This window comes from Actinacidiphila sp. bgisy144 (assembly GCF_057708105.1).
The window spans coordinates 1-57671 of record NZ_JBYIRM010000016.1; the positions used below are offsets into that span (position 1 = coordinate 1).

The window sequence follows — 57671 nt, forward strand, 5'->3', positions numbered from 1 at the left end:
GACTCTATCAGACGCTTTCCAGTGCCTGACCCCCAGTCAGCGGGGCTTGTCTTTCCGGCCCTTCGGCCGTTCCGACGAGTGAGACTTTAGCGGACTCGGCCGGTCGGACCAAATCGGCCCGGTCCTTCGAAACTCCGCTCGCATTCCGCAAAAACGCACACCAAAACGAGGACACGCCGAAGCGCGTATCGAGTCGAGAGGTCACTGCGGGATGGCTGGCCCGGGACCGACCAAGATCGGTGCTCACGTCGGACAGCTCGCGGTACGTTACGCATCCTTCCCGGTGATGTCAACCTCCGGGTCGACCGGCCGGTCAGAGGCGAGGAACCGCGCGGGTTCTGCGGCGAATTCCGCGGCGAGGAGGACCTCAGTCCAGGTCTTCGAGACGGCCGCCGGCGTCGGGCTGGTCGGACTCCACCCGGCGCAGCAGGCGGGTCAGGATCTCGCCGAGCGCCACGCGTTCGATCGGGGTGAGGTCCTGGAGCAGCTCGTCCTCGAAGACCGCGGCCAGGCGCATCGTCTGGAGCCACTTCTCGCGGCCCTCGTCGGTCAGCTCGACGATGACGCGCACGCGGTTGGACTCGTCGCGGGCCCGGGTGACCAGACCCTCGGTGACCATGCGGTCGATCCGGTGGGTCATGGCGGCCGGCGTCAGCCCGAGGCGCTTCGCGAGGTCGCCGGGACCCAGCTGGTAGGGCCGGCCGACGACGACGAGGGCCTTGAGGACCTCCCACTCGGAGTTGCTGATGCCGAGGTCGACGAGTTGGCGCCCGTAGGCGACGTTCATCCGGCGGTTGAGCCGCCCGAGGGCGGTGACGACCTTCTCGACCTGCGGGTCGACCTCCGGGAACTCGCGCTGGTAGGCGGCGATCTGTTCGTCGAGGTCCAGCTCCTGCGGGGTTCCCGCGGAGCCCGGGGCTGCGGTCATGCCCCTGAGTATGCCACGGAAAGAGATTGCGCTAAAGCCCTTCGCTGTGTAGTCTTTAGCTTCGAAGTTTAGAGATGAAGTCTTCACTCCGAAGCTGTTGCGGTTCGGAGGATGTGGCTGGTGCCGTGCCTGGAGAGGGCGCGGCCGTATCGAGTGAGGTGAGTGTGACCACCGCGATGGGCGCCGCGCTGCGCCGTATCCAGCTGGGGAACGCGTTGAGCGCGTTCGGCAACGGCTTCACCGTGCCCTTCACGTTTGTCTACGTGTCGCAGGTGCGGGGGCTGGGTGCCGGTATCGCGGGCGCGGTGCTGGCGACGTTCGCCGTCGCCGCGCTCTTCGTGCTGCCCTTCACCGGTCGGGCCATCGACCGGCGCGGTCCGGTGCCGGTGGCCGTGGTGGGCACCGTGCTGGCCGCGTGCGGCTCGCTCGGGCTCGGGCTGTCCGGCAGCGAGGCGGGCGTCATCGCGGCGGCGGGCGCGCTGGGCGCGGGGATAGCCGTGGTCCAGCCGGCGCTGGCGACGATGATCGTGTGGTGCTCGACCACCGCGACGCGGTCGCGGGCGTTCGCCATGCAGTTCTTCCTGAACAACCTGGGGCTGGGCGTCGGGGGTCTGATCGGCGGCCTGATCGTGGACACCGCGCATCCGTCCTCGTTCATCCGGCTGTTCGCGATCGAGGCGGCGATGTTCCTGGTGCTCGGTGCGGTGATCGCCACCGCGCGGGTGCCCGGGGCGCCGCGTATCGCGGCCGTGGGCCGAACCGAGCCCGGCGCCGGGGCCGCTTGGCGGGCGCTGCTGCGCGACCGGGCGATGGTGATGGTCTGCGTGCTCGGCTTCGTGATGTTCTTCGCCTGCTACGGACAGTTCGAGTCGGGGCTGTCGGCGTTCGCGGTGGAGGTGACGCACATCTCGCCGGCCACGCTCGGGGCTGCACTTGCAGCCAACACCGCGATGATCGTGCTGGCGCAGTTCGTGGTGCTGCGGCTGGTGGAGCGCCGGCGGCGCAGCCGGGTGATCGCGGCCGTCGGCCTGGTGTGGGCGGTGGCGTGGCTCGCGGCCGGCGTGTCGGGACTGATCAACGGCAGTCACACGCTGGCGGTCGCGGCGATCATCTCGACGTACGCGCTGTTCGGGTTGGGCGAGGCGATGCTGGCGCCCACCGTGAATCCGCTGGTGGCCGATCTGGCGCCGGAGCGGATGGTCGGGCAGTACAACTCGGCGTTCGCGCTGGTGAAGCAGTTGGCGCTTGCGCTGGGCCCGGCGGCTGCCGGGGTGATCGCGGCGGCCGGGGCGTATGACGCCTACATCGTGCTGCTGGTGGTGTGCTCGCTGGCGATATCGGTGACGGCGCTGCGGATGGCGCGGCACCTCTCACCGGTGCAGGACAGCCCGGCGCCGGTGGCGCGGGTGGTGGCGCAGTCGGCCCGTCCGGAGCCGGCCGCGGCCGAGCGCATACCGGGCTGAGTCAGGTCGGCAGGGTGAACTCGCACCAGACGGCTTTGCCGCCGCCCGGGGTGCGGCGGGAGCCCCAGCCGGTGGCGATGGTCGCGATGATCGAGATGCCGCGGCCGGCCTCGTCGGCGAGGTCGGCCCGCTGGCGGCGCGGCAGGTGCTCGTCGCCGTCGGTGACCTCGATGATCAGCCGCCGGTCGGTGCGCCGCAGCCGCAGCCGCATCGGCGGGATGCCGTGCTTGAGCGAGTTGGCGACGAGTTCACCGGCCGCGAGCACGCCGAGGTCCCGCAGTTCGGTGGGGAAGCGCCAGGAGGCGAGCACCCCGGAGGCGAAGGCGCGGGCGCGGGGTGCGGCCTCGATGCCGCCGAGCAGGTCGAGCGAGGCGTTGCGGAAGAGTTCCGCGTCGGCGCCGGTGTGCTCGGGGTACTGGAGCACCAGGACGGCCACGTCGTCGTCGTGTTCCGAGGTGACGCCGAGGGAGCGCAGCAGTCGGTCGCAGATCACCTGGGGTGCGCCGGTGGCGCCGGCCAGGGCGCGGGTGAGGGCGGCGACGCCTTCGTCGATGTCCTGGTCGCGGCGTTCGATGAGGCCGTCGGTGTAGAGCACCGCGGTGCAGCCGGGGCCGAGCGGCACCGTGCCGGAGCTGTGAATCCAGCCGCCGGTGCCCAGGGGCGGTCCGGTGGGTTCCTCGACGGTGTGTACGGCGCCGTCGGGGTCGCGGATGAGGATGGGGAGGTGGCCGGCGCTGGCGTAGTGCAGGCGGCCCTCGCTGGGGTCGTGGACGGCGTAGACGCAGGTGGCGATCTGGGTGGCGTCAATCTCGGCGGCGAGTTCGTCGAGGAGTTGGATCACCTCGTGCGGGGGCAGGTCGAGCCGGGCGTAGGCGCGTACGGCGGTGCGGAGCTGGCCCATCACGGCGGCGGCGCGCACCCCGCGGCCCATGACGTCGCCGATGACCAGGGCGGTGCGGCCGGCGCCGAGGGTGATGACGTCGTACCAGTCGCCGCCGACGGCCGCGTCGGTGCCGCCGGGCTGGTAGGTGGCGGCGACGCGGAGGTCGTCGGGCTGTTCGAGTTCCTGGGGCAGCAGGCTGCGCTGGAGGGTGACGGCGGTGTCGCGGAGGCGGCGTTCGCTCTCGCGGAGGCGTTCGGCGGACCGTACCTGGTCGGTGACGTCGGCGCCGAAGACGAGGACGCCGCGCTGCTCGGGGTCGAGGTGCCCGAGCTGGACGGGGGTGCAGGTGAAGGTGAAGTAGCCGTCGCGGGTGGCGGTGCCGGGGCCCGGGCGGGTGCCTTGGGCGACCTTGCGGGCTTTGACGGTTCGGGGGCGGCCGCTGCGGTGGACCTGGTCCATCAGCGGGAGCAGGCCGAGCTCGCCGAGTTCGGGCAGGGCTTCGCGGGCGGGTGTGCCGGTGGTGCGGGCGCCGAAGAGGTCGGTGTAGGCGTCGTTGACGAAGCGGACCTCGTGGCCGGGGCCGCGGGTGACGGCGATGAGTGCGGGGAGGCGGCTGAGCACCCCGCGGACGGACTGTTCACTCGCGGGGGTGGTGTCGTCCGCCGCCGGGGTGTCCTGGGCTCCGGCGCCGTCGTCGGGGGCCGCGCCGCCGGGGTTGCCGGCGGCGTTGCCGCGCTCGGCGGGGGCGGTGGCGGCACCGGTGGGGTCGGCGCCGCCGGCCGGGCCGGTGGTGCCGGATACGGGGTCGCCGGCCTTGCCGCGTGCTGCTGGTACGGCACTGCGTCGCTGTGTTCCGGGGAGCCGGGCGCTCCAGCGCGTAAGGTTCAAACGTCCGATTCCTCGTATTTGTCACTCTTTGCCAGTGCTGTTGCACGCGTGGTCACGCGTCCAGTGTGGCCGAAGCTCGGCGGGGTCGGGAATCGCTGAGTGGCCGGGCGGGGTCAGGGCGCGTCGGGTTTGCGCTCGGAACCGGCCGCGAGTTCGAACTCTGCGCGCGGGTGTTCCAGCGAGCCGAGCGAGACGATCTCCCGCTTGAACAGGCCGGACAGCACCCACTCGGCGAGGATGCGGGCCTTGCGGTTGAAGGTGGGCATCCGGCTGAGGTGGTAGATCCGGTGGATCAGCCAGGCCGGGTAGCCCTTGATGGCGCGGCCGCGGACCAGGGCGACGCCCTCGTGCAGGCCCAGTGAGGCCACCGCGCCGGCGGAGACGTGCCGGTAGTCGGTGAGCGTGCCCCCGTGCAGGACGGCGATGAGGTTGTCGGCCAGGACACGGGCCTGGCGTACGGCGTGCTGGGCGTTGGGGGCGCACTCCGGCAGCTCGTCGCGGCCGTGTGCTTCCCGCTCCCCCAGCCCTCCGGCCCGCTCTTCGGCCTGTTTTCCTGCCTCTCCCTGTCCTCTGGTGCCCGGGGCCGGTGCGGCGCCCCGGTCGGGGACTGCGCCCAGGTCGGGGACGGCGGCCGCGTCGCCCGCCGACCACACCCGTTCGCTGCCCTCCACCCGCAGCGTGGCATCGACGCGCAGCCGGCCGCGTGCGCTCAGCGGCAGCCCGGTGGCGGCGAGCAGCGGTGCCGGTTTGACCCCGGTGGTCCACACCAGGGTGCGGGTCGGCAGCCGGTCGCCGTCGGAGAGCACCGCGATCCGGTGTTCGCAGGAGTCGAGGCGGGTCTCCAGCCGGATGTCGATGTTGCGGCCGCGCAGCTCACGCAGCGCGTACCGGCCCAGAGCCGGGCCGACCTCGGGCAGGATGTGGTCGGACGCCTCGACCAGCACCCACCGCAGGTCGTCGGTGCCGATGTTGTGGTAGTACCGCACGGCGTAGCGCGCCATGTTCTCCAGCTCGCCGAGGGCTTCCACGCCCGCGTAGCCGCCGCCGACGAAGACGAACGTCAGCGCGGCCTCGCGCACCTCGGCGTCGCGGGTGGAGGAGGCGATGTCGAGTTGCTCCAGGACGTGGTTGCGCAGGCCGATGGCCTCCTCGACGGTCCTGAACCCGATGCCGTTCTCGGCCAGGCCCGGCACCGGGAGGGTGCGGGAGACCGATCCGGGGGCGAGCACGAGGTAGTCGTAGGGGATCTCCAGCGCGTTGCCGCCCTCCTCCGTGGTGACCAGCGTGTCGACGGTGACGGTGCGCTTGTCGGCGTCGATGGCGCGGGCCTCGCCGACGATGATCCGGCACTGGTCGAGCACCCGGCGCAGCGGCACCACCACGTGCCGCGGGGAAATCGAGCCGGCCGCCGCCTCGGGCAGGAAGGGCTGGTAGGTCATGTACGGCTGCGGTTCGACGACCACGATGTCGGCCTCATGGCGCTTCAGCCGGCGCTGGAGCCGCAGGGCGGTGTACATCCCCACGTAGCCGCCGCCGATGACGAGAATGCGCGGTGTGCTGGTCCTGGCCATGACTGCTGACTCCGTCGTCATTGCTCCATGACGCAATGGACCGCGGCCGTTTGTCCACAGTACGGACACGACCTTTCCGGAGCGCGGGCAAGGCGCCAGGTCAGCACCGTTGGGACGAGGAGGAGTTGGCGACCGCGGAGGGTGACGGCCGCGGGGGCGGCGCGTGCCGCCATGTGGCGGACCGGAAGCAGACCCTCTTCATTCTGGCCGCGGCCTCAACTATGTTCGTGTCTCGTAGTACCGCGCCACGGGCGCGGCGATCTTCACTATGGGTGAGGAGTCTCCGGGGGGAGACAGTGATTCACCGGGGGATGGGACAAATGCACATTCAGGATTCTCGCCGTACTTCGGCTGCCGATTCGGACCGTCCCGCAGGCGTCGAGCGCCCGGCGCCACTGCGGGTCGACGCCCAGCGGAATCTCGAACACGTACTGCGCGCCGCACGCGAGGTCTTCGGCGAACTCGGCTACGGCGCACCGATGGAGGACGTGGCCCGGCGGGCCCGGGTCGGTGTCGGCACCGTCTACCGGCGGTTCCCCAGCAAGGACGTCCTGGTCAGGCGGATCGCCAAGGAGGAGACGGCGCGGCTGACCGAGCAGGCGCGGACCGCGCTCGGCCAGGAGGACGAGGCGTGGTCCGCGCTCGCCCGCTTCCTGCGCACGTCCGCCGCCTCGGGCGCCGGGCGGTTGCTGCCGCCGCAGGTCCTGCGGGTGGACGGCGGGCCCGGGGGGAAGGAGCCGCGGCCCGGCGGCGACGAGCCGGTCCGAGTGCCGTCGCAGCGCACTCCGGTGCCGGTGAGCCCGGCGGGCGGCGCGCCCGACCAGGCTGCTGCGGCCGGCACCGATCACACGGGAGCGCTCCCGCCCGAGCACACCGGCCCGAACGGCGCCGGGCCGGGCCGCTCCGCCGCCGAGTCGCGGGTGGACGACGACGGGGTGGGCACCCTGCTCGACGTCGTCGGCCAGCTGGTCGAACGCGCCCGTCAGGCAGGTGAGTTGCGCACTGACGTGTCGGTGGCCGACGTCCTGCTGGTCATCGCCACCTCGCCGCCCGCGCTGCCCGATGCCCAGCAGCAGGAGGCCGCTTCCGCCCGGTTGCTGGACATCCTGCTGGAAGGGCTGCGTCCGCGTCCGGGGGCCCGCCGCGGGGAGGCCGGGCGCACCGCCGAAGTCGACCACCACGCGGGCGCGGACCCGATCGAGTGACAGTGGAGGATGTGTGAACGGTGTGGCCACGGATGAGTGGTTCCTCCTGAACCCCTGACGCCGCTGTGGGGTCGTGTGTCACGCTTTCCCCGTGGATGAGCTGAACGGCGAGGCCGGCTCCGCGGCCGCGGGCCAGGAGACCGGCGACGCGGCGATGCCGCGCAGAGTGCCGGGGCAGCGCGACCCGTTCGCGCTGTCCGAGCCCGCCGCACCGGAGCCGACCCCGGCTCCCGCACCGACCCCGGGCCCTGCCGCCCCGCCCGCAACGGGCCCCGCGGCAGGGCCGGTCGGGCTGCCCACCGGTGCCCCGGCCGCCGACGCGCCCGGTGCGGGCCTGCCCGTTCCGGGCCCGGCCGGCATCGACGCGCCCGCCCCGGCACCGGAGTTGCCGGCCGACGCCGACCTGCGCCCGGCCGGGCACCCCGGCATGGAACCGGAAGGGGCGGCTGAGGCCGGTAAGGCCCCTGACGGGCCTCCCCCGGCCGAGGTCGCAGCCGTCGCAGCCGTCTCGGACGCCGACCTCGACGACACCCAGCCGACCGAGGCCGCCGCGGCGACCGGGACCGTTCCGGCGCAGTCCGCGCCCTCCGGCGCGCCGCCCGCCCGATCCGGCTACTCGGACGCCGAGTTGGTCGACCAGGTCAGGGCCGGTCAGGACAGCGCGTACGAGGAGCTGTACCGCCGCCACGCCGAGTCCGTACGACGCTACGCGCGTACCTGCTGCCGCGACGCCCACACCGCGGAGGACCTGACCGGCGAGGTCTTCGCCCGCACGCTCCAGGCCATCCGGGGGGGCAGCGGCCCCGAATCCGCCGTCCGCGCCTACCTGTTGACCACGGTGCGGCGGGTCGCCGCGTCGTGGGGCAACACCGCGCGCCGCGAGCAGCTCGTCGAGGACTTCGCGGTGTTCGCGGTCTCCGCGGCCGGCTCCACGGCCACCGAGCGCAGCGCGGACCTCGGCGCCGACGTCCGCGCCATGCACGAGGCCGAACGCAGCCTGGCCATCCGGGCGTTCCGCACCCTGCCCGAGCGGTGGCAGACGGTGCTGTGGCACACCGCGGTCGAGGACGAGTCGCCCAGCGAGATCGCCCCGCTGCTCGGCCTGACGCCCAACGCGGCGGCGGTGCTGGCGCATCGGGCCCGGGAGGGCCTGCGCCAGGCCTACCTCCAGGCCCACGTCAGCAGCACGCTGACCGCGGAGGGCGCGTGCGCCCGGTACGCCGACCGGCTCGGCGCGCACGCCCGCGGCGGCCTGCGGGTGCGCGCGGACCGGGAGTTGAACCGGCACCTGAAGGAGTGCGCGCGCTGCACCGCTGCCTCGGCGGAGCTCGCCGACCTCAACTCCGCCCTCAAGGGGCTGCTGCCGGTCGCGTACATCGGCTGGTTCGCCGCCGTCTACGCCACCAAGGCCGCCGGGATCGTGGTCGCGGGCGGGGCGGCCGCCACCGCCGCGGCGGGTGGCGCGGCAGCCGCGGCCACCGGTTCCGGCGGCAGCGGCGCCGCCGCCGGTGGCGCCGCGGCGGGCGAGGGTCTGGGGGCACCGGCCAAGGCCGGGATCGCCGCCGCCGTGGTGGTCGCGGCCGCCGGGGTCGCGTTCGCCTTCGCGCTGACCGGGGGCCACGAGAAGGCCCCGCCGAAGCCGCAGGCCAAGCCGCCGGCCACCGTGGCGGTCAGCTCCGCTCCCCCGGCGAGCCCGGCGCCGAAGCCGACCCCGAAGCCCGCGGCCCCCGCGCCGCCGGCGCCCGCGCCGACCACGGCGCCGCCGAAGCCCGAGCCGACACCCCGGCCCACGCCGAAGCCGACCACGGCCAAGCCCACCCCGAAGCCGACTCCCACCCCGACCCCGACCCCGACACCCACGCCGACCCCCACACCGCCGCCGGCCCCGGTCGCCTACCAGGTCAACTCGCTGCCGGTGATGGGTGTCAACGCCGCCGCCGACGAGCCGGCGATCGTCCCGCAGGGCCTGAACAGCTGGTGGTGGGACCGCTCCGACCCCGGCATCGGCGGCACCACCTACGACCACGGCATCAGCGTCCACGCGCCCTCCACGGTGAACATCGCGCTCAACCGCTCCTGCGTGTCCTACGACGCCCGCGCCGGGATCGACGACCTGGTCACGCCGCTGCTGCGCACGTCGGTCACCTTCGCGGTGTACGCCGACGGGAGCCGGCTGTGGCAGTCCGGCCCGGTCCACCCGGGCGACGCGGCCGTGCCGGTGCACGTCGACCTCACCGGCCGCAAGACGCTCCAGCTGGAGGTCACACCCGACTCCAGCGCCCTGGCCTTCGCCAACCTGGCGGACTGGGCCGACTCGGTGATCACCTGTAAGTGAACGCCCGTAAGCACAACTGGGCCGCCCGGCGCGCGGGTCACTCCACCACGCAGGCCCCGTCGGCGCACCCGTCCGCACCGGAAGCGTCGAGGGCGGCGGAGTCGTCGGCCGCCGTCTCCTTGGCCACCTGCTCCAGCACGCGCAGGAACGTCGAGGTCTCCTGGCCGCCCTGCACCGCCCACTGCCCCTCGAAGACGAAGGTCGGCACCGCGGTGATCCCGATCTCGCGGGCGTGCGCGATCTCCGCGACGACCTCGTCCGTCAGCGCGTCGCCCGCCAGGAAGGCGGCCACCGCGGCGCGGTCGAGCCCGGCGGCGGCCGCGGCGTCCGCGAGCTGCTCCGGGTCGCCGATGTCCATGCCCGCGGTGAAGTGCCCGGCCATCAGCTCCCCCTTGAGCCGGCGCTGCGCGGGTGCGCCGTACTCGTCGAGCGCGAAGCGCAGCAGCCGGTGGGCGAGCAGCGAGTTGTTCTCCAGCACCGAGTCGAAGGCGAACGTCAGGCCCTCGGCGGCACCGAGCTGCGCGAGCCGCTCGTCCATGGCGGCGGACTGAGGCCCGTACTTCGCGTCCAGCACCTCGCGGTGCGGGAGCGGCTCGTGCGGCGCGTGCGGGTCGAGCTGGAAGGGCCGGTAGACCACCTCGACCGCGCCGCCCTGCGGGAACGCCGAAAGCGCCCGTTCGAAGCGGGCCTTGCCCAGGTAGCACCACGGGCACGCGATATCCGAATAGATCTCGACCTTCACGGCAGTCACTCCCGGGAGCTTTCAGCGGACCATCAGACTATCGATTGAAACATCAATCACTCGTCCGGGCGAGCCCGGCCAGCTCCTCCCCCGCCTCCTGCCGGCTCCACCCCGCCCCGCGCGCCCGCTCCCGGGCCGCCTCCTGCGGCGGGAGCACCGCCGCGGCGGCCGCACGTACCGCGTCGTCGTCGGCCCGCTCGGGCAGCGTCCGCGGCAGGTCGCCGCGGATCGTGTCCGCGGCGCCGGACATCCGCAGCGCCGCCCGCACCTCGCCCAACGCGGCGAGAACCGCCGCCGCCGTGTCGAACTGGGCGCCGGTCACCGCCTCGGTGCAGCCCTCCTCCGCCGCCATCCGCACCGCCGCCGCGGCCTCGCGCAGCGCCCCGGGCAGGTCGCCCTCGGCGGCGGAGAGCTGCGCGGACAGCCCGCGCAGCAGGACGTGGAACATCGGCGGCGGGGTGCCGTCCGCGATCCGGTCCACCGCCGCCCCGTACAGCTCCCGGGCCCGCGGCACGTCGCCCTGCCGCAGCAGGACCGCCGAGCGCAGGTAGCGGATGTAGGTGCGGGCGTCCATCACCACATACCGCTCGGCCTCCTCGGCGGCCTCGTCAAGGAGCCGGTGGGCCTCGTCGTTGTCGCCGCACCGGTAGGCCAGTTCGGCCATCCGGCCGAGCAGGAACGCGCCCTCGCTGAAGGCGCCCAGCTCGCGGCCGAGCCGGTAGGCCGCCTCGAAGCCCGCGCGGGCCGCCGCGTGGTCGCCGCGCAGCGCCGCGATCTCGGCGCGGGCACCGTGCACCTGCGCCCTGATCCAGCGGTCCCCCAGCCGCTCGGCCAGCTCGCTCAGCTCCACCCAGTCCCGGTCCACCCGCGTCGTACCGCCCGGCGAGTCGACGGTCAGGTGCAGCCGGAACATCAACGCGGCCGCCAGCTCCCAGTCGCCGCCGTGGGCACGGCAGTTGTCGACGACGTGGTCGGTAAGGTCGGGGGCCATCCGGCCGCGGCCTGCCACGTACAGCGTGAAGGGCCACAGCATCCCGGGGAAGCGGGCGGCGGGTTCCCCCGCGTTCCGGTAGGCCGCCACGAGCCGGTCGACCGTCACCGCCACCTCCGGCGCCGACCACTGCTCCTCGGTGGCCCGGTCGCCCTGTACGAACAGCAGCAGCAACTGGAGGTCCAGGCGCGGCCAGTACATCGGGTCGCCGGTGTCGTCCAGCCGGTCCGCGCCGAGCGCGGCCACCTCGGTGAGCCAGCCGACCGCCTCGTCACCGTAGTTGCGCAGCCACCAGAACCACCCCATGGCCAGCGCGATCGGGACGGCGTCGGCCTCCGAGCGGTGCCCGACCGCGCGGTGCAGCGCGGCCCGGACGTTGTCGAGTTCGGCCTCCATCACCTCGAACCAGTGCAGCTGGTCGCTGCCGCGCAGCAACGGGTCCACGGTCCCGGTCAGTTCGCGTACGTACGCGGTGTGCCGCTCGCCTGCCGCGGCGAGTTCGGCGGGTCGCTCGTGGGCGCGCTCCAGGGCGTACTCGTGGATCGTCTCCAGCAGCCGGTAGCGGGTGCCGGACGGGCCGCCGTGCTCGGCCACCACCAAGGACTTGTCGACGAGTTGGGCCACCGCGTCCAGGGCGTCGGGGCCGCACACGGCCTCGGCGGCGGTCAGCGTGCAGCCGCCGGAGAAGACGCTGAGCGCGCACAGCGTCGTACGCTCCCGTTCGTCGAGCAGGTCCCAGCTCCAGTCCACGACCGCGCGCAGGGTCTGCTGGCGCGGCAGCAGGGTGCGGCTGCCGCCGGTCAGCAGCCGGAACCGGTCGTCGAGCCGGTCGGCGATCTGCCGCGGGGACAGGGCGCGCAGCCGGGCCGCGGCGAGTTCGATCGCCAGCGGGAGGCCGTCCAGCCGGCGGCAGATCTCGTGGACCGCGGCGGCGTCGTCGTCCGTCCCCGTACCGCGCGTGCCGGCTCCGTCCTGCCCCGGGGACGGCTCGACGTGCGGGTCGGCGGACCGGTCCGCGGCCGGGCCGGGGATCTCCCGCGGGCGGGCGGTGCCGGCGCGCTCGGTGAACAGCCGGTAGGCGGTGCGCGGCGGCAGCGGCTCGACCGCGCGGACCACCTCGCCCGGCACACCCAGCGGTTCTCGGCTGGTGGCGAGCACGGTCAGTTCCGGGCAGCGCGCCAGCAGCTCCGCGGCCAGGTACGCGGCCGCCCCGATCAGGTGCTCGCAGTTGTCCAGCACCAGCAGCAGGCGGCGGCCGGTGCAGTACTCCACCAGCCGCTCCATCGGATGTTCGCCGCCGAGCGCGTCGCGGGCGGTGCCGAGGACGACGGTGTCGCGGCGCCCGAGCGCGTTGAGCACGGCGTGCGGGATGGCGTACGGGTCGTCCAGCGACGCGAGTTCGGTCAGCCACACGCCGTCCGGGTACCCGGTCTGCGCGGCCTCGGCAGCCTCCAGCGCCAGGCGGGTCTTCCCCGAGCCGCCCGGGCCGGTGAGCGTCACCAGCCGGGTGGCCGCCAGGTCGGCGCCGATCGCGGCGAGTTCGGTCTCCCGGCCGACGAAGCTGGTCAGCCGCGCCCGCAGGTTGCCCCGCGGCGCGGGTGGGGGTGCGGGCGGCGTGGACGCGGCGTAGCGGCGCCGGGCGTCATCGGTCTTCTCCGACCCGCCCGGCCCGCCCGGCGTGCCCGGGCCGTCCGGCGTGCCCGGGCCATCCGGTCGGCCCTCGTACCGCGGTGTTCGGTGCGGCGTCTGCTGCGGTGCCTGGAGCAGTTCCGCGTGCAGGGCCTGCAGTTCCGGCCCGGGGTCGGCGCCGAGCGTCTCGGCGAGGACCGTCCGGGCCTCCTCGTACGCAGCCAGGGCATCGGCCCCGCGGCCGGTCGCCCGCAGCGCGCGGATGAGCTGGGCGTGGAACGGCTCGTCCAGCGGGTGCGCGACCACCGCCTCCCGCAGCGCCGGAAGCACGGCGGCGGTCTGCCCGCGGGCGAACTCCGCCTCGAACTTCGCCCGTAGCGCGGCCAGGCGCAGCGCGTCCGTACGGGCCGCCGCCGCGTCCCGGTCCGGCAGGTCCGCCAGCGCCGGACCGCGCCACAGCCCGAGCGCCCGGTCCAGGGTGGCCGCCGCCCGGTCGGGGTCCCCGTCCCGCAGCTCCGCCTCGCCGGTACGCAGCAGCGCCTCGAACGCGAACAGGTCGACGTTCTCCCGCGGCGTGTTCAGCCGGTAGCCGCCGGGCTCGGACGCCACCGCGTCCCGGCCGAGGGCCTTGCGCAGCCGGGCGACCAGGGCCTGGAGGGCGCCGGCGGCATCGGCGGGCGGGTCCTGCGTCCAGACCTCGGCGATCAGGGTCTCCGGGGCGACCGGCCGGCCGGCGTGCGCGGCGAGCACGGTGAGGACCGTACGGACCTTCGCCCCGCTCAGGGGCAGGACGGTGCCGTCCTCCGACCTGGCCTCGGTGACTCCGAGGACGAAGTAGCGCACGGCGCCTCCGCTCGTCCGCGCGCGGTCCTCGCGCGGGCTCGTCGTGTACGGCGCCTGCTGTCGTCCACCCGCCCGTACGTTCGCCTGCCCCCGCGCGTCGGGCGGGGGCAGGCGGTGGTCCGGGCGGCGGGGTCAGGCGCGCGGGGGGTCTTCCTGGTCCCGGGGGCCGAGCAGTTCGTCGGCGAGGGACGGCAGGTCGTCGAGGGGGGTCTCCTCGGCCCACTGCGGGCGGGGCCGACGCGACTGGCCCGACTGGGCCGCGGGGATCTCCCGGGTGCGCTCGTCGCCGGTGGGCTGATCCGGGCGGAAGAGCCACGGCGGCACCCGGTCGGTGGGGTCCTCGGAGCGGGCCGTGCCGGGGACCGGCGGCGGCAGCTCGGTGGTCTCGTCGCTGCTGCCGGCGGGCTCGTCCACGATCGGCGCCATCACGGTGGTGGTCTCCGAGGAGGACGACGCCGGCGGCGTGACGGCCGGCAGCACCGTCGTCGCGTCGGCGTCGGTGCCGCCCTCCGCGGGCACGGCGGACATCACCGTGGTCGCCTCGGCGTCCGGCCCACCCGCGGCCGGGCCGGGGTCGGCGGGCAGGGAAGACATGACCGTGGTCGCCTCGGAGTCGGACGTCGAGGCGGACGCCTGGCCGGAGCCGGAGCCCGCACCGGAACCCGAACCCGAGCCGGACCCCGCGTCCGAGCCAGAACTGCGGTCCGAGCCAGATGCGGGGCCTTCGTCGGCACCGGAGCCCGAAGCCTTGCCGTGCGAAGCGTCGCCGCCCTCGCCCGTACCGTCGTCCTGCCCGGCGCCGTCGCCGGAACCCTCCGGAGGCGCGTCCGACACCGCCGGGAGCACCGCGGTCTCCTCCGAGTCGGCCGCGGCAGCAGCTGCGGCAGCCGCTGCCGCGGCGGCGGCGGCCCGCGCCGCCTCCGCACGCATGAGCGCCTCCTCGGCCTTGCGCTGCTTCTCCTCGCGCTTCTCCGCGGCCTCGGCGCGCAGCCGCGCCTGCTCGTCCGCCAGGCGCCGCAGCCGCTCCTGCTCGGCCTCGTACGCCGCTTCCTCGGCGGCGCGCTTGGCGTCCTCCTCGGCCTTGCGGCGGGCGGCCTCCTCCGCGGCGAGCCGGGCCGCCTCCGCCTCCTGCGCGGCCTTGCGCTCGGCGATCTCGCGGCGCGCGGCCTCCTCGGCGGCGAGCCTGCGCTCCTCCTCCTCGCGCCGCAGCCGCTCCAGCTGCTCCTGGCGCTCGCGCTCCAGCCGCTCCTCCTCGGCCTTGCGGGCGGCCTCCTCGGCGGCGAGCCGGGCCGCCTCCTCGGCCGCCTTGCGCTCGGCCTCGGCCCGCGCCTCGATCTCCTGGGCGGAGAGCGGCAGCATGCGGTCGAGCCGGTGCCGTACGACGGTGGTGACCGCCTCGGGGTCCTGCGCGGCGTCGACGACGAGGTACCGCGCGGGGTCGGCGGCGGCGAGCGTCAGGAATCCGGCCCGCACCCGCTGGTGGAACTCGGCGGGTTCGGACTCCAGCCGGTCCGGGGCCTCGGTGAAGCGCTCCCTGGCGGTCTCCGGCGGCACGTCGAGCAGCACCGTCAGATGCGGGACGAGCCCGTCGGTGGCCCAGCGGGAGATCCGGGCGACCTCCGTCGGCGCGAGGTCCCGCCCGGCGCCCTGGTAGGCGACGGAGGAGTCGATGTAGCGGTCGGAGATGACCACGGCGCCGCGCTCCAACGCGGGCTTCACGACGGTGTCGACGTGCTCGGCCCGGTCCGCGGCGTACAGCAGGGCCTCGGCGCGGTGCGAGACCCCGGCGGAGGAGACATCCAGGAGTATCGAGCGCAGCCGCTTGCCGACGGCGGTGGCACCCGGCTCGCGAGTGACCACGACCTCGTGGCCCTTGGCCCTGATCCACTCGGCGAGCGCCTCGACCTGGGTGGACTTGCCGGCGCCGTCACCGCCCTCGACGGCGATGAAGAAGCCGTTGGCGGCAGGGCCGGTGGCCGGCTCCGCGCCGCGCAGCGCCTCGCGCAGGTCGCGGCGCAGCGGCACCCCGCTGCGGTCGTCGGTCTTGCCCAGCACCAGCGCGGCGACCGGCAGCAGCAGCGCGCCGACCAGGATCAGCGTGTAGGCGGCGCCGCTGTGGTCGAAGGTGAAGTGGCCGTTCTGGACGCGGTGCGGGCCGATCGCGGCGGCGACCAGCGGTCCGCCGACCGCGGCCACCCCGAGGGCGGCGTGCACCACGGCGTGCAGGTGCTCGACGGTCCGCGTCCTGCGGCTCTCCTCGGTCTCCTGCTCGATCAGGGTGTGCCCGGCGTTCGCGGTGACACCGGCCGCGACACCGGCCAGCAGCGACAGCGCCAGCACCGTGGTCTGGTCGGGCACGACGCCGGTCAGCAGCAGCGCGATACCGGTGACGCCGGTGCCCACGGCCAGCAGGCGGCGGCGGGAGAGCCCGGGCAGGGTGTGCGGGGCGATCCGGATGCCGACCACGGTGCCCGCGGTCAGGGCCAGCACCAGCAGGCCGAAGCCGGTCGGCCCGAAGCCGAGGGCGAGCGCGTGCAGGACGGCGACCGCGACGGCGACCGCGATCGCGCCGGACACCGCGGAGGTGGCGAGCACCAGCAGCGGCAGCGCGCCGGTACGGCCCTGCTCGGCGCCCGCCGGGCCCTTCGGCAGCCGCAGGCCCTGGAGCGGGGAGCGGGGCTTCCTGGCGCCGCCCGCGGGCAGTTCCAGCAGGTACAGCATCGCCATCGAGGACGAGAAGAGCCCGGCCGCCACGTACGACGACAGCGCGACCTGGTGCAGGTGGAACCAGTCGACGCCCACCGCGATCAGCGTGTTGACGAGGGTGACGGCCACCAGGGACGCGGCGGCGATCGGCAGCGCGACGAAGCTCGTCCGCAGGTCGAGCCGGCGCAGCGTGGCGAGGAGGTCGGGCGCGGGCCGCACCGAGGTGTCGCCCGGCGCGGGCAGCAGCCCCGGGGCGGCGCCGTCCTTCGCGATCGCCCACAGGCGCTCGGCGAGCCCGACAGCGAAGGCCGTGCCCAGCAGCCACAGGTGCGCGGAGTGCGGGGTCCAGGTGACCCACAGCGGCGCGACGATGAACAGCGCGAGCCGTACGCCGTCGGCGCCGATCATCGTCCAGCGCCGGTCCAGCGGGCCGCTCTCCTCGGTGAGGCCGGTCAGCGGCCCGAGCAGCACCGCGCCGAAGAGCAAGGTGGCCACCAGGCGGGCGCCGAACACCGCGGCGACGCTGTACGCCACCCCGCGGTAGCCGCCTCCGAAGGAGTGGGCGGTTGCGGTGGCCTGGACCGTGAGCAGCACCAGCACGAGCAGGCCGAGGCGGTCGGCGACCGCGCCCGTCAGTTGCGCGCTCCACAGCTTGCGCAGCGGCGGAATCTTCAGCAGCGCGCCCACGGCCCGCTCACGGGAGTCCGCCGAGAGGTCTTTCGCGAACGCCTCGGTGACGTCCGCCGCGGGCTGCGCTGGCTGCTCGGATCGCGTCATTCTGACAGCCTATCCGTCTCACCCGAACCAAACGTCTCCGCCCGAACAAACGGACAGTGACCCCTCTCCTGCGCTAGGGGGGCCGGTCTCCTGTGCTGAGGGGCCGGGCGCCGCCCCTGGATCGGGGCGGCCGCCCTCGGCGCCGTGGCCGGCGCCCTTCACTCCGTGGTGGAACTCGTCTTCTTCGCCGCGGTCTTCTTGGTGGCCGCGGCCTTCTTGGCGGGCGCCTTCTTGGCGGCCGTCGACGACGAAGCGGACTTCTTCGCCGCCGCCTTCTTGGCCGGGGCCTTCTTCGCCGTCGTCTTCTTCGCGGCCGTCTTCTTCTTCACCGGGCCCTTCGCCCGCTTCTCCGCGAGGAGTTCGTAGCCGCGCTCGGGCGTGATCGTCTCGACGTCGTCGTCACGGCGCAGCGTCGCGTTGGTCTCGCCGTCGGTGACGTAGGGGCCGAAGCGGCCGTCCTTGACCACGACGGGGCGCTCGCTGACCGGGTCGGTGCCCAGTTCCTTCAGCGGGGGCTTGGCGGCGGCGCGGCCGCGCACCTTCGGCTGGGCGTAGATCGCCAGCGCCTGCTCCAGCGTGATGGTGAAGAGCTGGTCCTCGCTCTCCAGGGAGCGCGAGTCGGTGCCCTTCTTCAGGTAGGGGCCGTAGCGCCCGTTCTGCGCGGTGATCTCCACGCCCTCGGCGTCGGTGCCGACCACCCGGGGCAGGGACATCAGCTTGAGGGCGTCGGCGAGGGTGACGGTGTCGAGCGACATGGACTTGAAGAGAGAGGCGGTGCGCGGCTTCACCGCGTTCTTGCCGGTCTTCGGGGTGTCCTCGGGCAGCACCTCGGTGACGTACGGCCCGTAGCGGCCGTCCTTGGCGACGATCGGGCGGCCGGTCTCCGGGTCGGTGCCGAGCGCGAACTCGCCGCTGGGCTTGGCGAACAGCTCCTGCGCCAACTCGACGGTCATCTCGTCCGGCGGCAGGTCCTCGGGGACGTCGGCGCGCTGGTGGTCCTCCTCGCCGCGCTCGCCCTTCTCGACGTACGGCCCGTAGCGGCCGACCCGCAGCATGATGCCGTCGCCGACCGGGAACGAAGAGATCTCCCGGGCGTCGATCGCGCCGAGGTCCTCCACCAGTTCCTTCAGGCCGCCGAGGTGGTCGCCGCCGGCGGGGTCGGGCTGTGCGGCGCCGGACGCGGGGGCCCCGCCGTCCTGGCCGCCCTTGCCGTCCTGGCCTCCCTGGTTCTCCTGGCCGAAGTAGAAGCGGCGCAGCCACGGCACCGCCTCGGCCTCGCCGCGGGCGATCCGGTCGAGGTCGTCCTCCATGGAGGCGGTGAAGTCGTAGTCGACCAGCCAGCCGAAGTGCTTCTCCAGCAGGTTGACCACGGCGAAGGAGAGGAAGGACGGGACGAGCGCGGTGCCCTTCTTGAAGACATAGCCGCGGTCGAGGATGGTGCCGAGGATCGTGGCGTACGTCGACGGGCGGCCGATCTCCTTCTCCTCCAGCTCCTTGACCAGGCTCGCCTCGGTGTAGCGGGCGGGCGGCTTGGTGGAGTGGCCGTCGGCGGTGATCCGGTCGGCGCTCAGCGCGTCGCCCTCGGCGACCTGCGGCAGCCGGCGCTCGCGGTCGTCGAGTTCCGCGTTCGGGTCGTCGGCGCCCTCGACGTAGGCCTTGAGGAAGCCGTGGAAGGTGATGATCTTGCCGGAGGCGGAGAACTCGGCGTCGCGGCCGTCGGAGGCTGCGCCGCCGACCCGGACGGTGACGGACTGGCCGGTCGCGTCCTTCATCTGAGAGGCGACGGTGCGCATCCAGATCAGTTCGTAGAGCCGGAACTGGTCGCCGGTCAGGCCGGTCTCGGCCGGTGTGCGGAAGCGGTCGCCGGAGGGGCGGATCGCCTCGTGGGCCTCCTGGGCGTTCTTGACCTTGCCCGCGTAGACGCGTGGCTTGTCCGGCAGGTAGTCGGCGCCGTAGAGCTGCGTGACCTGGGCGCGGGCGGCGCTGACGGCGGTCTCCGAGAGCGTGGTGGAGTCCGTACGCATGTAGGTGATGAAGCCGTTCTCGTACAGCTTCTGTGCGACCTGCATGGTGGCCTTCGCGCCGAAGCCGAGCTTGCGCGACGCCTCCTGCTGGAGGGTGGTGGTGCGGAAGGGCGCGTACGGCGAGCGGCGGTAGGGCTTGGACTCGACGCTGCGCACCGAGAACTGCGCGTCGGCGAGCGCGGTGGCCAGCGCCCGGGCGTGCTCCTCGTCGAGGTGCAGCACGGCAGCGTTCTGCTTCAGGGCGCCGGTGGAGGCGTCGAAGTCCCGGCCCTGGGCGACCCGGCGGCCGTCGACGGACACGAGCCGGGCGTTGAGCGTGGCGGGGTCGGACGGGTCGCCGGCCCGGCCGGTGTTGAAGACACCGACCAGGTCCCAGTACTCCGAGGTGCGGAACGCGATCCGCTCGCGCTCGCGCTCGACCACCAGGCGGGTCGCCACCGACTGCACCCGGCCCGCCGACAGCCGCGGCATGACCTTCTTCCACAGCACCGGGGAGACCTCGTAGCCGTACAGCCGGTCGAGGATGCGGCGGGTCTCCTGGGCGTCGACCAGCCGCTGGTTCAGCTCGCGGGGATTGCGCACGGCCGCCTGGATGGCGTCCTTGGTGATCTCGTGGAACACCATCCGGTGCACCGGGACCTTGGGCTTGAGGATTTCCTGCAAATGCCAGGCGATGGCCTCGCCCTCGCGGTCCTCGTCAGTGGCCAGGAATAGTTCGTCGGACTCCTTGAGGAGATCCTTGAGCTTCTTGACCTGTGCCTTCTTGTCCGCGTTCACGACGTAGATGGGCTGGAAATCGCTGTCCACATTGACGCCCAGCCGCGCCCACGGCTGGCCCTTGTACTCCGCCGGCACTTCGGCGGCCCCGTTGGGGAGGTCGCGGATGTGCCCGACGCTGGCCTCGACGACGTATCCCGGGCCGAGATAGCCCTTGATCGTCTTCGCCTTGGCAGGCGACTCGACGATGACGAGTCGGCGGCCGCCCTGTGCGGTCTCGCGGGTCGGGGACAACTTCGCTCTTCTCTCCGGTTCGAAGGGGTGTCGCTGCGGAGTGTGACCGTACCTCCTGGGCCCGTGTCAAACGGGAAAAGTCCGCAACGCCACTCGAACGGTAACCCGATGTACGTTCTATCCACACCGCCGGGGTCCGCCGGTGGCTTCCCCCAGCAGGCTACGTCCACCCGCCTGATCCTGCCCGAAATCGCGGGTTCCGATCCTCGCGGCCGAAAACCGCCGCGGCGACCGGCCCCCGGCGGGTCCGCGGCGGCCGGGCCGGGCGGCGGGCGCGGGACGGCCCCGTGCGGTTCTGTAGCCGGTTTGTATCAAGGGCGGTACGGGACGCGGCGCACCGGGGGCTGCGAAAATGGCCGCGGACGGGCGGGTGGGTAGCCGCGCCCGCCGCGCAACGGTGGGAACGCAGGGGCAGGGGGACGGGGCATGTCCGACCAGGGTCCGTATCCGGACAGGTCGCGGCTAGCAGGTGAGCAGGTGAGCACTCCGACCGGCGCGGGGGTGCGGCCGGTGCGGCGCCGCCCGCACCATGCGGTCCTACCCCTGGCCGCGCTCGCCGCCGCGGCCGCCGGGTCCGCGTACCTCTACCGCACCGACCCTCACCAGAGCGGTCACTTCCTGCCGCGCTGCCCCTTCAACTGGCTCACCGGACTGCTCTGCCCGGCCTGCGGCGGCACCCGCCTCGCGTACGACCTGCTGCACGGCGACCCGGTCCGGGCGTTCCATGACAACGCGCTGCTGCTGGTCCTGTCGCCGGCGCTGGCCTGGATGGCCGGCCGCTGGGTGGTCGAGGGGCTGCGCGGCCGGCGGTGGCAGCCGGTGCTGCGTCCCCGGACCCAGTACGCGCTGCTGGTGGCGGCGGTGTGCTGGACGGTGGTGCGGAACCTGCGCTGACGCCGGGGGCCGGCTGCTTCGTACGCTGCCCCGTCCGGTCCCGTTGCTCCGATTGCTCCAGTTACACCGGTTACGCCGGTTACGCCGGTTACTCCGGTTACTCCGATTACTCCGATTACTCCGTGACCGGGTTGAGGAAGCCCTGCTCGACCAGCAGGCGGATCGACGCGGGGGTGCGGTCGCGCAGCAGCACCGGGTCCTCGTCCAGCAGTTGGGCGATGGCGTCCACGATGCGGCCGGCCGCCAGCGTGCCGTCGCAGACCCCCGCGAACCCGGCGCCCACGGTGTCGACCTTGGTGGCCCGGCGCATGCCCCGCGCGGAGCGCAGCACCACGTGCTCGGGGTCCTCCGCGCCCGGCATCCCGACCTGCTCCTGCACGACGTCGGGCGCGAGGGTGAACCGGGCGGCGAGCAGCGCGGCGTCGTCGTGGCCGCGCAGGAAGTCCTGCCGCCCGAACCAGTCGGCGACGTACGGCCCGAGCGGCTGCTCCACCGGGTGCGGCCACTCCTCGGCGGTGACCGAAGGCTGCGCGGCACCGGACCTGCGCAGCGTGATCCAGCCGAAGCCGATGCCGTTGGCCTTGTGCCGTTCGAAGTCCTCCAGCCAGGCGTCGTAGCGGCGTGCGTACGCGGCCGGGTCGGCGTGGTGGTCACCGCCGTCGCGCAGCCACAGCTCGGCGTACTGCGCGACGTCCTGCACCTCGCGCTGCACGATCCAGGCGTCGCACCCGGCGGGCAGCCAGGAGGTGACGCGCTCACGCCAGTCCTCGCCCTCGGTGTGCTGCCAGTTGGCGAGGAGCTGGCAGTAGCCACCTTCGGTGAGGTGGTCGGCGGACTGGCGGACGAGTTCGCGGCACAGGTCGTCGCCCGCCATGCCGCCGTCGCGGTAGGTGAACCGCCCGGCGGGGGAGATCACGAACGGCGGGTTCGACACGATCAGGTCGTACCGCTCGTCCCGGACCGGCGTGAAGAGCCCGCCCTCGCGCAGGTCGGGTTCGGCCGCGCCGGACAGCGCGAGGGTGAGCCGGGCGAAGTGCAGGGCGCGCGGGTTGACGTCGGTGGCCGTCACCCGCGTGGCGTGCCGGGAGGCGTGCAGCGCCTGCACGCCGGAGCCCGTACCGAGGTCGAGCACGCTGCCCACCGGTTCGCGCACGGTCAGCCCGGCGAGCGTGGTGGACGCGCCGCCTACGCCCAGCACCAGGTCGGCGCGGTCCACACCGGGCGCGCTGCCGATGCCGGCCGCGCCGCCGACCGCGCAGCCGAGGTCGGAGACGATCCACCAGTCCGCGCCCTCGTCCCCGGCGTACGGGCGTACGTCGACGGTGGCGCGGACCTCGGGGCCGTCGCGGAGCAGCCAGCCCGCCGCCTCGTAACGGTCCAGGCCCCCGCCGCCGAGGGCGGTGCGGGCGCCGGCGAGCGGGACCGCCTGCTGGAGCAGGAAGAGCCGGACCAGGGTCTCCAGCGGGCTGCCGCCGCGGGTGGCGCGCAGCGCGGGGACGGTCTCGGCGCGGGACAGGGCCGCGTAGGCGACGGCTCCGAGCAGTTCCAGGCAGCCGTCGGCGGTGAAGTCGGCGGCGAGCAGATCGGCGCGGAGGTCGGGCGCGGCGGCGGGGTCGGGCAGGGGGCGGCCGGGGCCGCCCGGGCTGCCGGGGTGATGGGGATCGCCGGTCGGCCGGGTGGGGTTGCTCGGATCGCTCACGCCGCTCATTGTCCCGGAACTCGGGGCGGGGCGCGCCGCCGTGCCGCAGGAGGCGGGGTCAGGACTTCTTCGGGTCGGCGCTCGTCGTCGTGGTGGGTGTGGCGGTCGTCGTCGCCGAGGCGGCCGGGGTGGTCGGGGTGGTCGCACCGGCCGTCGGGGTGGTCACCTTGCCGCCGGAGACACCGCGGCAGCCGGCCTGCTGGGCGAGGGCCTTGCCCATGTCGCCCTTGCGGAGGGTGTCGAGGGAGGTCTGCCCCTTGGCGGCGGTCTGCTGGAGTGAGGTCGAGACGTCGCCGAGACCGGTCGCGAACTTGGTCTGGTCGCTGGCGTCCAGGCCATCGACCTGCTTCTTCAGCGTGGCGTACTGGGTGGACTGCTGGGTGAAGACCGTGACCGCGTTCTTCTGGAACGTCGCGCCGTCGTCGCCGGGGGCGGCCCCGGCCTTCTGGAAGATCCCGGCGAGGGACGTGTAGGCGTCGGAGATCGACTGGAAGGCGGCGGAGTCGGCGCTCTTCACGTCCTGCGGCTTGCCGCCGCTGTCGACCTGGCCGAACGACGCGTTGGCGGTGTTGATCTTGCCGAGTTGGACCTGTGCCTGGTCGCAGACGCCCTTCGCCCAGTCGTCCTGCTTCTTGGCGGTGTCGTCCCCGCCGCACGCGGACAGCGCGAGCAGTGCGACCGCGCTGCCGGACAGCGCGGCCAGGAGCTTCTTCTTCACCTTCACCGGGTGGGTCCCTTCCGTGGCCTTCGGCCCCGGAACATACACGGCCGGGCGGTACGGCTCCGGCGGCGCCGACCTCTGCTGACCCCTTTCACCTGCTCTTCGATCGGTTCGCGCCACAGCCTGCACCGCAGGTGAGCGGCGGGCGCGCGGGCCTCGTACGGTGCTGCCTGTCCGGCGGCCGCGGGCGCGGTGGTGTGACCATTCCCACGGAACCAGGACCGGGGACAGGGGCCGCTGCGCGCGGCGGACCGGGTCGGGCCGGGCCGGGCCGGGTCGGCTAGACGGTGACGGTCGGCCAGGTCATCCGGATCACGCCGCCGCGGTCGCCGTCGATCACCTCGACGTCGTCGACCAGGCCGCTGATGACGGCGAGGCCCATCTCGCCCTCGTCCTCGGCGGCGTCATCGGTGGGCGGGCCGTCGGTGTGGCCGCCACCGGCCGAAGTGCTGGCGACCTCGTCCACGACCTCGATGGAGAACTTCTTCTCGTCCTCGTTGAGCAGTACGCGCACCGGCTGCTCAACGCCGTTGTTGCGGTGCAGGCCGACGGCACGGCTGCACGCCTCGCCGACCGCCAGCCGGACCTCGTCCAAGGACGCCTCGTCCACCCCCGCTCGGCGCGCCACCTGGGCGGCCACGAGCCGTGCGGTGCGCACATGCTCGGGCTGGGCGCTGAAGAGCAGTTCTACGGTGGGCATGGGGCTTCCCCCTCCGGTCCTGTGGTTGGGCATCACAGGGGACCGGACGGTGGTCCGTCCGGTGCCCCTCTCGGACGAACGTCAGTCGGTCGCCGCGACAGCCTCGTCGACCGAGGTGTGGATGGGGAACACCTTGGTCAGACCGGTGATTCGGAAAATCTTCAGGATGCGCTCCTGGTTGCACACCAGACGCAGCGATCCTTCGTGCGCACGCACCCGCTTCAGCCCGCCGACGAGCACACCCAGGCCGGTCGAGTCGAGGAAGTCGACTCCCTCCATGTCCACGACGAGGTGGTAACTCCCGTCGTTCACGAGCTCCACGAGCTGCTCCCGCAGCTTGGGCGCGGTGTACACATCAATCTCGCCGCCGACCTCGACGATCGTGCGATCGCCGACGGTTCGGGTCGACAGGGACAGGTCCACTGATCCTCCAGCACCTTGCATCGACGCGGCGCCCCCCTGGGGCCTCCACCGAAACGTTAACGGTAGTGGTGACTCCTCCACCGAGCGGTGGGGGAAGGAGTTGGGCCGCGATGGCATTCAATCACTTCGCGGTGGGCCCGCACGACGCCTTACTGCGATTGTCCGTCATGCCGGTGACACACTGAGTGCCGATGGCCCAGGATCAACTTCCGCAGTCGGCGCACGGCCGACCGTCCCCACGGACCGCTTTGGAGCGGCTTTCCGCGGGGGCTGACCGCGCCGTACGCATCACCCATACGGAGCACCTGCCCCCGCGGGTCGGGCGTCATGCATCTTGGCCGGAGGGCGTCCGTCCGGAAGTCGTCGCCGCGATCCGGGCCGCCGGGATCGACCGTCCGTGGGAGCACCAGGCGCTGGCCGCCGAGCACGCGCTGCGCGGCGAGTCGGTGGTCGTGGCCACCGGCACCGCCTCCGGCAAGTCGCTGGCCTACCTCGCACCGGTGCTGAGCGCGCTGCTGCCGGAGCCGCGGGGCGCCGGGGGCGCCGCTGATGGTGACCGTGACAGCGGCTCGGTCGCCGCCGATGGGCCGATCGGGGGAAGCGGAGGGGCCGGGAGCGCCGGGAGCGCCGCGGGAACCGTGGCCGCCGTCGCACGGGGCCGGGCTCGGGTGCCCGCACAGGGCGGGCGCGGGCCGACCGCGCTCTACCTCGCCCCCACCAAGGCGCTCGCCGCCGACCAGCGCCGCGCGGTGAGCGCCCTCGCGGCGCCGCTCGGCCACGCTGTGCGTCCCGCGGTCTACGACGGCGACACGCCGTACGAGGAACGCGAGTGGGTCCGCCGGCACGGTACCTACGTCCTGACCAACCCCGACATGCTGCACCGCGGCATCCTGCCCGGGCACGCCCGCTGGTCCTCCTTCCTGCGCGGTCTGCGCTACGTCGTCATCGACGAGTGCCACACCTACCGCGGCGTGTTCGGCTCCCACGTCGCCCAGGTACTGCGCCGCCTGCGGCGAATCTGCGCCCGCTACGGCGCCGACCCGGTCTTCCTGCTCGCCTCCGCCACCTCCGCCGACCCCGGTCAGGCCGCCGCCCGCCTGACCGGCGTGCCCGTCGCCGAGGTCACCGAGGACACGTCCCCGCGCGGCGAGGTGGCCTTCGCGCTGTGGGAACCGCCCCTGACCGAACTGTCCGGTGAACACGGCGCCCCGGTCCGCCGCACCGCCACCGCCGAGTGCGCCGAGCTCCTCACCGACCTCGTCCTGCAGGGCGTACGGACCGTCGCCTTCGTCCGCTCCCGGCGCGGTGCGGAACTCGTCGCCCTCATCGCCCAGGAGCGGCTCGCCGAGATCGACTCCTCACTCCCGCAGCGCGTCGCCGCCTACCGCGGCGGCTACCTGCCCGACGAGCGCCGTGCCCTCGAACGCGACCTGCACTCCGGCCGCCTGCTCGGCCTGGCCTCCACCTCCGCCCTCGAGCTCGGCGTGGACGTCTCCGGGCTCGACGCGGTCCTGCTGGCCGGCTATCCCGGCACCCGCGCCTCGCTGTGGCAGCAGGCCGGGCGGGCCGGGCGCTCGGCCCAGGGCGCGCTGGCGGTCATGGTGGGCCGCGACGACCCCCTGGACACGTATCTCGTCCACCACCCCGAGGCGATCTTCGAACGGCCCGTCGAGTCCACCGTCCTCGACCCGGACAACCCGTACGTGCTCGCACCGCACCTGTGTGCCGCCGCCGCCGAACTCCCGCTGACCGAGGACGACCTGGCTCTCTTCGGCCCCGAAGCCGCCGGTCTGGTGGCGCAGTTGGAGAAGCGCGGGCTGCTGCGCCGCCGGGCGTCGGGCTGGTACTGGACCCGCCGGGAACGCGCCGCCGACCTCACCGACATCCGCGGGGAGGGCGGCACCCCGATCCAGGTCGTCGAAGCCGGCACCGGGCGGCTGCTGGGCACCGTGGACGCCTCCTCGGCCCACACCACCGTCCACGAGGGCGCCGTCCACCTCCACCAGGGCCGCACCTATCTCGTACGGCGCCTGGACCTCGAGGACTCCGTCGCCCTGGTGGAGCGCGCCGACCCGCCCTTCAGCACGATGGCTCGCGACACCACTGACATCCGCGTGCTGTCCACCGACATCGACGAACCCTGGGGCGACGCCCGCATCCGCTTCGGCTCCGTGGAGGTCACCCACCAAGTGGTGTCCTACCTGCGGCGCCGACTGCTGACCGGCGAGGTCCTCGGCGAGGCCAAACTCGACCTCCCGCCACGGACCCTGCGCACCCGCGCCGTCTGGTGGACCGTCACCGACGACCAACTCGACGCCGCCGGCATCCACCCGGAGGAACTGCCCGGCGCCCTGCACGCCGCCGAGCACGCCTCCATCGGCCTCCTCCCGCTCTTCGCTACCTGCGACCGCTGGGACATCGGCGGCGTGTCCATACCGCTGCACGCCGACACCGGCCTGCCCACCGTCTTCGTCTACGACGGCCACCCCGGCGGGGCGGGCTTCGCCGAACGCGCCTTCCACACCGCCCGCAGCTGGCTCGCCGCGACCCGCGAGGCCATCGCGTCCTGCGAATGCGACCACGGCTGCCCCTCCTGCGTGCAGTCGCCCAAGTGCGGCAACGGCAACGACCCGCTCGACAAAGCCGCCTCCGTCCGCCTGCTGGACTGCCTGCTCGCCTCCGCCAAGGAACCCGACCCCCGGCCCTGACCGGCGCTCCTCCACCGTCGGTGCCCCCGGAACACGCCCCCGTCAGTCTCCAGCCCCTGCGCCCCGCGTCGGCCTGAACCGACCACCGGCGTCGGCGTCGGCACCGGCACCGGCACCGGCACCGGCACCGGCACCGAGGCAAGCGGCGGGCCCGCCCGCGACCTCACCCGCGCTCCCCCTACCTCAGCCACGACGTCGGCCACCTCCCCCACCACCACGCACTCACGCAGCACCGCCTGCTGAGCGGCCGCCACCCGCGCGGCCAGCCGGCACGCCGCCTCCTCACCGTCAAGCGCGTGGTCCGCAGCGGCCAACGCGGCCAAGTCCGCGGCGCCGCCCGCTCGGTGCCTGGCCACCACCGCCCTCCCCATCAGCGCCACTCCCGCGAAGACCGCGATCAACACCGCCATCAGCCCGAGCGACCACACCGTCGCCGACCCCCGGTCCCGCTCCCGGCTCACGGCCCACCACTCCCCACCGTCTCCTCGTCCGACGCGGCCGCCTCCGCCGTCAACCTCACCGGAAACCGCGGTCTTTCCACCGTCACCCGCACCCTCACCATCCCTCCGCCCCGGCTCACCCTGACCTCCGCCCCCTTCGGCGCTGCCGCGCGGCTGACCCTCACCACATCCCCCGCCCCTTCCCCCCGCGCAGCAGCGCGCGCCCCGGCCCTGGCGGCGTCCACGCACCGAATCTGCGCAGCCGCCGCCATCAACCCCCACGTCAGCAGCCCCGTCAGCGCCACCAGCGTCGGGATCACCACGGCCGCCTCCGCTGTCACATATCCCTGGTCCCCGCGACGGCGCACCCACCCGGCCCATCCGGACCCGTGTGCGCCGCGCAATCGCCTCACCCACTCAGAACGGCGCATGGAGTGCCTTCTCGATCACCGAGGTCATCGCCGTCCGCACCGGCCCGCTCGTCACGATCTTGTAGAGCACCGCCGCGAACCCGCAGGCCGCAATCGTGCCCACCGCGTACTCCGCGGTGCTCATCCCCGCATCGGCCGCCACCCGGCACCGCCGGACGCACCCGGCCCACCGAACCGCCACCCGCTCAGCCAACTTCCGCCGCGTCATTTCCGTTCTCCTCCTGTTGGTTTCTTGTGATTCCTACTGATTCCGTGCGCCGTCCCGACCGGACGAAGGGGGCGCGCGTCCCGCCGCGGGCCTCAACCTCCGCCACCGCCCACCGGGCCTCCCAGCACCGCCCCGGCCAGCCCCATCACCACCGGCGCGACGCCCACGAACAGAAAGGCGGGCAGGAAGCACACGCCCAGCGGTGCGGTGGCCAGCACCGCGGCCCGGCGAGCCCCGGCGACCGACGAACGGGCGTGCTCAGCGCGGTAGTCCGCGGCCAGCCGCGCCATCTCCGCCACCGGCGCGCTGCCGGTCGTCGACGCCCTCGCCAGACAACGGCCCATCGCCCGGGCCGCAGGCAGTCGGCCGAACCTGTCCCAGCATTCCGACGGCTCCCCACCGAGCCGCAACTCCGCCTCCGCCCGCAGCAGCGCGGCTCCCAACGGCCCGTCCAGGCACCGCCCCACCGCCCCCGCGGTCTCCCCCGGCGTGGCCCCCGCGGCCAGGCAAGCCGCCATCAGGTCGGCGCACAGCGGCAGTTCGCCCGGACCGGATACCGCGCGGTCCGCCTGCCCTTGTGCCGCCCGCCCCGTGGCCTTCGACCGGTGGTGGACGAGCACCATCCGCACGCCGACCCCGACCACGGCCCCGGCCATCACCCCAGCGAAGCTCCCCACGAACGCCGCTGTCCCCAGCGCCGGCGCGACCACCGGCAGCCAGACCCGTCCGGCGTCTCGAGCTTTTCCCCGCCACGCGCGCGGCGCCTTCACCGGCTGGGCTTCCTCCAGCAGGAGACTCAACCTGCGCACGCCGCCACGCCTGCTCCTCCCCGCCACAGCCGCACCGACTGCCGCACACACCGCCAGTACGACGGCCACCGTCATCCCCAGGCTGTGGACAACCTCGCCGCTCACGACCGGCCCCCTTCCACAACGGGCTCACTCGACGCCTGGGCGGACCGCGGCTCCGCCTTCCCCGGGCCGGGGCCGCCCCACGCGGAGCCGCCCCGACCACGATCCGTCCCGGTCGGCGGGCCGCCCTCGGCAGCCCGGATGATCCGCGCGGTCCAGGCCAGCCCGGCCCACTCCAGAAGCGCGCCCACGACCAGGCAGCCCAGCCCCGCCGGCGTGTGCAGCAGCACCTCGGCCGGGTCGGCTCCCAACGCCGTGCCCAACACCAGCCCGAACACCGGGAGCAGCGCCAGCAGCACCGCGGTGGCGCGCGGGCCGGCCAACTGCGCTCGCAGGTCCTCCCGTTGGTCGGCCTCGGCTCGTAGCGCGGCGGCGACCCGGTCCAGGGCCGTGGCCAGCCCAGCGCCTCCGTCCACCGCGACCTGCCAGCACGCGGCCACCGCACCGAGTCCCTGCGCGCCCGGACCTGACCGAGCCGCCGTCCGAAGTGCGCCGGGCACGTCTCCGCCGAACCGGGCGGCAGACAGCAGCAGGCCCGCGATCCGTGCCAGTTCCGGCGACCCGGGCCACCCGGCCGACTGCACCGCCTCCGCGAGCGCCACGTGCGGCGGCTGTCCTGCCCGCAGGTCGCCCGCAAGCGTGCCGCACAGCCCGCTCACCGCGGCCGCAATCCCTTCCGCCACCGCCCGTTCGGCCCGGTCGCGCAGTGCCCTTCGCACCAACGGGACCGCGACCGCCGCGCCGACCACCGGCACCACCGACCAGGTGACCGCCGCGAGCACCATCCCGGCGGGCAGGCACAGCCACTCTGGACCGCCTCGCACGAGCCGCGCCTCTGCTGTCCCGGCCATCCGCTGCCGGGCGCCGCCGGGAGCACCGCGCCTGCCTGGCCGTTCACGCCGCCAGGCCCGCAAGGACTTCCGCTCGGGCTGACCGCGCCAGTGCGGGCGCCGTCCACCGATCCACGCCCGGACGGCCTCGACCACACGACCCCATCGGTTCCGCCACTGCTCAACCCTGCCCGCCGTAGCGCCTGCAGGGGTCTGTGCGCGCGTCAGCAACCCGTGCACGCGTCGCCGGTATCCGTGCCGCTGCAGAGCGGTCCACGCGGGCAGACAGGCCACCAGAAGCGCGGCCCACAGCGCCAGAGCGGGAGTCACCGGCGGGCATGTCGCGGCGTTCACGACACACCTGCCGAGCACAGCTGAGCCAACCGGCTCCAGCCCGGTCCGCGTTCCACCCCGCCACATCCGTCGCGGACAAGCGCCGGTACCGTGCCGACCAAGCCGTCCCGCCGACGGCTCACCACGTGGATCTCGGCGACTCTGCGCCGACCCGCACCGTCCCGCACGAGGTGGACGACCGCCGACAGCGCGGCGGCCAACTGACTGTGCAGAGCGGCCCGGTCCAGGCCCGCGGTCGAGCCCAGAGCCTCCAGCCTCGCGGGCACATCCGCAGCCGCATTGGCGTGCACGGTCCCGCAGCCGCCCTCGTGACCGGTGTTCAGGGCACCAAGGAGGTCCAGCACCTCGGCGCCGCGCACCTCGCCGACCACGAGCCGGTCGGGCCGCATCCGCAGCGCCTGCCGCACCAGGTCCCGCAAGGTGACCTCGCCGGCCTCCTCCTGATTGGCGGGCCGGGTCTCCAGCCGGAGGACGTGCGGATGGTCCGGGCGCAGTTCGGCGGAGTCCTCGGCGAGGACGATGCGGGCCGCGGGGTCGACAAGGCCGAGCAGGCAGCTCAGCAGCGTGGTCTTTCCCGAGCCGGTGCCGCCGCTGATCATGAACGACAGCCGTGCGTCCAGCATCGCCCGCAGCAGCGCGGCGGTCTCCTCGTCGAGGGTGCCGACCGCGACGAGTTCGGGGAGCGTGAACGCGCGGGCCCGTACGACACGGAGTGACAGGCAGGGCGAGCCGACCACGACGGGTGGTAGTACCGCGTGCAGCCGTGTGCCGTCGGGCAGCCGGGCGTCGACCCACGGCCGCGCGTCGTCGAGGCGGCGGCCTGCGGTCGTGGCGAGCCGTTGGGCGAGACGTCGCACCGCCGCGGTGTCGGCGAACCGGATCGGGCTGCGTTCGAGGCCGCGGCCCCGGTCGATCCAGACCTGGTCGGGTGCGTTGACGAGGATGTCGGTGACGTCCGGGTCGGCCAGGAGGGGCTCCAGCGGTCCGGCGCCCACCAGTTCGGAACGCAGCGCGGCGACCACATCGAGCACTTCGGAGTCCCCGATCAGGCGTCCTTGGGCGCGCAGCGCCGCAGCCACGCGGGCGGGGGTGGGTTCGCCGCCGTGTTCGGCCAGGTGGAGCCGGACCGCGTCGAGCAGTGCCGCACTCATGCCATCACGCACCCGGCGGCCGCGAGCGCCTGTCCGAGGAAGGCTCCGCTGAATCGCGCGAGGGGGCCGCGAGTGGAGGAGCCCGGTGGCGCGCCGCCGGACATCGGATCGGCCAGACCGGGTTCGGGCCGCAACTCACCTGCGAGCGGCAGTCCGATCAGCCGTGCGATCTCGCCGCCGTCCAGGCCGGAGGAGAACGGCCCGCGCGCGACCACCCGCAGGTCGTCCAGCGCCGGGGCGAAGGCCGCCGCCACTTGGCAGGCGGCGGCCACCGCGCGGAGTTCAGCGGGCACCACCAGCAGTCCCACATCGATCTGGCCGAGCGTCTCGGTGACGGTGTCGTCCACTTTGCGCGGCAGATCGACGACGACCAGGCCGCCGCCCCGCCTGGCAGCTCCCATCACCGACCGCATGGCCTGGGGCGGGATGAGCATGGACTGTCCGCGGTCCCAGCTCAGCACACTGAGCGAGCCCAGCCGGGGCAGGGATTCCTCCAGCACGCCGCTGTTGACGCGGCCGCGCGAGTCGGCGAGATCGGGCCAGCGCAGCCCGCCGGTGCGTTCAGCCCCGAGCATGATGTCCAGGCCCCCGCCGAGCGGGTCGCCGTCGACGAGCATGACGCGAAGGCCGGTGCGCGCCGCGGTCACGGCGAGGCCGCAGGCCAGCGTGCTGGCACCGGCGCCGCCCCGGCCGCCGACCACGCCGATCGTCAGAGCGGGCCCGCCGCCGCCTTCTGCCAGGTCCGCCAGCCGGTCCACCAGCCACGCCTCGGCGGCCGGCAGGAACAGGACGTGGTCGGCGCCGACCGCGACGGCCCGGCGCCATGTTTCGGAGTCGGCGGAGTCCGCGCCGCCGCTCCCGACCAGCAGAACGCCCTTGCGCCGCGCTGCTCCCTGAACTCTTCCGGATGCCTCCACTCCGACCAGGACAAGCGGTGCGTTCTCCCAACTCGCATTGCGCGGGGGCGCGGTGAAGGCGACTTCCGGTTCTGCGCCGGCCGCCGCGCACAGTCGGAGCAGATCGTCGAGGAGGCTTTCGTCCTCCGTGACAATCAGCGGTCCGCGGATGCCTTCGGCGGCTTCGCGCGGTCGATCGGATGCACTGGTTCGAACCATTTCCCTGTCCCCTGTCGCTTGTCGTGCGAGCACGGTGTGCTGCGCCTGCGATCAGCTTGGGCCAGGAAGTGGAATTGAGACGATCTTGGTCGGAATCTGTGGATAACTCGGCGATTGTGGATAACTCCACCACCCGGACGAGTGGGTTCACCGGGACCGGCGGGACGATTACCGAGCGTCACGTGTCATACGCATAGAAACGCACACGCGCACGAGTGAGAGGAACGCCATGAACACGTCGACGTACGCCGCAGCCCCCACCGCCAACTCCCCGTACGCATGCGGACATGCGACGACCCCCGCCGGGGGGGAGAGCGGGGGTCGTCCCCACGGTCCGACTCGGGGGGGGAGGAGCCAGACCGGGTTAGCACGGTCGCGAACGATCCGTGACTTCCATGGTGTACCCGACGGCCCGCCCAGGCAAACCCACACGCCAGGCCTTAGGCCGAATGGTGGTTGCCTATGCTCGTCCCGTGGAAAACCACCTGCCCCCGCGTACTGCGGCGTTCTTCGATCTCGACAAGACCGTGATCGCCAAGTCGAGCACGCTCGCCTTCGGACGGTCCTTCTACCACGGTGGACTCATCAACAGGCGAGCGGTATTGCGCACCGCATATGCCCAGTTCGTATACCTCGTCGGTGGCGCCGATCACGACCAGATGGAGGGTATGCGCAAATACCTCTCTGATCTGTGCCGCGGCTGGAATGTGCAGCAGGTCCGGGAGATCGTCGCCGAGACGCTGCACGACCTGATCGACCCGATCATCTACGACGAAGCCGCCTCGCTGATCGAGGAGCACCACGCGGCCGGCCGCGACGTGGTGATCGTGAGTGCCTCGGGGTCCGAAGTGGTCGAGCCGATCGGGGAGATGCTCGGCGCCGACCACGTGGTGGCCACTCGGATGGTCGTGGCCGACGGCGCGTACAACGGCGAGATCGAGCATTACGTCTACGGTCCGGCGAAAGCCGAAGCCATCGCCCGGCTGGCCGAGTCCGAGGGGTACGACTTGCAGCGGTCATTCGCCTACAGCGATTCGGCTACGGACCTACCCATGCTGGAGGCGGTCGGCCACCCGTACGCCGTCAACCCTGACCGGGCGCTGCGCAAGGAGGCGGTCGCACGGGACTGGCCGATCCTCACCTTCGACCGTCCGGTGCGCCTCAAGCAGCGCATCCAGTCGCTGTCGATGCCGCCGCGCCCGGTCCTGGCGGCCGCCGCGATCGGTGCTGCCGCCGCCACCGCGGGACTGGTCTGGCTCGCTGCGCGCCGACGCCGGCCGCTGGCGGCTTCCTGACCGACCGAGACCCCCTCGTGGCCGACGGGACCAAGGTGACGTGAGCCAACGATTGGCCGAGCAGAATGTCCGACTTGGCGGCAAAAGTAAAAAGTGTAGCCAGGGGTTCCGCTACCTGTCGGTCGGGAGTACAAAAGAGTTAACGGCCCGCGAGACCACGGACTTCCGAGAGGAAGACCGCAGTTCAGCTGGCGGCCCCACGGACCGAGCACAGAAGCCGGGCACCCACGCGTAGCCGACCCGCCAACCGGGCCAGCCGCACCAGGCAGCGGGCAAAGTCCCCGCCCTGATGGGCAACATTCGAGCACGCACTGGTAACTCGGCGGACGTGCCCAAGCGGCGGCACCGACGGGTGCCGCCGCTCGTCGGTTCAGGCGGCGCCGCGCTGCATGGCCTCGCAGACGGCGACGCTCTCACGCACCCCGAGTTCGAGCGCGCGCCCGCAGTGGCCGATCCACTCGGCCATGCCCTCGGGAGTGCCCGAGGCGTACCCCTCGAGGGCTTTGAGGTATCCGGCCAGGCCCAGCTCCGCGTGGCCGACCTCCGCCGGGCAGATGGACTTGGGGTCCAGTCCGCTGCCGACCAGGACGATGCGTTCGGCGGCGCGCGCGACCGGCCCGTTGAATGAGCCGAAAGGGCGCAGGCAGAGCAGTTCGCCGTGTACGACGGCGCCCACCACGAGCGCGGGCGCGGTGGAACCGGCCCGCAGCAGTTCGGCGAGTCCGTCGAGCCGCGCGGCGACCTCGGAGGGCTCCGGAAGCGGGACCGTTTCGAAGCCGACCACCTCGTCGGTCACCGGCTCGCCGGCCAGTCGCGGCCGCCCGACGGTGGTTTCCTCAGCGGCCCCGCCGGCCGCGGTCAGGTGCAGCCGGGCAAGTGCCTGCACCGGGGACCGCCGCCACACGCTGAGAAGTTGGCCGGCTTCGGCCGTCACCCGAAGGGCAGCACCAACGGTGCGCGACTGGTCGTCGGCGGAGAAGTCGCTGCGGCGGCGTACCTCCTCCAGCGGCCAGTCGGCGCCCGAGAGGGCGGCGGAGGCCCGGGCGCCGCGAAGGGCGGCTTCCGAGGCGATCTCACCGGCCCGGCGACGCATCACCCGGTGGCCGTAGACCCGGTCCACCGCCTGGCGCACGGACTCCACCGCGTCGGGCACTCCCGGCAGCGCGGCGAGTACGGCCAGCGGGTCCGCCTGCCCGGAAGGTGGGGAAGGAGCAGCGTTCGTAGCCATGTCCCTGACCCTACGCACCCCCCACGGCCCGGAAAGACCACGATCGAGTGGCCTTCCCCACTCCCCGTCAGTTCGCGCGGCACACCGCCCCTACGCTTAGCGAACATGAAGATCGCTTTCGTTGGGAAGGGCGGCAGCGGCAAGACGACGCTGTCGTCCCTGTTCATCCGCCACCTCGCCGCAGCCCGCGTCCCCGTCGTCGCGGTCGACGCGGACATCAACCAGCACCTCGGCCCGGCGCTCGGGCTCGATGAGGAGGACGCCGCGGCGCTGCCCTCGCTCGGCGCGCACCTGCCGGCGATCAAGGAGTACCTGCGCGGCGCCAACCCGCTCATCCCCTCGGCCGACAGCATGATCAAGACCACCCCGCCCGGTAGCGGCTCGCGCCTTCTGCGGCTGTGCGAGGAGAACCCGGTCTACGCGGCGTGCGCCCGGCAGGTCGATCTCGGCACCGGCGGCACCGCGCGACTGATGGTGACCGGCCCGTTCGCCGAGTCCGACCTCGGCGTGGCCTGCTACCACTCGAAGGTCGGGGCGGTGGAGCTGTGCCTGAACCACCTGGTGGACGGACGGGACGAGTACCTCGTGGTCGACATGACCGCGGGCAGCGACTCCTTCGCCTCGGGGCTGTTCACCCGGTTCGACCTGACCTTCCTCGTGGCCGAGCCGACCCGCAAGGGAGTCTCGGTGTACCGCCAGTACAAGGAGTACGCCCGCGACTTCGGGGTGAACCTGGCCGTGGTCGGCAACAAGGTGCACGGGGAGGACGACCTCGCCTTCCTGCGGGCCGAGGTCGGGGACGACCTGCTCATCACGGTCGGATACTCGGACTGGGTGCGGGCGATGGAGCGGAGCAGCCCGCCCGGCTTCGAACTGCTGGAGGCCGCCAACCGCCAGGCCCTGTGCGTGATGCACGACCGCGCAGACCGGTCGTACCAGTCCCGCGACTGGCACCGCTACACCCAGCAGATGGCGCACTTCCACCGCAGGAACGCCGAGAGCTGGGGCAACGCCCGGACCGGCGCCGACCTCGCCGCCCAGATCGACCCCGACTTCACGCTGAGTGAGGATCTGGTCGAGGCGCCTGCCGTGCTGTCCCACTGACACCTCCGCGGCGCACCGATACACCCCCGCATCCTCAGATTCACTCCAAAGACGGAAATAGTACACGGATTCGGGCTCAAGCCTTCACTCTCCGCAGTCATTCCATTACTCTCCATTTACAGATGCTTGGAGAGCGCGAAAGGGAATGAGAGGAGTGAAGAGCCCATGAGACACCACCGGCACGACGTGTCCGCGTCGATCACCGTGTTCCTGATCGCCGTGCCCCTGTCGCTCGGCATCGCGCTGGCCACCGGCGCGCCGTTGCAGTCCGGTCTGGTCGCCGCGGCGGTCGGCGGCATCGTCGCAGGGCTGCTCGGAGGGACCCCCTTGCAGGTCAGTGGTGGCGCGACGAGCTTGGTCGTGGTCACCGCGGGCCTTGTCGAGCGCTACGGCTGGCGGGCGACGTGCGCGATCACCGTGCTGGCCGGCCTGGTCCAACTGCTGCTCGGCGGACTGCGGGTGGCCAGGGCCGCGCTCGCGGTGAGTCCGGCGATCGTGCACGGCATGCTCGCCGGTATCGGCACGGTCATCGCCATCGGGCAACTGCACGTGGTGCTGGGCGGCAGCCCGCAGGTCTCCGCGGTGGACAACATCGCCGCGCTGCCCGACCAGTTGATGCACAGCCACCCCGTCACGCCCGTCATCGGCGCGGCGACGGCGGCCGTCCTGCTCGGCTGGCCGCGGTTGCGGAGCCGGTTCCGGGCGCTACGGGCGGTCCCGGCGCCGCTCGCCGCGGTCGCGATGGCCACGGCGGTGAGTGCGGCGTGGTCGGTGCCCCGGGTCGACCTGCCACGCTGGACAGCACCTGGTCTGCCCGCTCCACCCGGCGGCCCGGCCACCGCGATCGTCGCGGCCGTCCTGACCGTCACGCTCGTGGCAAGCATGGAGTCGCTGCTGTCGGCCGTCGCGGTGGACGCACTCCAGACGCGGCGCCCGGGGCCGCACGCTCCTCCGGCCCGCCTCGACCGCGAGTTGCTCGGCCAGGGCGCGGCCAATGTGGTGTCCGGACTGCTCGGCGGCCTGCCGGTGGCCGGTGGCGCGATGCGCGGCTCGGCCAACGTCGAGGCGGGTGCCCTGACCCGGCGCTCCACGGTGCTGCACGGCGTGTGGGTGCTGCTGTGCGCGGGGTTCGCCGCCGGAGTGCTCGAGGAGATCCCGCTCGCGGCCCTCGCCGCGCTGGTGATGCTCGTCGGCGTGCGCATGGTCAGCTTCGCCCACATCCGGCACATCCAGCGGCACCGCGAGTTCCCCGTGTACGCGGTCACCCTCGGCACCGTGGTGGTCTTCGGGGTGCTCCAGGGGGTGGCCGCCGGCATCGCGGTCGCCGCCGCCCTGGCACTGCACCGGATCACCCGTATCCGGGTCACCGTCACCCAGGAAGGCGGGTGCCATCGGGTCCGTGCCAGCGGGCAGTTGACGTTCCTCGCGGTTCCCCGGTTGGCCAAGGCCTTCGCCGAGGTGCCGGCGGGTGCGAACGTCGTCGTGGAGCTGGACGGTTCGTTCATGGACCATGCCGCCTATGAGGCGCTGAACGCGTGGAGTACGCGGCACCGTTCGCGGGGCGGGAGGGTGGTGCTCGGCGACGGCGACGGACGGGCGGTCAGCGAACCGGTCAGCGCGCACACCTGCCGCCCTTGGACGCCCTGGCGCAACCACCACTGCACCCGCCCGACGGCCGTCCCGGCCACCAGTGGCGGCCAACTGCTGGGCGGGGTGGGAAACTTCCAGCGCCACACGGCGCCGCTGGTGCGCGACGAACTCGCCCGGCTCGCCCGCGAAGGCCAGCAGCCCGGCCAGCTCTTCCTGACCTGTGCGGACTCCCGGCTGGTGACCAGCATGATCACCTCCAGCGGCCCGGGCGACCTGTTCACCGTCCGCAACGTCGGCAACATGGTGCCACCGCCGGAGTCGGACGCGTCCTGCGATTCGGTCGCCGCCGCCGTGGAGTACGCGGTGGACGTGCTCGAGGTATCCAGCATCACCGTGTGCGGGCACTCCGGATGCGGCGCGATGCAGGCGCTGCTCGGCTCCGCTCACGAACCGGGTGCACAGACGCCGCTGGCCCGATGGCTGCGGCACGGCCGGCCGGGCCTGAGCCGGCTCACCGCGGCCACAGCCGCCGGCCCCGTCGGCGCGGCCGCCCCACGTACGGCCCCCGGAAGCGATGCCGCGCCCGTCCCGTCCGCGCTCCCGCGCTTCGAGGACCGCCCCGCGGCCGACGATCAGGAACTCCTCGCACTGATCAACGTGATGACGCAGCTGGAGAATCTGACGGCCCATCCGTGCGTGGCCCAGCGAGTCGCCGACGGCACCCTCCACCTGCACGGCATGTACTTCCATGTCGCCGAGGCCCAGGCGTACATCCTCGACCCTCCCACCGGCGTCTTCGTTCTGGTCCGGCCCGGAACCGGAGTACCGGGGGCACCGGGCGGGGAAGCTGCCACGTCAGCAGCCATACCCGCCACAAAGGTCTAAACCAGTTCTCCAGGAACCCTTGTCAGGGTGCGCCAGGACTGATGAGGTAGGGGCGGGACATCTGGGACACCCTGACAAGGAGCTGGCGTGAGCAGCAACGAGAGCCTGGCCAACCTGTTGAAGGAGGAGCGGCGTTTTGCTCCCCCGAACGAACTGGCCGCTGCGGCCAACGTCACCGCGGCCGCGTACGAACAGGCCAAGGCCGACCGGCTGGGTTTCTGGGCCGAGCAGGCCCGCCGCCTGACCTGGGAGACCGAGCCCACCCAGACGCTTGACTGGTCGAACCCGCCGTTCGCGAAATGGTTCGCGGACGGACGTCTGAACGTCGCCTACAACTGTGTGGACCGCCATGTCGAGGCCGGCCACGGCGACCGTGTCGCCATCCACTTCGAGGGCGAGCCGGGCGACAGCCGCGCGATCACCTACGCGGAGCTGAAGGACGAGGTGTCCCGCGCCGCCAACGCCCTGACCGAACTCGGCGTGAGTAAGGGCGACCGCGTCGCGGTCTACCTGCCGATGATCCCCGAGGCCGTGGTGGCGATGCTCGCCTGCGCCCGGATCGGTGCCGCGCACTCCGTGGTCTTCGGCGGCTTCTCGGCCGACGCCGTCGCCTCCCGTATCGACGACGCCGACGCGAAGCTGGTCATCACCGCCGACGGCGGCTACCGCCGGGGCAAGCCGTCGGCGCTCAAGCCTGCCATCGACGACGCGGTGGCCCGCACCCCGCAGGTCGAGCACGTCCTCGTGGTCCGCCGCACCGGCCAGGACGTGGAGTGGACCGAGGGCCGCGACCTGTGGTGGCACGAGGTCACCGGCCGCCAGTCCGCCGAGCACACCCCCGAGGCGTTCGAGGCCGAGCAGCCCCTGTTCATCCTCTACACCTCGGGCACCACCGGTAAGCCGAAGGGCATCCTGCACACCTCCGGCGGTTACCTCACCCAGGCCGGCTACACCCACCACGCCGTCTTCGACCTCAAGCCGGAGACCGACGTCTACTGGTGCACCGCGGACATCGGCTGGGTCACCGGCCACTCGTACATCGTCTACGGCCCGCTCTCCAACGGCGCCACCCAGGTGATCTACGAGGGCACCCCCGACACCCCGCACCAGGGCCGCTTCTGGGAGATCGTGCAGAAGTACGGCGTGACGATCCTCTACACCGCTCCGACGGCGATCCGCACGTTCATGAAGTGGGGGGACGACATCCCCGCCAACTTCGACCTCAGCAGCCTGCGGGTCCTGGGCAGCGTAGGAGAACCGATCAACCCCGAGGCGTGGGTCTGGTACCGGGAGCACATCGGCGCCGGCAAGACGCCGATCGTGGACACCTGGTGGCAGACCGAGACCGGCGCCATGATGATCAGCCCGCTGCCCGGCGTCACCGAGACCAAGCCCGGTTCGGCGCAGACCCCGCTGCCCGGCATCGTGGCCACCGTCGTGGACGACGAGGCGAACGAGGTGCCCAACGGCTCGGGCGGCTACCTGGTGCTCACCGAGCCGTGGCCGTCGATGCTCCGCACCATCTGGGGCGACGACCAGCGCTACATCGACACCTACTGGTCCCGCTTCCCCGGCCGCTACTTCGCCGGTGACGGCGCGAAGAAGGACGAGGACGGCGACATCTGGCTGCTCGGCCGGGTGGACGACGTGATGCTGGTCTCCGGCCACAACATCTCCACCACCGAGGTCGAGTCCGCGCTCGTCTCGCACCCCAAGGTCGCCGAGTCCGCGGTGGTCGGCGCCGCCGACGAGACCACCGGACAGGCCATCGTCGCGTTCGTCATCCTGCGCGGCAGTGCCGAGGACAGCGCCGAACTCGTCGCCGAACTGCGCGACCACGTCGGCAAGACGCTCGGCCCGATCGCCAAGCCCAAGCGGGTGCTGATCGTCGCCGAGCTGCCCAAGACCCGGTCCGGCAAGATCATGCGCCGCCTGCTGCGGGACGTCGCGGAGAACCGCGAACTGGGCGACGTCACCACGCTCACCGACTCCTCGGTCATGGACCTCATCCAGAGCAAGCTGCCCTCCGCGCCCAGCGAGGACTGAGACCCGCCCCGGCCCCGCCGAGACCGTTCCCCGAGGGGCGCCCGCACTCCGAGCAGTGCGGGCGCCCCTCGGCGTGGCGGGCCCCAGACCGCCGCACTCCGCCACTCGTTCGGGTTAAAGTGACGTCACGTCGCCTCACCATCGCGACGAGACTGATGGGCGCGCCGGGAAGTCTGGTCGGCACACAGGACACCTGTGTCCGAAAGCCGGCTACGACGCCCAGGAGGCCGCCCCCGTGACCGAGCAGCCCCGCCGCCGCTCTTCCATTCTTCTCGGCCGGCTCCCACTGCCCGAACGGAACTTCATCGCCGACGCCCTGCGCGCCGAGACCGTCGGCGGCGTCCTCCTGCTGATCGCCGCCGTCATCGCCCTGATCTGGGCGAACACCATGCACCACAGTTACGACGCCACCGCCCACTTCCACTTCGGCCCGTCCGCGCTCGGCCTGCACCTGTCTGTGGCGCACTGGTCGGCGGACGGCCTGCTCGCGGTGTTCTTCTTCGTCGCGGGCATCGAGCTGAAGCGCGAACTCGTCGCAGGCGAACTGCGCGAACCGGCCAAGGCGGTACTCCCCGTCGTCGCCGCGCTGTGCGGCATGGCGGCACCCGCGCTCGTGTACACCGCGGTCGCCGCGGCCGGGGGCGGCTCGTTCAAGGGCTGGGCGGTGCCCACCGCCACCGACATCGCCTTCGCGCTCGCCGTACTCGCCGTCCTCGGCACCGCCCTTCCATCGTCCCTGCGCGCGTTCCTGCTCACCCTCGCCGTCGTCGACGACCTCTTCGCGATTCTGATCATCGCGGTCTTCTTCACCTCCGGCATCGACTACGTGGCCCTCGCGGGCGCGGCGGCGTGCCTGGTGCTGTTCTGGCTGCTGCAGCGCGGCGGCGTGCGCGGCTGGTACGTGTACGTGCCGCTCGCGCTCGTCACCTGGGCGCTGATGTACAACAGCGGGGTCCACGCCACGATTTCGGGCGTCGCCATGGGACTGCTGCTGCGCTGCGACCGCCGGGAGGGCGAGGAGCACCCGCCGGCCGAACGCGTCGAGCACCTGGTGAGGCCGTTCTCCGCGGGACTGGCCGTACCTCTGTTCGCCCTGTTCGCAGCAGGTGTGTCGGTCTCCGGCGGCGCGCTCGGCGACGTGTTCCGGCGCCCGGAGACCCTCGGCATCGTCCTCGGCCTGGTCTGCGGCAAGGCGATCGGCGTGTTCGGCGGGACCTGGCTGGCGGTCCGCTTCACCCGCGCGGAGCTGAACCCCGAACTGCGCTGGCCGGACGTCTTCGCGCTCGCGACACTGTCCGGCATCGGCTTCACCGTGTCCCTGCTGATCGACGAACTCGCCTTCACCGACCGCCCGCAGCTCGCCGACGAGGCCAAGGCCGCCGTGCTGCTCGGCTCGGTCACCGCCGCCGTCCTGGCCGCGATCCTGCTCAAGGCGCGCAACAACCGCTACCGCCGGCTCACCGCGGACGAGGAGCGCGACGACACCGGGGACGGCGTGCCCGACGTCTACGAGCAGGACCAACCCGCCTACCACGTCCGGATGGCCGAGATCCTGGAGCGGCAGGCGGCCGAGCACCGCCGGCTCGCCGCGCTCGCCCGGCGGCGGCAGGCGGGCGGCCCTGATGGCACGTAAGGCATGATCGGGGGCAGACATTCACTTGCCCGGACCACCACGACCCGCGAGCGAAGCGGTGCGACGACCACGGAGGACTCGATGAGCCCAGCCTCGAACGGTGACGAGCGCAGCCTCGGCGAGCTGTTCTCCTCCGCCACGGCGGAACTGTCCGCCCTGGTGCACGACGAGATCGCGCTGGCCAAGACCGAGATCCGGCAGGACGTGAAGCGCGCCGCGATCGGCAGCGGGGCACTGGTCGTGGCGCTGGCGCTCGGCCTGTTCGCGGTGCCGATGGGCAGCATGGCGCTGGCGTACGTCATCCACCGCACCGGGCTGCCGCTGGACGCGTCGTTCGGCATCGTGTGCGGGGCGTTCGTGCTGCTCGGCGTGCTGCTCGGCCTGCTGGCCTACAGCCGCTTCAAGAAGGTGAAGAAGCCGGAGCGCTCGATCGCCTCGGCGAAGGAGACCGCCGTGGTGCTCCAGAAGGCCAAGCCGCGCCCGCGCGACACCGCGCCGAAGGACGCCGGGCAGTTGGGCGCCACCGTCGCGGCGCCCGCGCTCGAATCGAAGATGTGACACGCTCGACACCATGAGCCTTCCCGCCGGGTCGTCGCCCAGCCAACCCAGTCGGCCCGCCAGGTCCGCCAGGTCCGCCAGGTCCGAGCAGTCCGACCGGCCCGAACCGGTGCCGGGCCGGATCGACCCGCTGGAGCGCAGCGCCCCCCTCGCCCCCGCGCCCACCCGCGGCGGCCAGGTCCCCCGTCTCGACGGTCCCTGGACCCACCGCGACGTGGCCGCCAACGGCGCCCGGTTCCACATCGCCGAAGCCGGTGACGGCCCGCTGGTGCTTCTGCTGCACGGCTTCCCGCAGTTCTGGTGGACCTGGCGGCACCAGTTGACCGCACTGGCCGAGGCCGGCTTCCGGGCGGTCGCGATGGACCTGCGCGGGGTCGGCGGCAGCGACCGTACGCCCCGCGGCTACGACCCCGGAAACCTGGCGCTCGACGTGACCGGCGTGATCCGCTCGCTGGGCGAGCCCGACGCCGCGGTGGTCGGCCACGACCTGGGCGGCTACCTGGCCTGGACCGCCGCCGCGATGCGGCCGAAGCTGGTGCGCCGCCTGGTCGTGTGCTCGATGCCGCACCCCCGGCGCTGGCGCACCTCGATGCTCACCGACCTGCGGCAGAGCAGGGCCGGCGGCTACATCTGGGGCTTCCAGCGCCCCTGGGTGCCCGAGCGGCAGCTCGTCGCGGACGACGCGGCGATGGTCGGCAGGCTGATCCGGGACTGGACGGGGCCCGGGCCGCTGGACGAGGAGGCGATCGACGTCTACCGCGAGGCGATGCAGATCCCGTCCACGGCGCACTGCGCGGTCGAGCCGTACCGCTGGATGGTGCGGTCGATGGCCCGGCCGGACGGCCTCCAGTTCAACCGCCGGATGAAGCGCCCGGTACGGGTGCCCACCTTGCAGATGCACGGCTCGCTCGACCCCGCGGTCGGCACCAGGAACGTGGCGGGCAGCGGGGAGTACGTCGAGGCGCCCTACCGCTGGCGGCTCTTCGACGGCCTCGGGCACTTCCCGCACGAAGAGGACCCGGTGGCCTTCTCGACCGAGCTGGTCAACTGGCTCCAGGACCCCGAACCGGACCGCTGAACCCGCCCGGTACGACTGCGGAGCCGTCCGGTACGACTGCGGAGCCGCCCGGTACGCCTGCCGAACCCGCCCACTGCGATGATCCGATGATCCCCAAAATGCCGGGCGCATAAGCCAATCGGACGACCTGAAGGCGATTACCGACCCGATGGCGCGGGCACGTAGCACCGTATGGGTTCGACGCACGACTACCGTGACGTATCACGCACTCACCGAAACCTCGCAGCCGCCGATCGGGCTGTTCCGATGACGCTGCTCCCCACCGGGGCCGGTCGCCTCGGTATTCCCCGCATACTCGGCCGCCGGGCCCGCTGGGTCAGTGCCCGGCTGCGCCATGTGAGGGACTGACGGCGGCACCGCGCAGCACCCGGCGCCGCGCGCCGAGCCCGCGTCACCGGTCCGTCACAGCGCGCAGCCCTGCGTGCTCACCTGCCTGGTCGCCGTACGCCCTGCTGTCACGTCCGGGGCCACCTCGGCGGCGGTGAGCGCGTAGCCGGTGTGCGCGTCGTCCAGGGACTTGGCGAAGACCACCCCGGCCACCTCGCCGTCGGTGGTCAGCAGCGGGCCGCCGGAGTTGCCCGCGCGGACCGTCGCGTACAGCGAGTACACGTCGCGGTGCACGGTGCCGCGGTGGTAGATGTCCGGGCCGCTGGCCCTGATCCGGTCCCGGACCCGGGCGGCGCGTACGTCGAAGGGCCCGTTCTCCGGGAAGCCCGCCACGATGGCGTCGTCGCGGCTCTGCTCGGGCTGTGTCCTGAAGTGCAGCGCGGGGGCGTCCAGCCCGGGCACGTCGAGGACGGCGATGTCGCGCTGCCAGTCGTAGAGGACCACCCGGGCGTCGTGCAGCCGCCCCTTGCCGCCGATCTGCACGGTGGGCTCGGAGACGCCGCCGACGACGTGGGCGTTGGTCATCACCCGGTCCTTGGCGAAGACGAAGCCGGAGCCCTCCAGCACCTTCCCGCAGCTGGGGGCGGTGCCGACGACCTTGACGATGCTGCCGCGGGCGTCGGTCACCGCCTGGCTGCCGACCAGCGCGGGGTCGGGCGCGGGCACCGAGGTGATCGGCTCGGAGCCGAAGGTGCCGAAGACCTGCGGCAGGCCGTTCTGCGCGAGGGTGTCGCTGAAGTCGTTGAACCAGGTGTCGGCCGACGGCGGCATCACCCGGGAGACCCCGATGAGCACCCTCGAGGACCGCACCTCGCGCCCTATCGTCGGCAGCGTCGTGGTCGCCAGCGCGCTGCCGATCAGCCACGCCACCAGCAGCATCGCCAGGACGTTGACCAGCGCGCCGCCACTCGCGTCCAGTGCCCGGGCCGGGGACCAGGTGATGCGGGTGCGGAGCTTGTTGCCCAGGTGGGTGGTGAACGCCTGCCCCACCGACGCGCACACGATGACGATCACGACCGCGGACATCACCGCGACCGAGCCGGGGGTCGCGGTGTCCGTCGCCTTGTCCCACAGCAGCGGCAGCAGGTAGACCGCGGCCAGGCCGCCGCCCAGGAAGCCGGCCACCGACATGATGCCGACGACGAAGCCCTGCCGGTAGCCGATCACGGCGAACCACACGGCGGCGAGGATGAGCAGGATGTCCAGCACGTTCACGGGGAACACGGTCTCACGTCGGCCTGAGCGTGTGGGGCGGTACGGCGCTGCCGGTCGTCACGGCGCCCGATGCGGACGGGCTAGCCGAGCGGTACGGTCCGGTCCCGGTCCCAGGGCCGCTCCCACCCCGCGTAGTGCAGCAACTTGTCGATCAGACCTGCGGTGAAGCCCCACACCAGGGCGCCCTGGACGAGGAAGGCGGGGCCGCGGAAACCGCTGGGGTGCACCAGCGTCGCACGGTTGGCCGGGTCGGTGAGATCCGTCACGGGAACCCGGAAGACGCGTGCGGTCTCGGCCGGGTCGACCGCGCGGACCGGGCTCGGCTCGCGCCACCAGCCCAGCACCGGGGTGACCACGAAGCCGCTCACCGAGATGTACAGCCGCGGCAGCACGCCGAACAGTTGCACTCCGGCCGGGTCGAGGCCGGTCTCCTCCTCGGCCTCGCGCAGCGCCGCCCGCAGCGGGCCGTCGCCTTCGGGGTCGCCGTCCTCCGGGTCGAGCGCGCCGCCCGGGAAGGACGGCTGGCCCGCGTGCGCCCGAAGGGCCGCGGACCGCTCGATCAGCAGCAGGTCAGGGCCCTGCTCACCCTCGCCGAACAGCACGAGCACGGCCGACTGCCGGCCGCCGCCGTCGGGCGGCAGGAACCGGCTGAGCTGCTCGGGCCGCACCGTCCCGGCGGCCGCGGCCACCGGTTCCAGCCACCTCGGCAGCCCGCCGGCGCTGACGTCCACCTTCGGCGCGCCGGCCTCCCAGGACCGCGTCATGAGGCGCCCAGCGGCGGCGCGGGCTGCCCCGGATAGTCCGGCGGCGGGTTCAGCCGCTGCCCGGGGAAGCCGCCCTTCTCGTACTTCAGCAGCTTCTTCGCCTTCTCCGGGTCCGTCTCGCCCTCGCCGAAGGACGGGCAGAGCGCGGCGATCGGGCAGACCCCGCAGGCGGGCTTGCGGGCGTGGCACATCCGGCGGCCGTGGAAGACGACGCGGTGGGACAGCATCGTCCAGTCCGACTTGGGGAAGAGCGCGGCCACATCGCGCTCGACCTCCTCGGGGTCCTGCGAGGTGGTCCAGCCGAAGCGGCGCGAGAGCCGGCCGAAGTGGGTGTCCACGGTGATGCCGGGGACGCCGAAGGCGTTGCCCAGCACCACGTTCGCCGTCTTGCGGCCCACGCCGGGCAGCTTCACCAGGTCGGCCAGCCGGCCGGGTACCTCGCCGCCGAACTCGTCCCGCAGGGCGGCGGACAGGCCCAGCACCGAGCGGGTCTTGGCCCGGAAGAAGCCGGTCGGGCGCAGGATCTCCTCCAGGTCCGCCGGGTCGGCGGCCGCCATGTCCTCGGGCGTGGGGTACTTCGCGAACAGCGCGGGTGTCGTCTGGTTGACCCGCAAGTCGGTGGTCTGCGCGGACAGCACCGTGGCGATCAGGAGCTGGAAGGGGTTCTGGAAGTCCAGCTCGGGATGGGCGTACGGATACACCTCGGCGAGTTCGCGGTTGATCCGGCGGGCCCTGCGGACCTTCGCGACCTGGGATTCCGCTGCGGGGGCCTTGCCGACCTTGCTCTCTGCCATGTACGAAGGCTACGCCGAAGGTCCGACAGCGTGGGGCCGGTCACACGACTGCGGTACGGGGCCAGGTCCGGTAGCGTGTTCGCTGACAGCGGAACACCCGGTGGCCGCCACCCGTTCGGCGGCGCGGCGGCCCCCAACCACGCAATTCCGGCCGCCAATCGGACCCCCGGAGCACGGCGGCGCGCACACATAAGACAAACTTGTGATTGATCGCACTGTTTCCCGTGTCATGCATCATGGGGACAGCCCGGCTGACAACCCGGTGATGTCGACAGTCGACAAGGAGAGAGCTCGTGGACGACGTTCTGCGCCGTGCCCCGCTTTTCGCGGCGCTCGACGACGAGCAGGCCGCTGAACTGCGTGCCTCCATGACCGAGGTCACGCTGGCGCGTGGCGACGCGCTGTTCCACGAGGGCGACCCCGGGGACCGGCTGTACGTCGTGACCGAGGGCAAGGTGAAGCTGCACCGCACGTCGCCCGACGGCCGGGAGAACATGCTGGCCGTCGTGGGACCCGGCGAGCTGATCGGGGAGCTGTCGCTCTTCGACCCCGGCCCGCGCACCGCCACCGGCACCGCGCTCACCGAGGTGAAGCTGCTGGGCCTGGGCCACGGCGACCTCCAGCCGTGGCTGAACGTACGGCCCGAGGTCTCCACGGCGCTGCTGCGCGCGGTCGCCCGCCGTCTGCGCCGTACCAACGACGTCATGTCGGACCTGGTCTTCTCGGACGTGCCCGGCCGCGTCGCCAAGGCCCTTCTGGACCTGTCCCGGCGCTTCGGTGTGCAGTCCGAAGAGGGCATCCATGTGGTGCACGACCTGACGCAGGAGGAGCTGGCGCAGCTCGTCGGCGCCTCCCGCGAGACCGTGAACAAGGCGCTCGCCGACTTCGCCGGGCGCGGCTGGCTGCGGCTGGAGGCCCGCGCGGTCATCCTGCTCGACGTGGAGCGGCTCGCGAAGCGCAGCCGGTGACCGGCATCTGATCGTCCACCGGCCGGCGGCCCCCGCAAGGGGGCCGCTTTGCTGTGTCCGGGGGCCGCAGCGGCGGCGTCACCAGGCGAGTTGGGCGATCTCCTCCACCACGGCCGCGCAGGCACCACTCGACGGGTCGATCAGCGGGAAGTGCCCGACGTCCGGCAGCCACGCCACGGTGGGCTCCTCCCCCGCCGCCCTGGCGGCGCGTACGAAAGCGGCGCTGACCTGCGGCGGAACCACGTTGTCAGTGGTGCCGTGCACGATGGTGGTGGCGATACCGGTGGGCAGCAGCGCGGCCGGATCGGCGTGGAGCAGGCGGTCGGTGGCGTGGTCGGGGCCGCCGAGGAGGTCGAGCACCGCGCCGGAGCAGACGCGCAGCCGGATCGCCGAGGTGAAGTCGGCGACGGGGGCGAGGGCCACCACGCCGCGGAGGGCTGGAGGTGTGGAGCGGTGCCAAGGGGAAGCGGCGGGCAGCAGGTGGCGGGCGGCGGCCCACAGTGCGAGGTGCCCGCCCGCGCTGTGCCCGGTGTACACGACGCGGCGGGTGTCCACGCTGTCCGCGCCGAGTGCCTCGCGGGCGAGCGCGGGCAGGGCGTCGAGCGCGGCGGCGACGTCGTCGAAGGTGTCGGGCCAGCGCCCGGCAGGGGCAGGCGCGGGCGCGATGCCGTCCGCGTGGTCGCCAGGGGGCTGCGGGCGTATCGCCGTGCGGTCCGCTCCGCCGCGGCGGTACTCGACCGAGGCCACCGCGAGGCCGGCCGCCGCGAGGTGCGCGGCGAGCGGGGAGGCGTGGGCGCGGTCGTAGGCGGCCCGCCAGGCACCGCCGTGCAGCAGCGCGACCAGGGGCGCCGGGCGGGCGCCGCTGCCGGTAGTGGCGGGCCGGTAGAAGTCGATCACCTGGTCGGGGCCGTCCCCGTAGCGCGCGGTGGCGTCCGGGGGCACAGGGGCGTGGCCGAACGCCGATGCCTCCTCGGCCGCCGCCCGGTCGGCGGGCGGCGGCGGGGTCGGGCGGGGCACGGCAGCGGTCATCGGTTACGGGGTCCCTTCGCGGTCGCCCTCGGGCTGGCCTTCGGGTCGGGGGTGGGTGCCGGCGCCCGGGAGGGTGCCCGGGCCGGCGGTGTCGCGTGCGTCAAGGATGTCGGCCAGCACGCGGGCGGCGTCCCAGGCGTCCGCGTAGCGGGTGTAGAGCGGGGTGAAGCCGAAGCGCAGCAGGTCGGGCTGCCGGAAGTCGCCGACGACGCCGCGGGCGATCAGCGCGCGCATCACCCCGCCGGCGTCCGCGCAGCGCAGCGACACCTGGCTGCCGCGCTCCGCGTGCGCCTGGGGTGTCACGGAGCGCAGGCGGCCGCGGGGGTCGGTCGCCGCCACGCACGCGAGGAAGAAGTCGGTCAGGGCGAGGCTCTTGGCGCGCACGTCGGCGAGCGTGACTCCGTCCCAGACGTCGAGGGCCGCGTCCAGCGCGAGCAGGGAGAGGATCTCCGGGGTGCCGACGCGCCCGCGCGCCGCGCCGTCGGCGGCCACGTAGTCCGGGGCCATGCCGAAGGGGTCGGCGTGGGAGTTCCAGCCGGGCAGCGGGGAGTCGAAGCGCGGCTGGTGCTCGGCCCGCACGTAGAGGTAGGCGGGCGCGCCCGGGCCGCCGTTGAGGTACTTGTAGGTGCATCCCACCGCGAGGTCCACGCCGTCGGCGTCGAGGGCGACCGGCAGAGCGCCCGCACTGTGGCACAGGTCCCACACGGCGAGCGCGCTGGCCGCGTGCAGGGCGGCAGTGACGTGGCGCAGGTCGTACAGCCGTCCGGTGCGGTAGTCCACGTGGTTGACGAGGGCGGCGGCGGTGCGGGGCCCGGCCGCCTCGGCGATCCCGTCGGCGGGCACCGGCCTGACGGTGCGGCCGGTGAGGCGGGCCGCGGACTGCGCGATGTAGCCGTCGGTGGGGAAGGTGGCGGCGTCGACCAGGATCTCGTCGCGGTCCTGGGGTGCCATGCGGACGGCGGCGACCAGCGCCTTGAAGACGTTGACGCTGGTGGAGTCGCCGACGACGACCTGCCCGGGCGCGGCGCCGATGAGCGGGGCGATCCGGTCGCCGATCCGCTCGGGCGCCGTCCACCAACCGCTCTCCTCCCAGGAGCGGATGCGCAGTTCGCCCCACTCGCGGCCGACCACGTCGGTCAGCCGCGGCAGCACGGTGGTGGGCAGGGCGCCCAGCGAGTTCCCGTCGAGGTAGACGGCGCTCTCCGGGGAGCCGTCCGCCGGGGCCCCGCCGAGGGTGAAGCGGTCCCGGACGGGCGCGAGCGGGTCGGCCGCGTCGAGGGCGGCGGCGCGGGCGGCGAGGGTGTCCTGCACGGTCCGGGCCTCCCGGCTGTCCTGGGCGTAGGGGCGGGTCGCGGGGAGCTCAGACATGGCTGCGCGCCGTCCACAGCTCGGGGAAGACGTTCTTCGCGGCACGCTTCTCCAGCCAGGCCACCCCCGCCGAGCCGCCGGTGCCGGCTTTGGCGCCCATGGCGCGCCGGGTCGCGACGAGGTGGTCGTTGCGCCACCGCCAGACCAGTTCGGCGACGTCGGTGAGGAGTTCGCCGAGCCGCACCAGGTCGGAGTCCTGGTCCTCGGCCGCGTAGACGGCCTGCCAGGCGGCTTCGACCGCGGGGTGCGGTTCATAGCGCAGCGCCGGGTCGCGGTCGAGTACGTCGGCGGGCAGGTCGTAGCCGCGGCGGGCCAGCAGCCGCAGCACCTCGTCGTAGAGGCTCGGCTCGGTGAGGGCCTTCTCCAGTTCGGCGTGCGCGCTGGGGGTGCCGCGGTGCGGCACGATCATGGACGCGGACTTGTCGCCGAGCAGGAACTCCAGGCGGCGGTACATCGCGGACTGGAAGCCGGAGCCCTCGCCGAGGGCGGACCGGTAGGCGTTGAACTGCGCGGGGGTGAGATGCGCGATCGGCTTCCAGGAGGCGTTGAGGGACTCCAGCTCGGGCAGGCTGCGGCGCAGCGCGGCCGTCGCCCCCGCCAGGTCGTCCTGCCGCAGTGCCGCGGCCGCGTGGCTCCACTCGTGGACGAGCAGGGTGAACCACAGCTCCATCACCTGGGTGGTGACGAGGAAGGCCATCTCCCCGGGTTCGTCGGAGAGCGGGTGCTGCAGGTGGGTGAGGACGGACGCCTGAACGTAGTCCTCGTAGGGCGTGCTGCCTTCGAACGAGAGGTTCGGGGTCGCCGCCTCGTCGATCGGTGTGTCGGGCATGGTGCTACCTCCATCGTGCCCCGGGGTCGCCGGGCCTGTGCGGCGATCATCTGCGGTGCGGGCAGATCCGGCAAGGGCCGACAGGCAGCAGGGTGGAGGCGGGACCGGGTCGCGCCCCGGCCGTACGGGCCCGGCGCCGCGGGTGGGGCACGTACGCCGCGGCCCGCCCGGGTCGGGGCGGGCCGCGGCGGAGGTTCGCGTGGACCGGCTTCGGCCGGTCCGCGCGAGGGTCAGCCCAGCGTGTCCGCGGCGGTCGGCGAGCTGTCGCGCAGGAAGGTCGTGCAGCGCTCGTACTCGTCCTGCTCGCCGATCCCCTGCGCGGCACGGGCCAGCGCGTGCAGGGCGCGCAGGAAGCCGCGGTTCGGCTCGTGCTCGAACGGTACGGGGCCGTGGCCGCGCCAGCCGGCCCTGCGCAGGGCGTCCAGGCCGCGGTGGTAGCCGGTCCGGGCGTAGGCGTAGGACTCCACCACCCGGCCGCCGGCGAACGCGTCGTCGGCGAGCTGCGCCCAGGCGAGCGAGGAGGACGGGTACTTCGCCGCCACCTCGGCGGGCGCGGCACCGGCGGCGAGCAGTTCCCGCGGCTCCGGGTCGTCGGGCAGGTGGGTGGGGGCGGGACCCCCGAGCAGGTTCTCGTGATTGGCCATGGGCTCCAGTCTGCCCGAGCCGGCACGCGGAAGGCCCCCGGCAGGTGCCGGGGGCCTCGGGCGAGCGCGGTGGCCGTGGTGCCGCGCGCCGAAGCCGGCGCGGCGGACGGCTACTTGCGGCGGTTGCCCGCCGAGCGCAGGTCCTGGGCGGCGACGACGACGCGCGCGGCCATGCCGGCCTCGGCGGCCTTGCCCCACACCCGCGGGTCGTAGGCCTTCTTGTTGCCGACCTCGCCGTCGACCTTCAGCACACCGTCGTAGTTGCTGAACATGTGGCCGGCGACGGGGCGGGTGAACGCGTACTGGAGGTCGGTGTCGATGTTCATCTTGACCACGCCGTTCTCCAGCGCCTCGGTGATCTCCTCGATCGTCGAGCCGGAGCCGCCGTGGAAGACGAAGTCGAACGCGTTGGCCTTGCCGTACTTCTCGGCGACCGCGTCCTGGAGCTCGCGGAGGATGCTCGGGCGCAGCACCACGTTGCCCGGCTTGTACACGCCGTGCACGTTGCCGAAGGAGGCGGCCAGCAGGTAGCGGCCGTGCTCGCCGAGGCCGACGGCCTCGACGGTGCGGAACGCGTCGTCGACGGTGGTGTAGAGGGAGTCGTTGATCTCGTGGGAGACGCCGTCCTCCTCACCGCCGGTCGGGGTGATCTCCATCTCCAGGATGATCTTCGCCTTGGCCGCCTCGGCCAGCAGCTCCTTGGCGATGGCGAGGTTGTCGTCCAGCGTCTCGGCGGAGCCGTCCCACATGTGGGACTGGAAGAGCGGGTTGCGGCCGGCGGCCACGCGCTCCTGGGAGATCTTCAGCAGCGGGCGGACGTACCCGTCGAGCTTGTCCTTGGGACAGTGGTCGGTGTGCAGCGCGACCGTGACCGGGTACTTCTCGGCGACGATGTGCGCGAACTCGGCGAGCGCGACCGCGCCGGTCACCATGTCCTTGCTGTACTGGCCGCCCAGGAACTCCGCACCGCCCGTGGAGATCTGGATGATGCCGTCGCTCTCCGCCTCGGCCAGGCCGCGCAGGGCCGCATGCAGGGTCTGTGACGACGTGACGTTGATGGCCGGGTAGGCGAAGTTTCCGGCCTTCGCCCGGTCGAGCATCTCGCCGTAGACCTCGGGGGTTGCGATGGGCATCGTTTCCGCTCCTCATGGCTGTGCGGGTGGTACTGCTGGCATGCGTGGCGACGTCATCGTCGCCCTCATCTTCCCAGACTCGAACGGATACACCAGCTCGCCATACACCAGGACAGCCGCGGGCGCGCCCTGTGCGCGCGAACTGCTCCCGGGATGTTCCACGTGGAACATCCCGGGAACCGCGGCATCGCAGGTCAAGCCGGTGTTCAGGACAATTCGAGATCAGCCAGAGAGTACGCCGCCAGATAGGGCAGGCCCGCCTCGGCCACCTTCGCGGCGGCGCCCCGGTCGACGATCACCGCGACCGCGACGACCTCGCCGCCCGCCTCGCGGACCGCCTCGACGGCCGTCAGCGGCGACCCGCCGGTGGTCGAGGTGTCCTCCACCACCAGCACCCGGCGGCCCTTGACCTCGGTGCCCTCGATCCGGCGCTGCAGACCGTGGGTCTTGGTGGCCTTGCGCACCACGAACGCGTCCAGCCGCCGGCCGCGGGCGGCCGCCGCGTGCAGCATCGACGTGGCGACCGGGTCGGCGCCGAGGGTCAGCCCGCCCACCGCGTCGAACTCCAGGTCCGCGGTGAGGTCGAGCATCACCTGCCCGGCGAGCGGTGCGGCGTGGCCGTCCAGGGTGATCCGGCGCAGGTCGATGTAGAAGTCGGCTTCGAGGCCCGAGGAGAGGGTCACCTTGCCGTGCACGACGGCCTTGTCCTTGATCTGCCGCAGGAGGGCGGTGCGTACGTCGCTCATACGGATGAGATTAGCCGAGCCGTGGGCATGGGTATGTTCCGGACAGAAGGGCGGAAGCGGGTCTCCCGGCTCCCGTCAGCCGACCTTCTGCCAGCTCCACACCGTGCTGATCTCCAGCGGTTCGATCGGGGTGACCAGGCGCGGATGCGTGTTCAGGCCGTTGGGCGGTCCCGACTGCGGCTCCACGCACACCGCTTCGGGCTGTTCGGTGTAGACGACGACCCACTCGCTCGGGCTGCTGACCCGCACTGTCATCTCCCCGGGCCAGTTCAGGGCGACCTCCACACCGTCCGGCATCCCGAAGCAGTCGTCCCAGGGGCCGGGCTTGGGGTCGATGCGGTTGCCGTTGGGCAGGTGGTTGTCGCCGCGCTCCTCCTGCCAGGCGGCGCTGAAGGCCAGCTCGACGTCCTGACCGCCCTGGCCGAGGTTGCGCAGCCACCACGGGTGCCAGCCGGCCTGCGCCGGGAAGGAGTCGCCGCGCGCCTCGACGCTCAGCGTCAGCTTCGCGGAGTGCGGCGCGAGTTCGACGGTGTGGGTCACCCGTCCCGGATACGGCCAGGGGTCGGTGAGGTCGTAGTAGAAGGCCGCGGTGGTCGGCGTGGCCGGGGCGGCCTCGTGCCAGACGGAGTGCCGGCCGGTGCCGTGGATCGCGTGCGGCGGCGCGTCGACGGGGAGTTGGTGGCTCACCCCGCCGTTGCGGAACACGCCGTTCTCGGTGCGGCCGCACCACGGCACCATCAGGAAGGCGCCGAACTTGTCCCCCTGGCGCAGGAGTTCGGTTCCGCCGACCTTCAGCGAGGCGATCCGGCAGCCTTGCTCGGGCCGCAGGGTCAGTTCGGCGTCGCCCGCCGTCAGTTTCGTTTCAGTCTCCACAGAAGCGAGCGTAGCGGCCGATACCGCGCCGGCTCACGCGCGCTCGCCCGGGCAGGCGGGTCATCTGCGGCGGCGCAGTACCCTGCCCACCACGACGGCCGACGCCAGCAGCGCCGCGGCCGCCGGCGCCGCCCAGCGCAGCGTCGCCGCCGACGAGGAGTCCGGGGCGGGCACGGGCGCGTACCGGCCGCGCGGCGGCGCGTGGTCGACCTCCTCCGCGCTGCGGCCGATCATCGTCCGCCGGGCGTGGGCGGCCTCGGCGGGCGGCACCAGGTCGTCCAGCGCGGCGGCGCTCTCCGGGACGTCCACCTCGACCTCGACGAGTTCGAACTCCTCCAGGTCGGCGCCCGGGTCACCGAGGTCGTCCACGATGTCGGATTCCTCGGAGTCCGGCTCCGCGGCGAACGGCTCTTCGGTGCCCGGCTTCTCGGTGCCCGGCTCTTCGGCGCTGCCCGGTTTCTGGGTGCCAGGCTCTTCGGTGCCTGGCGCTTCGGCGTCGGCGGTGGGCTCGGGGCCGGTGGGAGGTTCCTCCTGCGCGGTGGGCGGTTCGAGCTCGGCGACGCCCGCGGAGAAACGGTCCAGCAGGCGGCGGAGTGCGGCTTCCGCGACCGCCGGGTCGTAGGACGTGAGTCGGCCGTTCGCGGTCGCCTCGCCGCGGTAGGTGATGGTGCAGCCGGACCGGGGCACGTCGATGTCCGCGAGGGTGATCTGGAGGGTGGCCTCGACCACGCCTTCGCCGCGCACCTCTGTGCCCCGCGCCTCCAGCGTGAAGGGCGGGGCGTCGCCCGTCACGGTGACGGAGCCGCGGTAGGTGATGGTCGAGCCGGCGATGCGCAGGCGCAGGCGCCCCCGCGCGACGCGCTCGTCCGTGGCCGTGTCCGGGTCCGGCTGCCAGCCCGGCAGGGCGGATGCCGCGGCGCCCGGGGTACGGAACGTTTCCGCCAGCCGGGCGGACGGGGTCGGGACGAAAGACTCGTGCTCCATGCGGCGGAGCCTACCCACGCGGAACCGGATTGACGGCTCTCCGTCCGCATTTCCCCCACCCGCCCGCCCCTCCCCCGCCCCCTCCAGGCCGCCCGGCCCGCCTACCGCTGCCACGAACAGAGGTGCACTATCTTCACTTCTGCCCGATTCCGCCGGGAAGTCCGGAGCAGACCATGTCGCGATCCTGGTACGGCACCGTCGTAGCCCTCTTGGCCGCCGCCGTCCTCCCCCTCACCGCGGGCTGCGGCACGTCCCGCCACCCGGTCCGCCCCACCGCCGGCACCACCCGCAGCGAGGGGGAACTGCGCCGGCAGGCGGAGGCGCGGCTGACACCGTCGTCCGACGTCCGGTTGCGGTGGACCGGCGCCGTCGAGAGGCGGCGCCGGCTGGGCCGGACGACCCCAAGGCTTCCCGCCGGGAAGTACGTCCTGGAGGCGGCGTGTGCGGGGTCGGGAGCAGTTCATTTGTTCTGGAACACGAGGCGGCCCGACAACGACGCCGAGCCGGAAGTGCACTGCGGGGGCACCGCGTCCCGTTCGTACTTCAACGGTCAGGACCTTGTAGCTTTTGCCTTCGAGCCGAGTGACATCGATCCGCCATCGGGCGTTCTGTCCTGGCACATCATCCCGGCTTAGCCGAGGACTGCTGAGCAGCGTCCCTACCGAGCAGCGAGTCGAACGCGCCCCGTCCCGCAAGCCTTCCGACGACCGCCGGGTCCCGCACCCAACGGTCGTACGCGTCGAGCTGACGTGGCGACATCATGGAGACGGCTTCCCCTCCACCGTACTTCCGCATCACTGAGACGAAGTCGTCCGCCGGGCCGGTGACGTACTTCTCTTGGCCAGGGCCCCGACCGTACGGATCGCCCGAGAAGGTGCTGGCCACTTCGCGCCCGGGCTCCTTGACGGTGACCGGTCGGATGCTCTTGATGAGCACGTCACTCTGTAGAAGCGCGGCGGCGTGCACAGCGAAGGTCGTTGGCCATGTGCTGCTCAACTCGGCCCGCCGGAGGCCCTTGATGCCGTCAAGGAGGTCTTTGGGCGCCTCATCCGGTGTCGCCATCACCGTCTGGTGAATCCAGCTCTCCAGAATTCCGGCGGCGAGCTCCTGCCCCTTCTCCTCGGCAAAACCCGCAATACCGTCCGGGCCGGTGGCCAGGCCGGCCGCCGCATGAACGAGCGTCTCGCGCGCACTGGTCATCTCGTCAGCCCATGCCTGGCTCTCGTTGCCGAGTTGCTGTTCGGCCGTCGCGAACACGTCACTGTAGAAGCTGTCCATCAACCCCTTCGAAAAGCTCAGGTACCTCACTGCATCTTGGTCCTCCTCGCTCACCTCTGCCGTCTCGGCGCTGTTGGCAACTTTGTTGCCGTATGCCTCGAAGAGTGCGCTCATGCTCGCGGCTGCTTGGGGGTTGCGGATGGACTCCTCCATGAAGGCCTTCCAGACGGAGGGGTGGAGTTCGAGGCCGTCGCGGGTGGGGTTCTGGGAGTGGGTGAAAGCGGTGGGGTTCCAGGTGGGGGCGGGCCAGAAGGCGTCCTGGGCCGGGGAGGTGATCGCGTACTGGAGGTCGTCCCAGTGCTGGGCCAGGATCTCGGAGAAGAGGAGGGAGACCGCGGGGTAGTGGTGGGCGGTCCGGAGGGACGGGTCCTGGGAGTGGGCGAGGTTGGTGGTGAGGAGCCACGCGGTGTTGCGGTCGGAGAGGGCGGGGTGGGTGTCGCGGAGGGTGACCGTCGCGGCCTTGAGGGTGGCCGTGAAGGCGGCGATCCGCTCGGGGGTGGTGCTGCCGCCGCCCGGGTAGAGGGCGTTGGCGGCGATGTCGGGGCGCCGGGCAACGAACTGGCCTGCGGCGAGCGGGCACTTGGCGAGGGCGTCGAAGAGCTGGACGTAGTGGTCGGCGTGCCAGGGGTCCTCTACGGCGGGGGAACCGGACATACGCGGG

44 protein-coding genes and 1 pseudogene (1 of these 45 running past the window's edge) are annotated in these 57671 nt (G+C 73.0%); 14 read left to right on the forward strand and 31 right to left on the reverse strand.

Annotated features, from left to right (window positions below):
* Positions 1-367: 367 nt before the first annotated feature.
* Positions 368-928, reverse strand: coding sequence for a MarR family winged helix-turn-helix transcriptional regulator (locus AC3EVP_RS19265; protein ID WP_335980938.1), 561 nt, complete (start codon positions 926-928; stop codon positions 368-370).
* Between the two features lie 164 nt (positions 929-1092).
* Between AC3EVP_RS19265 and AC3EVP_RS19270 the strand changes: the two genes are divergently transcribed.
* Positions 1093-2391 (forward strand): MFS transporter, encoded by a 1299-nt coding sequence (locus AC3EVP_RS19270; RefSeq protein WP_435131356.1) that lies wholly within the window; start codon positions 1093-1095, stop codon positions 2389-2391.
* Position 2392: 1 nt separating this feature from the next.
* Here AC3EVP_RS19270 and AC3EVP_RS19275 read toward each other — a convergent pair whose 3' ends face one another.
* Positions 2393-4162: an ATP-binding SpoIIE family protein phosphatase gene (locus AC3EVP_RS19275; RefSeq protein ID WP_435131358.1), complete on the reverse strand. Its 1770-nt coding sequence runs from the start codon at positions 4160-4162 to the stop codon at positions 2393-2395.
* Between the two features lie 113 nt (positions 4163-4275).
* Entirely contained in the window at positions 4276-5733 is a 1458-nt protein-coding gene (locus AC3EVP_RS19280; RefSeq protein ID WP_435131359.1) for an NAD(P)/FAD-dependent oxidoreductase, read from the reverse strand.
* Positions 5734-6053: 320 nt separating this feature from the next.
* On the opposite strand from AC3EVP_RS19280, the gene AC3EVP_RS19285 reads away from it, so the two are divergent.
* Positions 6054-6938 (forward strand): TetR/AcrR family transcriptional regulator, encoded by an 885-nt coding sequence (locus tag AC3EVP_RS19285; RefSeq protein ID WP_335980942.1) that lies wholly within the window; start codon positions 6054-6056, stop codon positions 6936-6938.
* A 91-nt stretch (positions 6939-7029) separates the two neighbouring features.
* Entirely contained in the window at positions 7030-9273 is a 2244-nt protein-coding gene (locus AC3EVP_RS19290) for a sigma-70 family RNA polymerase sigma factor (RefSeq protein ID WP_435131360.1), read from the forward strand.
* A 37-nt stretch (positions 9274-9310) separates the two neighbouring features.
* Here the strand turns inward: AC3EVP_RS19290 and AC3EVP_RS19295 are convergent, their stop codons facing one another.
* The 4 genes from AC3EVP_RS19295 to topA form a co-directional block, all read right to left on the reverse strand.
* A complete protein-coding gene (locus AC3EVP_RS19295; RefSeq protein WP_435131361.1) occupies positions 9311-10024 on the reverse strand; it encodes a DsbA family oxidoreductase in 714 nt (237 codons plus the stop codon).
* Positions 10025-10067: 43 nt separating this feature from the next.
* On the reverse strand, positions 10068-13478 hold the full coding sequence (locus AC3EVP_RS19300) for an AfsR/SARP family transcriptional regulator (RefSeq protein WP_435131363.1): 3411 nt from the start codon (positions 13476-13478) through the stop codon (positions 10068-10070).
* A 132-nt stretch (positions 13479-13610) separates the two neighbouring features.
* Positions 13611-16961, reverse strand: coding sequence for a dTMP kinase (gene tmk, locus AC3EVP_RS19305; RefSeq protein ID WP_435131364.1), 3351 nt, complete (start codon positions 16959-16961; stop codon positions 13611-13613).
* Between the two features lie 158 nt (positions 16962-17119).
* Positions 17120-19996, reverse strand: a complete 2877-nt coding sequence (gene topA, locus AC3EVP_RS19310) for a type I DNA topoisomerase (RefSeq protein WP_435131366.1) — start codon at positions 19994-19996, stop codon at positions 17120-17122.
* 477 nt (positions 19997-20473) lie between these two features.
* Here topA and AC3EVP_RS19315 point away from each other — a divergent pair, with 477 nt between their 5' ends.
* Positions 20474-20890, forward strand: a complete 417-nt coding sequence (locus AC3EVP_RS19315; RefSeq protein WP_435131367.1) for a DUF2752 domain-containing protein — start codon at positions 20474-20476, stop codon at positions 20888-20890.
* Between the two features lie 115 nt (positions 20891-21005).
* Here the strand turns inward: AC3EVP_RS19315 and AC3EVP_RS19320 are convergent, their stop codons facing one another.
* The 4 genes from AC3EVP_RS19320 to bldG form a co-directional block, all read right to left on the reverse strand.
* Positions 21006-22598, reverse strand: a complete 1593-nt coding sequence (locus tag AC3EVP_RS19320; protein WP_435131369.1) for a DUF7059 domain-containing protein — start codon at positions 22596-22598, stop codon at positions 21006-21008.
* A 49-nt stretch (positions 22599-22647) separates the two neighbouring features.
* Positions 22648-23307 (reverse strand): small secreted protein, encoded by a 660-nt coding sequence (locus tag AC3EVP_RS19325; protein ID WP_488179812.1) that lies wholly within the window; start codon positions 23305-23307, stop codon positions 22648-22650.
* A 283-nt stretch (positions 23308-23590) separates the two neighbouring features.
* A complete protein-coding gene (locus tag AC3EVP_RS19330) occupies positions 23591-24010 on the reverse strand; it encodes an ATP-binding protein (protein WP_335980953.1) in 420 nt (139 codons plus the stop codon).
* Between the two features lie 81 nt (positions 24011-24091).
* On the reverse strand, positions 24092-24433 hold the full coding sequence (gene bldG, locus AC3EVP_RS19335) for an anti-sigma factor antagonist BldG (protein ID WP_031520166.1): 342 nt from the start codon (positions 24431-24433) through the stop codon (positions 24092-24094).
* 191 nt (positions 24434-24624) lie between these two features.
* Here bldG and AC3EVP_RS19340 point away from each other — a divergent pair, with 191 nt between their 5' ends.
* Positions 24625-27141 (forward strand): DEAD/DEAH box helicase, encoded by a 2517-nt coding sequence (locus AC3EVP_RS19340; RefSeq protein ID WP_435131373.1) that lies wholly within the window; start codon positions 24625-24627, stop codon positions 27139-27141.
* 212 nt (positions 27142-27353) lie between these two features.
* On the opposite strand, the pseudogene AC3EVP_RS19345 reads toward AC3EVP_RS19340, so the two are convergent.
* From AC3EVP_RS19345 to ssd, 7 genes and pseudogenes are all read right to left on the reverse strand, one after another.
* Positions 27354-27551: pseudogene (locus AC3EVP_RS19345) on the reverse strand (Rv3654c family TadE-like protein); the annotation flags it as partial.
* 47 nt (positions 27552-27598) lie between these two features.
* Positions 27599-28012: a TadE family type IV pilus minor pilin gene (locus AC3EVP_RS19350; protein ID WP_435131374.1), complete on the reverse strand. Its 414-nt coding sequence runs from the start codon at positions 28010-28012 to the stop codon at positions 27599-27601.
* Positions 27999-28220, reverse strand: a complete 222-nt coding sequence (locus AC3EVP_RS19355) for a DUF4244 domain-containing protein (protein ID WP_335980957.1) — start codon at positions 28218-28220, stop codon at positions 27999-28001. The genes AC3EVP_RS19350 and AC3EVP_RS19355 overlap by 14 nt, the downstream gene beginning before the upstream one ends.
* A 92-nt stretch (positions 28221-28312) precedes the next feature.
* Positions 28313-28897 carry a type II secretion system F family protein gene (locus AC3EVP_RS19360; RefSeq protein WP_435131376.1) on the reverse strand — a complete coding sequence of 195 codons (585 nt, stop codon included), beginning with the start codon at positions 28895-28897 and terminating at the stop codon, positions 28313-28315.
* Between the two features lie 233 nt (positions 28898-29130).
* On the reverse strand, positions 29131-29955 hold the full coding sequence (locus AC3EVP_RS19365) for a type II secretion system F family protein (RefSeq protein ID WP_435131377.1): 825 nt from the start codon (positions 29953-29955) through the stop codon (positions 29131-29133).
* A 356-nt stretch (positions 29956-30311) separates the two neighbouring features.
* Positions 30312-31466 (reverse strand): TadA family conjugal transfer-associated ATPase, encoded by a 1155-nt coding sequence (locus tag AC3EVP_RS19370; RefSeq protein WP_435131379.1) that lies wholly within the window; start codon positions 31464-31466, stop codon positions 30312-30314.
* On the reverse strand, positions 31463-32581 hold the full coding sequence (gene ssd / locus AC3EVP_RS19375) for a septum site-determining protein Ssd (RefSeq protein WP_435131381.1): 1119 nt from the start codon (positions 32579-32581) through the stop codon (positions 31463-31465). The genes AC3EVP_RS19370 and ssd overlap by 4 nt, the downstream gene beginning before the upstream one ends.
* Before the next feature lie 449 nt (positions 32582-33030).
* On the opposite strand from ssd, the gene AC3EVP_RS19380 reads away from it, so the two are divergent.
* On the forward strand, positions 33031-33876 hold the full coding sequence (locus AC3EVP_RS19380; protein WP_435131382.1) for an HAD family hydrolase: 846 nt from the start codon (positions 33031-33033) through the stop codon (positions 33874-33876).
* Positions 33877-34246: 370 nt separating this feature from the next.
* Here the strand turns inward: AC3EVP_RS19380 and AC3EVP_RS19385 are convergent, their stop codons facing one another.
* Positions 34247-35104: a Fic family protein gene (locus tag AC3EVP_RS19385; RefSeq protein ID WP_335980961.1), complete on the reverse strand. Its 858-nt coding sequence runs from the start codon at positions 35102-35104 to the stop codon at positions 34247-34249.
* Positions 35105-35209: 105 nt separating this feature from the next.
* Between AC3EVP_RS19385 and AC3EVP_RS19390 the strand changes: the two genes are divergently transcribed.
* The 6 genes from AC3EVP_RS19390 (at position 35210) to AC3EVP_RS19415 (ending at position 43998) form a co-directional block, all read left to right on the forward strand.
* Positions 35210-36208 carry an ATP-binding protein gene (locus tag AC3EVP_RS19390; protein WP_335980963.1) on the forward strand — a complete coding sequence of 333 codons (999 nt, stop codon included), beginning with the start codon at positions 35210-35212 and terminating at the stop codon, positions 36206-36208.
* A gap of 165 nt (positions 36209-36373) precedes the next feature.
* Entirely contained in the window at positions 36374-38683 is a 2310-nt protein-coding gene (locus AC3EVP_RS19395; RefSeq protein WP_435131384.1) for a SulP family inorganic anion transporter, read from the forward strand.
* Between the two features lie 87 nt (positions 38684-38770).
* Positions 38771-40729 carry an acetate--CoA ligase gene (acs, locus tag AC3EVP_RS19400; protein ID WP_435131385.1) on the forward strand — a complete coding sequence of 653 codons (1959 nt, stop codon included), beginning with the start codon at positions 38771-38773 and terminating at the stop codon, positions 40727-40729.
* Positions 40730-40964: 235 nt separating this feature from the next.
* Positions 40965-42362, forward strand: a complete 1398-nt coding sequence (nhaA, locus tag AC3EVP_RS19405) for a Na+/H+ antiporter NhaA (protein ID WP_435131387.1) — start codon at positions 40965-40967, stop codon at positions 42360-42362.
* Positions 42363-42443: 81 nt separating this feature from the next.
* Positions 42444-42920 carry a phage holin family protein gene (locus AC3EVP_RS19410; protein ID WP_335980967.1) on the forward strand — a complete coding sequence of 159 codons (477 nt, stop codon included), beginning with the start codon at positions 42444-42446 and terminating at the stop codon, positions 42918-42920.
* A 13-nt stretch (positions 42921-42933) separates the two neighbouring features.
* Positions 42934-43998, forward strand: a complete 1065-nt coding sequence (locus AC3EVP_RS19415) for an alpha/beta fold hydrolase (RefSeq protein WP_435131388.1) — start codon at positions 42934-42936, stop codon at positions 43996-43998.
* A gap of 402 nt (positions 43999-44400) precedes the next feature.
* On the opposite strand, the gene AC3EVP_RS19420 is transcribed toward AC3EVP_RS19415, so the two are convergent.
* The 3 genes from AC3EVP_RS19420 to nth all read right to left on the reverse strand — a co-directional run bounded on the left by AC3EVP_RS19420 (position 44401) and on the right by nth (position 47158).
* Positions 44401-45600, reverse strand: coding sequence for a MarP family serine protease (locus tag AC3EVP_RS19420; RefSeq protein ID WP_335980969.1), 1200 nt, complete (start codon positions 45598-45600; stop codon positions 44401-44403).
* A gap of 80 nt (positions 45601-45680) precedes the next feature.
* A complete protein-coding gene (locus AC3EVP_RS19425) occupies positions 45681-46364 on the reverse strand; it encodes an NUDIX hydrolase (protein WP_435131390.1) in 684 nt (227 codons plus the stop codon).
* Positions 46361-47158: an endonuclease III gene (gene nth, locus AC3EVP_RS19430; protein ID WP_335980971.1), complete on the reverse strand. Its 798-nt coding sequence runs from the start codon at positions 47156-47158 to the stop codon at positions 46361-46363. Before nth ends, AC3EVP_RS19425 begins: the two co-directional genes overlap by 4 nt.
* Before the next feature lie 293 nt (positions 47159-47451).
* On the opposite strand from nth, the gene AC3EVP_RS19435 reads away from it, so the two are divergent.
* Entirely contained in the window at positions 47452-48126 is a 675-nt protein-coding gene (locus AC3EVP_RS19435; protein ID WP_103890795.1) for a Crp/Fnr family transcriptional regulator, read from the forward strand.
* Between the two features lie 78 nt (positions 48127-48204).
* Here the strand turns inward: AC3EVP_RS19435 and AC3EVP_RS19440 are convergent, their stop codons facing one another.
* From AC3EVP_RS19440 to AC3EVP_RS19475, 8 genes are all read right to left on the reverse strand, one after another.
* Entirely contained in the window at positions 48205-49155 is a 951-nt protein-coding gene (locus AC3EVP_RS19440) for an alpha/beta hydrolase family protein (RefSeq protein ID WP_435131392.1), read from the reverse strand.
* Between the two features lie 3 nt (positions 49156-49158).
* A complete protein-coding gene (kynU, locus tag AC3EVP_RS19445) occupies positions 49159-50523 on the reverse strand; it encodes a kynureninase (RefSeq protein WP_435131394.1) in 1365 nt (454 codons plus the stop codon).
* Entirely contained in the window at positions 50516-51352 is an 837-nt protein-coding gene (locus AC3EVP_RS19450; protein WP_335980974.1) for a tryptophan 2,3-dioxygenase family protein, read from the reverse strand. Before AC3EVP_RS19450 ends, kynU begins: the two co-directional genes overlap by 8 nt.
* Positions 51353-51582: 230 nt before the next feature.
* Positions 51583-51996: a DUF3151 domain-containing protein gene (locus AC3EVP_RS19455; RefSeq protein ID WP_335980975.1), complete on the reverse strand. Its 414-nt coding sequence runs from the start codon at positions 51994-51996 to the stop codon at positions 51583-51585.
* A 110-nt stretch (positions 51997-52106) separates the two neighbouring features.
* Positions 52107-53129, reverse strand: coding sequence for a class II fructose-bisphosphate aldolase (fbaA, locus tag AC3EVP_RS19460; protein WP_335980977.1), 1023 nt, complete (start codon positions 53127-53129; stop codon positions 52107-52109).
* Between the two features lie 206 nt (positions 53130-53335).
* Positions 53336-53875, reverse strand: coding sequence for an orotate phosphoribosyltransferase (pyrE, locus tag AC3EVP_RS19465; RefSeq protein ID WP_435131396.1), 540 nt, complete (start codon positions 53873-53875; stop codon positions 53336-53338).
* Positions 53876-53950: 75 nt separating this feature from the next.
* Positions 53951-54748, reverse strand: a complete 798-nt coding sequence (locus tag AC3EVP_RS19470) for an aldose epimerase family protein (RefSeq protein WP_435131397.1) — start codon at positions 54746-54748, stop codon at positions 53951-53953.
* A 60-nt stretch (positions 54749-54808) separates the two neighbouring features.
* Positions 54809-55732 carry an SRPBCC family protein gene (locus AC3EVP_RS19475; RefSeq protein ID WP_435131399.1) on the reverse strand — a complete coding sequence of 308 codons (924 nt, stop codon included), beginning with the start codon at positions 55730-55732 and terminating at the stop codon, positions 54809-54811.
* Positions 55733-55905: 173 nt separating this feature from the next.
* On the opposite strand from AC3EVP_RS19475, the gene AC3EVP_RS19480 reads away from it, so the two are divergent.
* On the forward strand, positions 55906-56367 hold the full coding sequence (locus AC3EVP_RS19480; protein ID WP_435131400.1) for a DUF6023 family protein: 462 nt from the start codon (positions 55906-55908) through the stop codon (positions 56365-56367).
* On the opposite strand, the gene AC3EVP_RS19485 is transcribed toward AC3EVP_RS19480, so the two are convergent.
* Positions 56354-57671, reverse strand: the 3' portion of a protein-coding gene (locus AC3EVP_RS19485; protein ID WP_435131401.1) for a hypothetical protein. 782 nt of this gene lie beyond the right edge of the window; the window shows 1318 of its 2100 coding nt (coding positions 783-2100); its start codon lies beyond the right edge, outside the window; the stop codon is at positions 56354-56356. The genes AC3EVP_RS19480 and AC3EVP_RS19485 overlap by 14 nt on opposite strands.

Bases quoted from the DNA above. Each gene is read 5' to 3' on its own strand.
- AC3EVP_RS19475 (WP_435131399.1), bottom strand. From the start codon at position 55,732: ATGGAGCACGAGTCTTTCGTCCCGACCCCGTCCGCCCGGCTGGCGGAA.
- AC3EVP_RS19265 (WP_335980938.1), bottom strand. From the start codon at position 928: ATGACCGCAGCCCCGGGCTCCGCGGGAACCCCGCAGGAGCTGGACCTC.
- AC3EVP_RS19415 (WP_435131388.1), top strand. From the start codon at position 42,934: ATGAGCCTTCCCGCCGGGTCGTCGCCCAGCCAACCCAGTCGGCCCGCC.
- AC3EVP_RS19355 (WP_335980957.1), bottom strand. From the start codon at position 28,220: ATGACGCGGCGGAAGTTGGCTGAGCGGGTGGCGGTTCGGTGGGCCGGG.
- AC3EVP_RS19410 (WP_335980967.1), top strand. From the start codon at position 42,444: ATGAGCCCAGCCTCGAACGGTGACGAGCGCAGCCTCGGCGAGCTGTTC.
- AC3EVP_RS19285 (WP_335980942.1), top strand. From the start codon at position 6,054: ATGCACATTCAGGATTCTCGCCGTACTTCGGCTGCCGATTCGGACCGT.
- AC3EVP_RS19450 (WP_335980974.1), bottom strand. From the start codon at position 51,352: ATGCCCGACACACCGATCGACGAGGCGGCGACCCCGAACCTCTCGTTC.
- AC3EVP_RS19395 (WP_435131384.1), top strand. From the start codon at position 36,374: ATGAGACACCACCGGCACGACGTGTCCGCGTCGATCACCGTGTTCCTG.
- AC3EVP_RS19385 (WP_335980961.1), bottom strand. From the start codon at position 35,104: ATGGCTACGAACGCTGCTCCTTCCCCACCTTCCGGGCAGGCGGACCCG.
- pyrE (WP_435131396.1), bottom strand. From the start codon at position 53,875: ATGAGCGACGTACGCACCGCCCTCCTGCGGCAGATCAAGGACAAGGCC.
- AC3EVP_RS19390 (WP_335980963.1), top strand. From the start codon at position 35,210: ATGAAGATCGCTTTCGTTGGGAAGGGCGGCAGCGGCAAGACGACGCTG.
- AC3EVP_RS19350 (WP_435131374.1), bottom strand. From the start codon at position 28,012: ATGCGCCGTTCTGAGTGGGTGAGGCGATTGCGCGGCGCACACGGGTCC.
- nth (WP_335980971.1), bottom strand. From the start codon at position 47,158: ATGGCAGAGAGCAAGGTCGGCAAGGCCCCCGCAGCGGAATCCCAGGTC.
- AC3EVP_RS19425 (WP_435131390.1), bottom strand. From the start codon at position 46,364: ATGACGCGGTCCTGGGAGGCCGGCGCGCCGAAGGTGGACGTCAGCGCC.
- tmk (WP_435131364.1), bottom strand. From the start codon at position 16,961: ATGACGCGATCCGAGCAGCCAGCGCAGCCCGCGGCGGACGTCACCGAG.
- ssd (WP_435131381.1), bottom strand. From the start codon at position 32,581: ATGGTTCGAACCAGTGCATCCGATCGACCGCGCGAAGCCGCCGAAGGC.
- fbaA (WP_335980977.1), bottom strand. From the start codon at position 53,129: ATGCCCATCGCAACCCCCGAGGTCTACGGCGAGATGCTCGACCGGGCG.
- AC3EVP_RS19455 (WP_335980975.1), bottom strand. From the start codon at position 51,996: ATGGCCAATCACGAGAACCTGCTCGGGGGTCCCGCCCCCACCCACCTG.
- AC3EVP_RS19480 (WP_435131400.1), top strand. From the start codon at position 55,906: ATGTCGCGATCCTGGTACGGCACCGTCGTAGCCCTCTTGGCCGCCGCC.
- kynU (WP_435131394.1), bottom strand. From the start codon at position 50,523: ATGTCTGAGCTCCCCGCGACCCGCCCCTACGCCCAGGACAGCCGGGAG.
- AC3EVP_RS19320 (WP_435131369.1), bottom strand. From the start codon at position 22,598: ATGAGCGGCGTGAGCGATCCGAGCAACCCCACCCGGCCGACCGGCGAT.
- AC3EVP_RS19440 (WP_435131392.1), bottom strand. From the start codon at position 49,155: ATGACCGCTGCCGTGCCCCGCCCGACCCCGCCGCCGCCCGCCGACCGG.
- AC3EVP_RS19380 (WP_435131382.1), top strand. From the start codon at position 33,031: ATGGTGGTTGCCTATGCTCGTCCCGTGGAAAACCACCTGCCCCCGCGT.
- AC3EVP_RS19340 (WP_435131373.1), top strand. From the start codon at position 24,625: ATGGCCCAGGATCAACTTCCGCAGTCGGCGCACGGCCGACCGTCCCCA.
- AC3EVP_RS19370 (WP_435131379.1), bottom strand. From the start codon at position 31,466: ATGAGTGCGGCACTGCTCGACGCGGTCCGGCTCCACCTGGCCGAACAC.
- AC3EVP_RS19280 (WP_435131359.1), bottom strand. From the start codon at position 5,733: ATGGCCAGGACCAGCACACCGCGCATTCTCGTCATCGGCGGCGGCTAC.
- AC3EVP_RS19330 (WP_335980953.1), bottom strand. From the start codon at position 24,010: ATGCCCACCGTAGAACTGCTCTTCAGCGCCCAGCCCGAGCATGTGCGC.